This window comes from Pedobacter sp. 05T44, from assembly GCF_056395985.1.
The window spans coordinates 115,343-173,013 of record NZ_JBFTKO010000007.1 but is presented as its reverse complement, the minus strand read 5'-3'; the positions used below and the strand labels follow the sequence as shown (position 1 = coordinate 173,013).

The window sequence follows — 57,671 nt, the reverse complement described above, 5'->3', positions numbered from 1 at the left end:
CATAACCCAATCAAAATTGGCCTACCCTCAAGGATTTGGTATTATCAGCTCATCAACCCAGTATGATGTGGGGTTAACGGCCAGCTGGGAAGCAGATATTTGGGGTAAGCTTAAAAGTAGTAAGCGTAGTGCACTAGCTGGTTTACTGCAAACGGAAGAAGCGCGAAAGGCTGTGCAAACACAACTGATCTCTGAAATTGCAAATAACTATTTTACACTTTTGGCCTTGGATGAACAGCTAATTGTTTTAGAGAAAACGGTTGCTAACAGGAAAACGGATGTAAGCACAATGAAATCTTTAAAAGCAGCTAATATAGTAACCGGCGCCGCTGAAGTGCAGAGCGAAGCCAATCAATATGCGGCAGAAGTTGCTATACCCCGTTTAAAAAGGCAAATAAGAGAAACGGAAAATGCTATGAATGTTTTACTGGTTCGTAAAGCAGGTTCAGTAAATAGGAAAGCACTAGAATCTCAACAATTACCCTTTGATCTGAATATCGGTATTCCTGCCCAATTACTCCAGAACCGACCTGATGTTAAACAAGCAGAGTATGCTTTTATGAAGGCTTTTGAAACAACTAATGTTGCCCGACAGCTTTTTTACCCATCACTCAACATCACAGCTTCAAGTGGCTTTACCAGTTTTAGTTTTAAAGACTGGATTACACCCTCTGGGTTGTTTGCAAATGTTGCGGCAGGAATAACCCAGCCTATCTTTAATAAGGGAGCAAATAAGGCTAGACTAACAACTGCCAGGGCTGCTCAACAGGAATCGGCGTATCTATTTCAGAAATCCTTATTGAAAGCGGGAGAGGAGGTTTCTAATGCGCTTTTCTCTTACCAAACCGCAATTGAACAGCAAAACATAAGAACTAAACAATTGCAATCGCTGCAGAAATCGGTAGATTTTACCAAAAAACTGTTGCGTTATAGTTCTGCGACAAATTATACAGATGTATTAACTTCTGAACAGAACTTGCTATCGGCACAACTCGATAATATTGGTGATAAATTACAGCAATGGCAGGCAGTAATTAGCCTTTATCGCGCTCTTGGGGGTGGTTGGCAATAAAAGTACAGAGGAGACAGTTTGTTCTTATAAGGATTGATACTCTGGAAGATCTTTTATAAAGACAAACTGTTCCTCTTTGTGGTCTATTGTTGCATAACAATGCATTAGTCCGTTGGTTACTACCAGCCATTTGGTTTTATGAACAGAGTTGTACCTGGCCGCCTGGTCAAAAGTAGCCTGACTTATCTTAACAGAAGGTGCTTTACATTCAATAACCATTATTCGCTCTCCATGGGTACTGAATATTACAATATCTGTTCTCTTTTGAAGTTTATTTAAGTTAAGTCCGCCTTCTATTTGAATAAGCGATTTTGGAAATTTCTTTTCCAGTATCAGAAACTGGATGAAATGTTGTCTAACCCATTCTTCGGGTGTTAGTAACAGATGTTTTTTTCTTATTTCGTCAAAGATAAAATAACGCGACTCCTTTAGTGTTATCTTGAAAGGATATTGTGGTAGGTTAAGTGCTGTTGGTGTGAATGACATTTTTGTAAAAATAGGCAAAAAATTTTATCTAAGTTTGACCTATCATATGAGTGCTGCAGATATAATCAAAGACATTAAAGCCAGAAAGTTTAAGCCTGTTTATTTACTACATGGTGAGGAACCTTATTACATCGATCAGATCATTCATTACATGGAAAATAATGTGCTGAATGATATGGAAAGAGGGTTTAATCAAACTGTTTTGTATGGGAAAGATACAGACATGGCTACCATTATGAATGCTTCCAAGCGTTATCCTATGATGTCTGACTATCAGTTGATCATTGTAAAGGAGGCTCAGGATTTGAAGTGGGCCAAAGAGACAGAAGGGAGTAGTAAAGAGGCTGAGTTTGTGCTCAATTACTTTGAGAAACCCATGCCTACCACCATTCTGGTATTAGGTTATAAGTATGCTAATTTCGACAAGCGTAAAAAGATTTATAAAGCCATTGATAAGAGTGGTGTTATATTCCAGTCAGAACTGGTTAGAGATTACAAATTAGCCGGATGGATAGATGATCTTGTAAAAGAGAAAGGTTATAAAATTGCTCCACAGGCATCCGCCCTGATGGCTGAATACCTGGGTACAGACCTTTCCAAGATTGCTAATGAAATAGAAAAGCTGCTTTTAAATATTACTAAAGAAACAACAATTGACACTGATCTTGTTCAAAGAAATATAGGAATAAGTAAAGAGTACAATGTTTTTGAATTGCAAAAAGCACTGGCAGTCAAGAATATTTTGAAATGTAACCAGATCATCAATTACTTTGCCGATAATCCAAAAGCCAATCCAATGGTTATGGTTATGGCCAACCTGAATTCTTATTTCTCAAAGATTTTAAAATATCACTACTTGCAGAATAAGGGCGATGCTGCTAAAGAATTGGGTGTGAATCCATATTTTGTTAAAGATTATGAAGCTGCTGCACGTAGCTATAGTCTAAATAAAACCTTTGATATCATTAGCTTATTAAGGGAATACGACTTAAAGAGTAAAGGTGTAGACAGTACCGGTAACACCACCGATGGCGAGTTGTTAAAAGAGCTGTTGTTTAAAATGACCCATTAATAGTTTGAACCTAATTACCTGACTTTATTTCAGGATGTTTGAATTGTATAATAAATGCTTTGAAATGTGTAGTTAATATTTATGCTCACTAATGTAAATTTGTTTTATTATAAAATATAAATTAGCTATGATACAAGCCAAAGGATATGCAGCACAAAATGCTGAAACAGATTTAGCACCCTGGGACTTTGAACACCGGGAAGTAGGTCCGCACGACGTTCAACTTGAAATATTATATTGTGGTGTCTGTCACTCGGATCTTCATCAAATAAAGAATGATTGGTTTCCAGGAGTATTCCCAATGGTGCCGGGTCATGAGATTGTTGGTAAGGTAATTAAAGTGGGCGACCATGTAAAAAGGTTTAAAAAAGATGATCTTGCTGGTGTAGGATGTATGGTTGACTCTTGCCAGACTTGTGAAAACTGCAAGGAAGGATTAGAGCAATATTGCCTTGAAGGAAGTACCCAAACCTATAACAATAAAGGTAGAGATGGTGTACCTACTTACGGAGGTTATTCCAATACCATTGTAGTTCGCGAAGAATTTGTACTCCACATTTCGGATAAATTACCCCTTGCGGCCACAGCACCACTGCTTTGTGCAGGTATCACCACTTATTCACCTCTGCGTCATTGGAAAGTTGGTAAGGGTCATAAATTAGCCGTTTTAGGTCTTGGTGGTTTAGGACATATGGGAGTGAAATTTGGTGTAGCTTTTGGTGCTGAAGTAACCGTTTTAAGTACATCAGCTTCAAAAGAAGAAGCAGCGAAAGCTTTAGGTGCCCATCATTTTGTAGTTACATCTGATCCTGCTCAGGTTGAAGCTGTAAGAGGTTCATTTGATTTTATTCTTGATACTGTTTCTGCAGAACACGATATGGATATGTACCTGTCATTGCTAAGAACAAATGGGACACAGATTTGCGTTGGTGTTCCATCTCAGCCTTATGCAATTCAGCCCTTTTCACTTTTAGGCGGCCGTAAAAGCATTGCAGGCTCAGGCATAGGTGGCATACCTGAAACTCAGGAAATGCTTGACTTCTGTGCTGAGCACAATATCGTTTCAGATATTGAAATGATTGACATCAAAGATATAACTGCTTCGTATGCAAGAATGCTTAAAGGTGATGTTCGCTACAGATTTGTAATTGATATGGCTACGCTTTAATATTCTAATCTCTTTCTTTTAAAAATCGTATTTAAATATATTTAAATACGATTTTTTTTTGATTTGACCGTAAACTCGGCCATTCAATATATATGGTTTTTAGCATAAATAATCTTAATAATTCCCGGTAATTAATCAGAAGACTTAATGAAATTTACTTTCTAAAAATAAATACAAGGCAAATTTGATAATATTAATAATTAGAATGATTATTAATGAATAAAATGAACAATAAGTGAAAAAATCTTTACTTTTATCATAATATTTATAATATGATAAGACGTTTATCTTTACTGACGCTAGTTTTATTCTTTTATCATATTTCTATAGCATTCTCGCAAATTGTTATAGATCAGGTTGCATCTGGACCTTACACGCCTGAGTCAACTATAGCCGCAACTTTTAGTTTGGGTGCTACCTGTTTACAACCAGGTAATTCGTTTAATCTTTATCTTGTATCGCCCCAGGGAGTTGAAAAATCTATCGGATCCTATACCGGCTTCTACTCAACATTTGTAAATGGAGTAATCCCTCCGGGTACTACCGCTGGAACAGGATATAGGCTTAGGATTAAATCAACATTGCCAGTGTTTACTTCTTCAGATTCAAACCCATTTGATATAAAAGCAGGAGGAAAGGCAACAGTTGCTATAAATTCTAATTCTAAAGCGAGCACAAATCCCCTAACATTTGGAACTTGTAATACCGATGAGAACACACCAACAAAAGAATTTTTCTTTAACAATGAATCGAACACAGGAAACGTAACTGTAACTTTTAAAAATGAGTTGAACCCTGGAGTGCCACAAACAATAGCTTTTGGTGCTGTCGGAACTCCAATATCTTATACTGCATCACTTGCTCATTACACTATGTTTGTGAAAGCCACAATGCCCGATGGGTCGGTGGGTACAAAGGCATACTTTCTGATTAACAATCTTGCTGTAACTGCATTTACCACTACAAGCGGAAATACAGTATGTTTTCCCGTTGGTACATTCGAATATCGTGTTGATGTATCCAATAAAGGTATTGGAGTAAATTTTCCCGGTAACATTTATAAGGTAGACTGGGGAGATGGCACGTCTAACGAGTATACATATTGTGACATCAAGCAAAACAATGATCGTATCAGCCATACTTATACAAAGTCTTCCTGTGGGTTGTCATATCGATCTGGCAACCAAACCTTCTATAATGCTTTTGGTGTAAATGTTGGCCTAATAAGTCCGTTTTGCGGTGCAATCGGCTCACCTCTATCTACACCTGCAAAGGTAGTTACCAGACCAAAGAATCTGTTCTCTTTTCCTCCTATAGCATGTGTTAACGACGATATTATTTTTAACAATCAATCTCTACCCGGTGAACAGGCCAATACCAATTTTCCAGGTTGTGCACCAAATGATGTAAAATACAATTGGTACGTGGATGGCGCTCTTGCTGCTTCAGCTAAACCACTTACCTATAATTTAGTCCATAAATTTGTCACTACTGGAAAACATAAAATACGGCTTTCGTCAATCAGTGATGGAAATTGTCAGGCCGATGATCTGGAGTTAGAGATTTGTGTACAGGAACGACCAAAACCAAGTTTTACCTTACCCAATAATTTGATTTGCTTAACCGCGGGAGTGCTTACTCCGGCAAACACTTCGGTTTTAGATAACACGTCGTGCCCCTCAACTCCGGTTTATACCTGGAATGTAGTTCCGGCGCAAGGAGTATCTTATCAGGGAGGAACTAGTAATTCAAGCGTAACCCCACAATTTAAATTTTCTCAATCGGGTGTATATAATATTACACTCTCTGTTAAAACCGGAACCTGTCAAGAAATTACATTGCCACAAAAGATTGTAGTAAATACTGAGCCACAGGCAACTTTATCTCCGGAACAAAGACTTTGCCAGAAGGGTGATTTCGTATTTGGTCCTAATGCGACGGATACAAAAACGACTGTCAATGGAACGGCTGAAGATCTTTCAGATACCTACACATGGGAAGTTATCGGAACGGGTGCTTACTCTTTTGTAGCTCCAAGTACGGCAAACAGCAGATATCCAACCATAAATTTCGCTGATTTTGGTACTTATACAGTTAGCCTAACCCATAAAAATAATTGTGGAACCATTACCGTTAGTCAGAAAATAACATTTATAGAGGCACCGGTTCCAACTATCGTTGCAAATTCAAACCCCATTTGCAACAAAGCATCGGTTACTTTAACAGGGGCAATTTCAGGAAGCTATACCTCCTTTACCTGGGATAATGGAATTAATAATATTAATTTTTCAAATCCTTCTGATCTTACTACTGTATATACGCCAAGTGTCGCAGAGCGTAATGCAGGAAAGGTAACCATATTTTTGAGGGTTAATACGGGAGTGCCAGGCGCTTGTGCTACAGTTTTAAAACAAATAGACATTATTATACTTCCTGAAAATAAATTAACCAATACAAATAACACTAAAGTAGTTTGTACGGGCAATCCAGTAGATTTTATTCCAAAATCTACTGTTGATGGAAGCACATTTAAATGGACAGCAACAAATAATGATGGCTTAGCTACCGGATATAGTCCAACAGGAACGGGAAATATTACCGATATAATCACAAATACCAGTGCAACAAGTAATACGGTTGTTAGCTATACCATTATACCTCAAAAAGATGGCTGCGACGGAGAGCCATTTATTTTAACAGTAACAGTTACCCCGAAACCCATTTTAACTGCTACAGTAGCAAAGGCAGTCATATGTACTGGTAATCCATCTGGTATTTCATTGAGCTCAAATTTAGGCAATAACAATACCTTGTATGTTTGGACAAGTACTGCAAGTCTGGTTACAGGCAACACGAATCAGGTTACTCCCGTATCTGTTATTGCAATAAACGATATCTTAACCAATAGCGGATTAAATGAGGGAAGTGTTACTTATACGATTACCCCAATTGTTAATGGTTGTCCGGGAAATCCGAAAACTGTTGTAATCAAAGTACATCCCACAATTACAGTGGCTGATGCAGGTGCCGATCAATCCATCTGTAACCAGTCTACTTATACTTTAAAAGGTAATGCACCCAAAGCTAGCGAAATAGGTAAGTGGACTGTATTGCCTGCAGGGCCTCTAATTATTGACCCTACAGTTTACAATAGTGCAGTAACCTCACTTAATCCCGGACAACGGTATGTTTTTACGTGGACAATTACTTCGCCAAGTTTGTGTTCAACTACAGATGATGTGGTTATTGATAACTTAGAAGCACTTCAAAATACCATCACCAACCCATCAGGAACAACTGTATGTTCCGGGCAACAGGTTACCATTAATGGCGATGTACCCATTGGAGGTAAGCCTCCATATACCTATAGATGGGAAATAAGTACTAATCCAAGTACGAGTTGGACAATAATTCCTGATGCAACTAGCCGGGATCTGACCGTTACAATTCCTGTGAGCGCTTCGATTAGGCGTATAGTATCAGGTGGTGCTTGTGAAACTATAAGTAATGAGGTAAACCTGATAGCGCTACCACCAATAGCGGGAAATACAATTGGCGTAGATCAGGTCATTTGTTCCGGCAGTATTCCTGCTCCTTTAACTGGCCCACGACCTACCGGTGGCAATGGTTCAGATTACACCTATAGTTGGGAAAAAAGTATAGACAATGGGGTTAATTGGGTAGTTATAAATGGCGAAACAAAACCAACATATGCACCGTCTGCTCTAACTGTATCAACAAAGTATAGAAGGATAGCAAGTAGTGGCCTTTGTTCTGGTGGTCAGGCTAGTACTAGTAATAGCATAAGCATTACCGTTAAACCGGATGCACTTGCCAGTTTTACATTTGCATCTGATAAAGGATGTACGCCATTTAATATCGACAACCAAAATGTAAAAGCAATTGTTGATGTAAATCGAAATGATATTTACATCTGGTATGTAAATGAAACAGAAATCGGCAGGGGCGCTCAATTTCCTGGTTATCAAATCGCAAACGACAATGAATCCGTTATTATTAAGCTAGTAGTTACCAGTAAACAGGGGTGTAAAGCTGATGAAATGTCTCATGCATTTTCGACCCGGCAAAGCATTGCTGCGTCATTTACACAAGATAAATCCGAAGGATGCGGTCCGCTACAAGTTAGTTTTGTAAATACTTCCACTTCTCTTGTTGATGCTGATTTTAAATGGGACTTTGGCAATGGTATAACTTCTTCTTTAGTGATGCCCCCTCCAATCACTTTTCAGCCACATCCCCAAGGAAAAGATACCACTTACGTAACTACCTTAAGCGTAACTTCGCCATGCGGAACTAATGTGTTTACTTCATCAGTCTTTGTTAAAGCCCAGCCAATCGCTGTATTCTCACCAAATAAAACCGTTGGCTGCTCTCCAATGAAAGTTACCTTTAGCAATACCTCTCCCGGTGGTACAAATACTTACTATTATGATTTTGGAGATGGCGCCTTTCTTACTAGAACAGATAAACTACCTGTAGAACATGTTTATGTAACTGGAACAATAAAAGAGTATACCGTGAGAATGCGTGCGGAAAATGAATGCGGCAGTCAGGAAAGCAGTTACGTTATCCAGGTTTCCCCTAACACTGTTTTGCCTGAGCTAGTGGTAAACAGCTCAGAAAAAAGTGGCTGTGCACCATTTCTTGTGAATTTTCACAACAATTCTAAAGGGGCGAATCTATTTAGATATGATTTTGGAGACGGTGGGAGTAGGGTAACAAGATCAGCACCAGAAATTGTACAATACACATTTAAAAATCCAGGAGTATATAAAGTTGTACTTACTGCTTCAAATGGCTGTTCAGACACGACCACGACCGAGACAATCACGGTACTTGAACAACCAACAACCAACTTCACAGCAGACAAAACGGTTGGTTGTCCTGGCCTTCAGGTAAAATTCACCAACACAACCACTGGTGGATTGTCCTACCTATGGGATTTTGGAGATGGAACAACTTCTACAGAATTCGAACCAACGCATGTGTATAGCGGTTCTCTTTCATCTTATACTGTTACACTAACAGCAACAAATAGTTTAAATTGTCCAAATACACTTATACAAAGTGATTATATAAAAATTACAGCACCACCTATCGCACAGTTTTCAGTAGATCCTGGCATTGAAATTAGCATACCTTCTTATACATTTAGTTTTATAGACCAAAGCACCAATAGTCCAGATCAATGGCTATGGGATTTTGGTGATGGTATAACTTCGATAGACAGAAACCCAAAACATACCTATGCAGACACGGGGCTTTACAAAGTAACTTTAAAAGTGATCAATCAAAGCGGATGCTTTACTAGCTCCTTTAAGAATGTGAGAATTAGTGGAGTGCCCGGATATCTGTTTGTGCCAAATTCGTTTATACCCGGTAGTGAAAGTAGCGAACTTCGACAATTCAGAGCTAAGGGTTCAGGAATTAAATCATGGAGGATGTCAGTTTTTAACAAATGGGGACAACTCATATGGGAAACAACAAAGCTTGACGAAGGACATCCCCAGGAAGGCTGGGATGGAACATACCGCAATGTGGAATTACCCCAGTCTGTCTATTACTGGAAAATTGATGTCGAATTCATTAATGGATCACAATGGAAAGGCATGACATATAATAATAGCGCACCAAAACGAACGGGGCCAATTCATTTAATCAGATAACATGGCAAAGACATTAAAGATTCTGTTGATTTTGCTAATTTTTATAGGCATTGAATTTGCATCTGCACAAGATCATATTTATTCACAGTTTTTTAACCAGCCTATATATTTAAATCCTTCATTAACCGGTCAATTTGAAGGAGATATTAGAATGAACCTTGTTTATAGAAATCAATGGTCCGGCTTAAGTGGTGATCTGTCCTATATCTCCGCTTCGGCCGATTTGAATATTGCCAAATTTCCGGGAGGAGTGGGATTGATTTTTAATCGTTCCAGTGAGGGAACTGCCTATTTAACTAAAAACAATGCGGCTGCTACATATTCTTACAGTGTCGGTGGCGATGATTTTGTACTGTCATTTGGTATACAGGCAGGTTTTACCAATAGAACGATAGACTGGAACAAGTTGGTCTTTTCCGATCAGATTGATCCTCGCCTAGGATATGTTCCTGGCAGTATCTCTGCTGCTGAACCACATGATATCTCCAATAAGTTTTTCTTTGACGCAGCAACAGGTGTAAACCTTGTTTACCGTAACTTTATGCTTGGGACGGCATTACACCACATTAACAGGCCCGACGAATCCTTTAGCGGAACGCAAGCCAAGCTTCCAATGAGAATTACCGTAAACGCAAGTTTCAAAATTCCCCTCACTCCATATTTTGATTATAACCAAGATGAAGGTGCTTCTCTTATACCTTCTGTAGTTTACTACAGACAGGCAAGTAATAGCAACGTTAGTCTGGGAGCTCAATTTAAATACAAAAGCCTAAATACAGGTCTTTGGTATCGAACGGGCCCCCAGAACGGCCCTGATGCAGTTGTTCTTTCTCTTATTTTTGATCTTTTTAAAGGAAGGCGTAATGGAGAAAAGGTGAGGCTAGGTATAAGCCATGATGCTACCATTTCAAAAATTAATTATACAAATACAAGCGGTACTACTGAGGCTAGTATTGGATACGAAAAGTACTTCCCGAATAGTTCTGGTTACAATCGTTTTAATGGGCTAAGGTGCTACGACTTCTTTTAGATAATGATATAAATAAAGGAATAAAAAGTATATTTTTGTCAGCGGTTTTGTCAACGAATGTATCAAAAACCCTTTTTAAACTATGAAGAACACACAGTATTGGTTAGTGAAGTCAGAACCTTTTAAATATAGCTGGGAGAAATTTAACAAAGACGGCAGAACCTTTTGGGATGGTGTACGCAATTATCAGGCACGTAATAACCTGAAAGAGATGAAAGAAGGGGATCTGGTTTTATTCTACCATAGTAATGAAGGTAAAAATGTAGTTGGTATAGCAAAAGTGGTAAAAGAGTTTTATCAGGATCCAACTACCAGTGACCCTAACTGGGTTGTAGTAGATCTGGCTCCGGTCGAGGCACTTAAAAATCCTGTTAGTCTGGAACAGATCAAAGCAGAAGAAAGTCTTAAAGACGTTTCATTGGTTAGACAAGGCAGGTTATCTGTAATGCCACTTAAAGCCGAGGAATTTGATAAAATATTAGAGATGGGTAGCTAATGCATCCCCGAATAAGGTTCTGCTCTTACATATTTCTTTGTTAAGAGCAGACCTATACTCATTATCAAACTCGATCCTAATACCACAACAAATAAGAAAGAAGTTCCTACTTCTGGTATTTTAAGCGCATGAGGTAAATTAAAATACAGCAGGATGCTAATCAGTCCTCTTGGCGCAATAAAAGCCTCCGCTCCACTATTTTCCCTTCTAAAGATTTTAAGATAAACAAACCTGATCACAAAGATAGATGCAAGCATAATCAAACCGTTTACAAGAACAATTTGATCATTAAGCTGATAAATGTTCATTGTAAATCCGAATATTACAAAGAAAAACGTTCTTAAAATAAATGCACTTTCAGCAGATAACTGATGTAGTTGTGTTAAATCATTAGATAGATTCTTGTAAATAAAAATACTTCTAAACCAGGCGTACTTGATGGTGTCTGCATTGTTTAAAAACAGACCGAAAGAGAGTATTAAAACAAGGGCCGACAAGTGGTACGACTGCCCAATAGCATACACCATTATCAATATAGAGATGATCAGGAAAAACTTTATGTGATGTGATATTTTTCCCATTACATAAAGCAAAACGATGCAGGAAATAGCCGATAATATAACTATCAGTATCGTATTTAGTCCTAAGCCAGTAAACGAAGAAGTAGAGATGTGAGGATTAGATATGGCAAAATTAAAGAGTATGATCCCCAGAATATCAGAAAAAGAAGATTCATAAATGATAAACTCTTTTCCTTTTTTAGATAGTGCTGCGGCAGATGGAATAGCTATTGCAGAGCTAACCACACTAAAAGGAATTGCATTGCTAAAGCACGTGTAAAGGTCGCGGCCGGTAATCTCGTATATAATAAAAGTGATCACAGAAACCGAGGCGATCAGTATTACAAGTGCCGATAGAAAAGCACCCTTAATGATTTTATTTTTATCCCGATTGTATTTCAGTTCAAGTGATCCTTCAAAAACGATCATGATCAAACCCACAGTACCAAGAGCAGGTAAGATCTTTAGAAAATCGAAGGTTTCTATCTTAAGGTTATCTACAAGTACGCGCAGGCCTATTCCTAAAAGCAATAGCAGCAGTACAGAAGGTAATTTAGTTTTACTGGCAACAAGGTCAAATAAATAAGAGAAGATGACCAGGCCGCTTAAAATAATCAGTGTAGTGTACGTCGTCATTTTTCCTATTTATTTAATAACAGCATTCCTGCTGTTATTGTTTACTCCTTAAAAAAAAGGGCTTTCAACTCAATAGCGTCATTTGGCAACATCTTTCCACTCAATATCAACCGCAATTGTCTTCTTCTTAAAGCCCCGGCAAATAATTCGATTTCTTCCTCAGTCTCAGGTTTCAATTCCGGAACAGGAATAGTTCTTCCACTTTGGTCAACCGCTACAAAAGTATAGTAAGCCTCATTTGATTTTACCCTGCTTCCCGAAGGAATATTTTCTGCCCAAACATCCAGTCTTACCTCAACAGAAGTATTAAATGAGCGTGTAACCTTAGCCTCAATCGTAATTACATCCCCAAGTTTTATAGGCTGTTTAAATGATACATTATCTACAGAAGCTGTAACCACAATTCTATTGCAATGTTTTTGAGCCGATATTGCAGCAGCAATATCCATCCAATGCAATAATCTGCCCCCCATTAAGTTATTAAGCGTGTTGGTATCGTTGGGCAATACCAACTCATTCATTATGGTGAAGGAATCCTTCGGACTTTTTACTTTTGTACTCATCTCAGGCAAAAGTAAACAAAATTCAACATAATCACTTTTACGAGATAAAAGGAGTCAACTAGCTTTGGGTTTCTTGATGATTTTGTATCTTAGTTGTACGGCATGAAAAATCAAACGCTGATACAATATTTTCACTGGTATTATCAAGAAGACGTTAAGCTATGGATTAGGGTTGCCGAAGAGGTGCCAACATTTGTTGAACTCGGAATTACAGGCCTTTGGCTACCGCCAGCTTATAAAGCAACCTCAGGAGATATTTCTGTAGGTTACGATTCCTACGATCTTTTCGATCTTGGCGAGTTTGATCAAAAAGATTGTGTAGCTACCAAATACGGAACTAAAGAAGAATACTTAAGTGCAATTAATGCACTAAAAGCAAGCGGCATAGCAACTATTGCCGATGTGGTGCTTAATCATAAGGCCGGTGGAGATGAGCTGGAAAAGATAAAAGTGCGGAAAGTAAACGACCTGAATCGTAAAGAGTTTATTTCGCCTGTTATAGAAATTGAAGCATGGACTAAATTTACATTTCCAGGCCGAAAAGGTAAATATTCAAGTTTTATCTGGGATTACCATTGTTTCAGCGGGCTCGATTTTGCCGCTAACCTGCAAGAAGGAGGGATTTTTTCAATTCAGAACGAATTTGGAGAGGGTTGGGAAGATGTTCCTTCCAAAGAACACGGCAATTACGACTACCTGATGTTTAACGATATAGAATCAAGAAATCCCGCCGTGAGGCAAGAACTGAAGGAATGGGGCGAGTGGTACTATAACACCTGTGGAATGGATGGTTTTAGAATGGACGCCGTCAAACACATCTCCCATAAATTTTTAAATGAATGGATTGACCATATGAAGAGTACTTTTAAAAGGGAATTCTTTATAGTAGGTGAGAACTGGGTGGTTGATAATGTAGAAGAACTTAAATCTTACATTGAACTTACCGAAGGCCGCATGAAGCTCTTCGATTCGGTATTGCATCAAAATTTATATGTTGCCAGTCAGCAGCGGGAAGCATACGACCTCAGTAATATTTTTGAAGGAACACTTACGTTGATAAATCCATACTTATCAATCACATTTGTTGATAACCACGATTCGCAGCCTTTGCAGGCATTGGAATCATTTGTTGCCCCGTGGTTCCGTCCTTTGGCATATGCACTTATTCTTTTACGTGAGCAGGGCATGCCTTGCTTATTCTATCCCGATCTTTACGGCAGCGCATATAAAGATAAAGACCACAATGGAAACGAAGTAGAAATAGAGCTTTCTGCGGTGTTCGAATTACCAAAGCTGTGTACGGTTCGTAAAGATCTTTCTTATGGTGTTCAGCGCGATTATCTGGATCATCAAAATTGCATAGGGTGGACAAGGGCAGGCGAAGATGAAAATCCAGGTTCTGGTATTGCGGTGCTTATGAGTAACAGTGGTGCAGGAATTAAAAACATGGAAATGGGTGTTAAACACGCCAATAAAACCTTTACAGATGCACTTGGTAACATAACTGAAGAAGTGGTAGTAAATGAAGAGGGATGGGCAGCATTTCTATGTGCCCAGAAAAGTGTTTCAGTTTGGGTGTTAAAAACTGATTAACGCTTTACGTTGCCAACATTGGAATATCCAATTAATTCTTCCCAACGCATACCCGGTTTTTTATAATAGGCAAATACCTGGTACGTATTTAAAGTTTCAAAGAATGAACCTTCAAAAATTGCCTGGTCAATTTTTCCAGTATCCTTGTTTAACCAAACATATTTATAATCATAAAGCCCTTGTTTAAGCAATATGTTTCCGTAAAAACGTTTACGCGAAGATTCAAAGTTAAGCTTACTGGCCTCGTTTAAAACATAATTGTTAAACCTGCCAACAACATAAGCGTCTCCATTAGGAGTAGGGGGTACCGCATTTAAGGTAAACATCACATTCGCGTAATCACCTTCTGTTGGATCATCGCTGCCTTCTTTGTTTCTGATAAAGAAACTACCATTCTCATCAACCAGGTTGCTGTATTTCGCCTTGCTGGTATTGATGTCCGGAAAAAGCACCACGCTTGTGGTTGTATCCTTTATAATTTCCTGCACATTATCGCCTTTATACCGTAAGCTACGGATATCAAACTTTCTGAACTCATTACCTGCCGGGAAATCGTTGCTGTTTACCTCGTTATAAACCAATGTGCCAGGCTTAATAAAGTTCGGTTTTGTATTTATAATTGCCGTCTGCGGATTTCCATTCTGCATCACTATCGCTTTCAAATCCGTATAGGGATTCTGAATAGGCATTTGATGTAAAATAGTAAAGTTGACCTTCTGGTTGCTAAAACGCAGCGATACCTGTGAACTGGCCACTACATCTACGCCAATATTTACCACATTATCTACCACATAAAACTGCTGAGAAATAACCGGTTTTTGCTGGTTACCTTCTTCATACACCTTTAAAATATAGTTGCCCGAAATTTTAGGCCTGATCTGAGTATTCGGTAAAGTCAGTTGGTAATGTGTGTACTTTTGGATAGTTCCAAATGAGTATTTATACTCGGTTATCCTATCCTCACTTAAGCTTTCCAGATAATCTATGGTCGATAAGCGGGATGATTTCCAATCTGAAGTGCAATGTTCAACCGTATACCAGTAATTTTTGCTTCCGGCATTAAGGTCGTCAAATGAAAACACCAATCGTTCATTTGATTTCAGAGCAATTACAGGCAGAGATTGTTCTTGTTGCGAGTTGTAACATTGTACCGTCTTTATTGTAGGTTGGTACACCTTGTTTTCATATACAAATTGCTGATTTTGTGCAACAGCAATTTGTATACTTAACAACAGCAAAAAAAATAATCCTGCAGGTTTTATCATTTACTTTCTAGTTCCATTATTTCAGAAGCGAGGTCTTCCCAGGTATTTTGGGCAGTATCCAACTTATGCTTGGCAGCTAAATATTTTTTATTTGTTTCAGCAAGTTTACCTGCATCCGAATAAATTGCTTCATCAGCAATCTCGGCTTCTATAGACTTAACATCCGATTCAAAAGTTGCAATCTCAACCTCAATTTTTTTCAGTTGATCATTTAGCTTTTTAAGCTGTTGCAAACTGTTTGGAGTAGCAGGTTGTTTTTCTTCTAAGGCCTTTTTAACTTCTTTTACCTCTTTATCAGGTCTTACAGGAACACTGGAAGGTTTTGCAGGAGGTCTTTTGCTATTCCATTCTTCGTATTCAGCATATGTTCCCGGATATTCTTTAATGTCCTTGTCTTCTATGAACCAAATTTTATTAGCAACATTATCTAAGAAATACCTATCGTGAGATACCGCAATAAAAGTACCTTCATATTGCTGTAATGCCTGAATCAGGATGTTTACAGATTGTATGTCAAGGTGGTTGGTCGGCTCATCCAGGATCAGGAAGTTAGAGTCAGTTGTTAGCGATTTAGCTAAAGCAACCCTTGATTTTTCACCTCCCGACAATACACGGATCTTTTTGAAAACATCATCACCGGTGAAAAGAAAACATCCTAATATACCACGCAATTCCGTGTCGGTATGTTTAGGTGCAAAGGCCTGCAATTCTTCAAGAATGGTGTTCTCAAGGTGTAACGACTCCAATTGATGCTGAGCAAAAAATGTAGTAGTAACATTATGACCTGTTTCGCATTTACCTGTAAAGCCTTCGGCACCTGCTATAATTCTAAGCAAGGTCGATTTACCCTTACCGTTAGCACCAATCAAAGCAATTTTATCGCCTTTTTCAATCACGCCTTCTGCATTTTCAAGAATCTCTACATTAGGGTAGCTTTTTGTGGCGCCTTCAATTCTGATTACATGACGGCCAGATGGTTTAGAGAATTTAAACTGGAAGTTTACAGTAGGATTGTCATCATCCACGTCTTCCACACGCTCCATTCTATCCAAGGCTTTCATCCTCGACTGAGCCATTTTAGCTTTAGAAGCTTTTGCTTTAAAACGTTCAATTAAACGCTCTTCCTGCTTAATTTTAGCTTGTTGATTTTTAAATTCTCCTTTTTGAATTTCACCGCGCAGTGCTTTTTCTTCAAGGTAGAAACTGTAATTACCGGCATAAGAAGTTAGTTTTCCTTTGCGCGATTCAACAGTTTTGTTTACTACCTTATCCAGGAAATACCTATCGTGAGAAACAATTACAATAGCACCTTCAAAGGTACCAAGATAAGTTTCTAACCATTTAATAGACGGTAAATCCATGTGGTTGGTAGGCTCATCAAGTAATAAAATATCAGGTGTTTGCAATAGAATTTTGGCAAGCATAACGCGCATGCGCCAACCTCCCGAAAAGGTATTTAGCGGTCTTAACTGATCCTGGGTACTAAAACCCAAACCAGCTAAAATCTCATTAGCTCTATATTCTATATTGTATCCATCTAAAGCTTCAAATTCCTGTTGCTTATCGCTCAGTTTATTTAAAACCTCTTCAGAATAATCTGTTTCTATTTTTTTAAGTAATACCTCAATCTCATCGTGCAATTGGTTCTGGCGTTCAAAAGCCTCCATTGCAACGTGTAATATACTATGGTGAGAATCGTAAGAAAGTAAATCCTGGTTTAAGTAACCTATTTTTAAGTCTTTAGACATAGAAATAGTACCCGAAGAAGGAGCATACTCACCTACTATTATTTTTAAAAGTGTAGATTTTCCTGTTCCATTGGCACCAATTAGCCCAACGCGGTCGCCCGGTTTAATGTGCCAGTTTGCCTCATCATATAAGGCTCTGGAGCCTATCAGGAATGTTAAGTCGTTTATCGAAATCATGTGGCTGCAAAAATACAAACAAATTCCTATCTTCGTCCCATGTACCGTTTAATTAAGCCTATATTTTTTCAATTTGACCCCGAAAAAGTGCATTATTTCGTCGTTAAGCGACTGAAATGGTTTCATGAACACTTTCCGCTTGGCGAAACTATCCTCAGAGGAAGCTTTGATGTGAACATTAAAGGTCTTGAACGCGAAGTTTTTGGTATCAAATTTAAGAATCCTGTAGGCTTAGCCGCCGGCTTCGATAAAAACGGTGAGTACATAGAGGCACTAAGTGATCTTGGGTTTGGATTTATTGAGGTAGGTACTGTAACTCCATTGCCGCAGCCTGGTAACGATAAGCCAAGGATGTTCCGCCTGGAAGATGATAGCGCAATTATCAACCGAATGGGTTTTAACAACAAAGGTGTAGATACACTTGCTGAAAGGCTAAGGCTGTTAAAAAGTAAAAATAGCGATATTGTTGTAGGTGGTAACATTGGTAAAAATAAAAATACCCCAAATGAGGATGCATTAAGTGATTACATAAAATGCTTTGACCGCTTATTTGACGTAGTCGATTATTTTGTAGTAAACGTAAGCTCTCCAAATACTCCGGGATTAAGGGCTTTACAAGAAAAAGAACCATTGATGGAGCTGTTAAATACTTTACAGCAACGCAATAATAAGAATAACATCAGCAGGCCAATTCTGCTTAAAATAGCACCCGATCTTACCAATGAACAATTGGACGATATTGTTGAAATTGTAATGACTACAGGTATCGCGGGAGTAATTGCTACCAACACAACTATAGATAGAAGTAGCCTGCAAAGTCCGGAGCCGCTTAAGAGCGAAATGGGTGGTTTAAGTGGTAAGCCACTAACACATCGTTCTGTTGAGGTGGTTAGGTATTTATCTACCAAGTCAAACAAAGCATTTCCAATAATTGGCGTAGGTGGGATTCATTCTCCTAAAGATGCACGGGATATGCTTGATGCAGGTGCTTCATTAGTTCAACTGTATACCGGTTTCATTTACGAAGGCCCAGGGCTAATCAAAAGGATTTGTAAAGAGCTGTTAAGATAATCCCTTCTCCGGTTTTTGTGCGATCCTAAAACGACATAGGCATGCCTTGTTAATGATAAAGGTCGTTCAGAGTCTTTTCAAAGTCGTTAAGAGTCGTCTGAAAGTCGTTTAAAAAATGAGCATAAAAAAAGCATCCCTGTTTTTCAGAGATGCTCTAATTTCTTTTTAGAAAAGAAACTTATGCTTTAGCAGTAAGTTTTAATAAGACCGCGTTGTTTTTAGCTAACTGATCTGTTGTAGATTGACGTGAACGGCTACCCAATTCGATGTTAGTAGCAAGTTTTAAGTTTTTCACATCTAATTTTGCGAAAGTTTTATTTCTTCTGTCTTTTCTTTTTAATCTGGTAACTGCCATGTTAATCTTTTTTTATTTATTATAAATCTTGAGGTCGAGAGCGGATTCGAACCGCTGTAGGAGGTTTTGCAGACCTCTGCCTAGCCACTCGGCCACTCGACCCTACTGAAATTCAGGCTGCAAAAATAGTAAATAATACTTATTATGCAATTTATTTCTGCAAATTTCTATTAATATCTGCACAAAGAATTGCTGCCGATATTGCAACGTTCAATGACTCAGCCTCTCCAACCCTTGGTATTGTTACCGGATTGGTAATTAAATTTATGATTTCGGGTGTTATCCCTTGTCCTTCATTACCCAAAATCACGATGCCTTCATTTCCCCATTTTGTTTCATAAATACTCGTTCCATTAAGAACTGCACCAAAAATAGGTACTTTAATATCTTTTAAAAATCCAGAAAGTTCTTCGTAATAAACATTTACCCTGCTCAAAGATCCCATTGTAGCCTGTACTGTTTTTGGGTTATAAATTTCAACGGTGTTGTTAGAACATATAATCTGTTTAAACCCAAACCAATCGGCTGTGCGAATAATAGTACCCAGATTACCCGGATCCTGAACTCCATCAAGCACCAAAGAAAATGATCCTTTTAGACTACTTATATCAAAACTGCGGCTTTTAGGGATGTGTACAAGAGCCAGTACACCTTGCGGAGTTTGTAAAGTACTAATCTTATCCAGTTCGGCGTTGTTTATTTCAAATAACTTTATATTTGCAGGCAAATTGGGCAGTAAAGACTGATATTGAGCCAGATAATAAATGCTATGTATTTGGTATGAAGATTGAATAAACTCTACAATAGATTTTATACCTTCAATAATAAATATCCCATTTTCTTTACGGTACTTTTTTTGATGTAACGATTTTATAAACCCTATCTGAGATTTTGAAAGCATACTATAATAATAAAAGGAATGTCCATTTTCATGCAATATTACTATTTATTCTGGTTTTTGTTACGGGATGCTCCTCAACAAAATATATTGCGGACTACCAATCTATTGTTAAAAATGTAGAAATTGACAGCATAGATAAAGCTTTTGAGGAAGAAGCACTCAATTATATTCAAAAAGATATCAGGCCCACATCTACAATTGGTATCAATGTTATTATTTATAACATGTTCAATACTAAAGATGGCCGTTATAAAACTTCCAATATAAAACCGCTTGGTACGCCTCCTCCAATTCTTGATAGTGCATTGGTAGAGATCTCCCGCGGTCAAATTGAAAGATTTCTGATGAGCAAAGGGTATTTTATGGCGAAAGTAAAATCAGAGATAAAGGTTAAAAAGAAACGTGCTGATGTTTTTTTTAAGGCAAGTCCGGGGCCTGTTTTTCATGTCAATAAAATAAAGTATGAAATCGCTGATGAACTTGTTAATAAATTCTACATGGAAAGTAGGGCCGCTGAAACTTTTCTGAAAGAGGGGATGAGGTATGATGATGATTCTTTAGCCCACGAACGTGATCGAATCTATACTGTGATGAAGGAGAAGGGCTATTTCGATTTCGCGAGGCCATACGTAAAATACGAGGTCGATTCGAACTTAAATTCCAGCAAGGCTAATGTTACTCTGATTATAGATAACCCTCAGGATAAACCCAAGCATGAGCAGTTTTATATTGGTGAGACCAACGTAATTATTGCCCCAAATGCAGATGGTTTTCCTGATACGCTTAACATGAACGATAAGGTTTTTAGGGGTTTAAGGTATACCGACCTCTCTAAAAAGTTTCGGAGGAATCCTATAGTACGGTATAACTTTCTTCATCAGGGCGAGATTTATAATATCTACAATGAGAACCTTACCTATGATCGTATGTATGAGCTTAACGTTTTTAAAAATGTTAAGATAGATTATAACAGGCCAAAAGACAGTGTCAATAAAGTGTTCCCGGTTATCCAGTTAATTCCTCAAAAAATAATGAGCAACCGGGTAGAGGGGGAGGTGCCTTTTAATGCCGGTACTGTTGGTTTTACTTTATCAAATACGTATACAAACAACAACATGTTCCGCGGGGCCGAACGATTTGAATTTCAGGTTAAAGGAGGACTGCAATCCAGAATTGGGCAGGGGAATTCAATATTCAAGGATATTTATCAGCGCGATTTTTCAATTAGTGCTAATCTGACCGTTCCCAGATTAATGTTGCCGTTTATTACTGCCAGACCGGGCAGAAGAGGTGGTATGCCACATACCATATTCTCTACCAGTTACGTATATGCACAGCAAAAAAGTTTTTTTGAACGCCATGTATTTCTTAGTTCGCTAACTTACGAATTTGTAGAATCGAAATCTAAATACCATTCTGTGACCCCTTTAAACTTTGAGTATAGATTTGGAGGACTTCTTTTTGATGCTGAAGATCCAAATAATAAAGGAGAGTTACTTAAGAATTTTTATAATCTTTTATTGTTAGACAGAAGAGATATCACCCTTGGTATCAAATACACATATTCCCTAAATGCCGATAAACTGCTGACAAATGAAAGCTTTATTTATTTTAGGGGAAGCATGGATTTAGCTGGTAACATGTTACAACTGGCAACAAGTCTTACTGGTAATAAAGCTAATCTGAAAGATAGTGTATATGCTACAATATTTGGATTGCCGTTTAACCAATATATGCGGCCGGAGATAGATTTGCGCTGGTATAAAAACCTTGGGGGAGAGAAACAGTTTGTTGCCCGTTTAAACAGCGGAATTGGCTATGCTTATGGTAACTCTAATTCGGTCCCGTTCGAGAAATTGTTCTTCGCAGGAGGTTCAAGCGGCATTAGGGCCTGGCAGGCCAGAACCCTGGGGCCTGGAAATTATGATAGGGGAAAGGCGCTTGATACTGATACCTTAAGAAGAGCATTATATGGCCTTGATCAGCTTGGCGAGCTGCATATTGAGGCGAATTTAGAATACAGATATAAACTCTTGAATAAGTTTTTTGGAGCCAAATTGAAAGGTGCTGTGTTTTTAGATGCCGGTAACGTATGGAATGTGACCAGAACCGGTACGCCATCTACCTATTTTGATTTCAAAAAACTGGGCAGTCAAATTGCCCTGGGCACTGGTATGGGTTTCAGGTACGATGTGCAGTACTTTGTATTTAGGTTTGATGTGGGTTTAAAACTTAAAGACCCACAGTTTGAAGGTTCCGATCAATGGATGTTCAAACGATTCTTTACTGGAAATAAGAAGTTTAAAGACGATTATTACCTTACCCATAGTCCGGAAAGGTATCGCTTTGTGCAATACAATTTTGGTATAGGAATGCCTTTTTAAGCGCTCTGCTTAAAACATTCGCTTTAAGCCATCAAATATAGTCTCGAAGAAAGTAGACAGGTTTAAACCGTTGCTGTGATTAAAGTAGATGAATATTAAAAGGATAATCACTGCAGCTATAATGAACTTCCTAAATGCAAAAGCCAAAAAGATGATCAGTGCAGGGAATAATATTAACCACATACTGTTGATCACATACGGAGTTAAGGTGCCGTCCTTTTTATGAACATATAAAAGTTTGCTGTGGGTGCCAGTATCGTTCTGATGTTTTATATATACAAAGGCCGACCGTTCCAATTGTAATGGCAGCACACCAACACCTCCATTAAATTTAATAGGCTGGGTAAAACCGCTTACACTAAAAGTGTAAGTGCCATTAATCTTTTCTATAGGTATATCTAAAGAATCAGCTGCTATAATGGCAAGCTTGCTGTTTTTGAGCAGGCTCTCTTTAACTATAAAATTATTGATGTCTGCATTTTGAGCAAAGCCGGAAACACACATTACCAACAGCAATATCAACAAATATATTCTTCTCATTCTATAGATCGTTTATTGTAAATCAGATACCCCAAATGTAGTAAAACCCCGTTTCTTTTTATCGGGTCGTCATATAAATTGTAACTAAAACTTATAGGCCCAACCGGGGTATGGTACACCAGCCCTGCAGTTGCCGCATACTGCCATTTGGTAAGCGGTTTCATACGGTCTATTCCCTGGAAGCCTACCTTCTCAAACTTCTGATATGGCAAAAACACATAACCTTCAACTCTTAAGTCAAGATTTCTTTTAATGCTGTATACGTTTTTAATTCCTCCTGCAAAGTAACTGGTGGCCCTAAAGTTTTCTAAAAATACAGATCTGCTGTCTTGCAATGGATAAAATGCAGGCGAAGCAAGTATAGTAGAGTAGTAGTTAGAAAATAAAGGCTGGTTTGAAATTACAGCTTCGAGTAGGTATCCTAAAGAATATTTATGTTTTGCGAGGAAGTAATTTTCATCGCTAACCTTTAAATTGAACCATTGCCGGTATTTTCTGTTTACTTCAGTTTTGCTTGCCACAAGTTCCGCAGATTCTGTTAAACCGTCGGTAATGTTGCCGGGTGTGTAGCTCTCTCTCCCTGCAAAATAATTCAGACTTAACAGGAAATTACGGCCCTTATTGGCGTATTGCTTGCGATTAAAGGTGTACTGTTCAAAAGCAAAGGTAGATCTGGAAGCATTGAACACAGTTTTGTCTAATTTATTCCCAATCTCAAAGGTGTTATTCGGACTATAGCCATCGTAATTGTTAATAAAGGCAGTATTCAGTGTTACCTTGGTATTCCGGTTTAGCGGAAAACCGATCTTTAAATCTATTTTTCTATCTGTCTGCTCAATATATGTAGGATGAGGGTTTTCAATAAAAATAGAACTGGTTTTATAGTAGTCAAAGTGATTATAGGTCATTTCCATAGCAAGGAATAATGGTAAACGAGAAGGATAATCTATCCTTCCATTTACTTGTATAGATTCGTAAAACCGCCCCGAATATAAGTTAGTGCCAAAAGTATACGATTTCTGGTTTAGGTAGTTGTACTGCATTCCAAGAAATACATTACTGATTGGTCGGGTGGATATGTTCCCCCCAAAGTCAATTTTAAAGCTTTTTTGTGGTTTGGCTACAATTTCGAAATTATAACTGTCCGACACCGGGTTGTACGTTATCTTGGGGTAAATGGTTTCAAAGGTTTCATCTGCTACAAGTTTGTAATAGCCTTGCTTAATATCATCAAGGTCAAAGGTGTTTTGATCTCTTTTGAAAAGACGCTCGATGTATTTTTTTTGCTGAGCATTTACTCCGGATACGGTTACGCCGCTAAAAAGCAGGTTGGGTTTTTTATTGTTGAACTGAGTTCTTTTAATCATCAGATCTCCTGTGGTTATGCGTCTGCTTATCTTTTTCTTGATCTGGTCCATATCGGCAATGGTTGCATCATAGCCTTGTTTTATCAGTTCCTCTACCGGGTTGAAATTGGTTGAAGTATACCCCCTTAGGTTTGGCTGGATATAAATACCATTTGGGCCAATAAGGGTAGAGTCTGATTTAGAAAGAAACATAAAAACCATTAGGCGGTTCATTAACCGCTCATCATTGTTTTTAGGGTATTCATTGAAGTTTTTTGAAGATACATTTGAGCCAATAATTACATCAGGATTAAAAGTATCTCTCATTACATCGGCCGGAAAATTATTATACAGACCGCCATCAAAAACGTACTTGTCGTCTAATTTTATAGGTCGGTAAATCAAAGGGACAGTCATGGTTGCTCTAACGGCATCGGCTAAACTGCCTTTTTTTACGGTTATGCTATTTTGCGACAACACATCAGATACCATGCAGCGGTAAGGGACAAACAGATTGTCGAAATTATCTTTTGAAATAGCTGATGCCTGGGCAAAGAGCTCTAGCAGGGCGAAGTTTAAAGGGATATCATTTACCAGATTTGACCTGAAATTGAATCTTAAATTAGAGTCGACAGAGAGCTTTGCTGTAATTATTGAGGGGTTAATGTTTTTCTTCTGAAAGAAGAAGCTGTAATCGCTCTTGAATCTTCCGCTTACCCAATCCTGAAAATTGCTGCTTAAAGCTATTTTCTCTATTTCGGTTGGCGAATACCCCGCTGCATACATTGCACCAACAATGCCACCCATAGAAGTTCCGGTAATGTAATCAATTGGGATATTGTTTTCTTCGAGTGCTTTTAATATGCCTATGTGGGCAAGCCCCTTGGCCCCACCGCCACTCAGTACCAAGCCTACCTTTTGCGCATTTACATTTAATGCGGTTATAAATAGAAAAAGGAAGAGTAATCTTTTTATAAGCATGGCTCATAAAAATAGGAGTTTTATTTCATAAAGGCGATCTGATTAATCAGTTTAACGAAAATATGCTGTAGGTTAAAATGGTAGCAAAGCCGACCCATAATATATACGGAATGAAGAGTAAACCTGCAGTTTTGTCAATTTTATAGAATACCATTGCGTTTATAATGATGACGAGCAGCAGGGCAATGATTTCAAAAAGTGCCAGCCCAATTTCGTGGGCGTAAAAGAAAAGGAACGACCACATTACATTTAAAACAAGCTGTATAAGATATATTGCAACTGTACGATTGAAATGTTGAACTTCTTTTCTTTTTAACCAAACCAGATAGGCGGCAATTCCCATTAAAATAAAAAGGGTAGTCCATACCGGTGGAAATACCCAATTCGGTGGGTTAAAAGAGGGTTTATTTAGGGTTACGTACCATGTTTTAACATATTGAGAAGTAAACCATGCGCCGATAGCACCCATAGCTAAAGGAATAGCAATATTAATAATAAAGGCAAATGGTTTAAATCTCATGTTCTGTTAAATTGTTGTGCAATGTTACAAGTTAATTTTCTTTAACAACAATCATCCAGCCTTTGTTTTTTGTTACCGGGATCTCATCTATTGCAGCAAAAGTTTTTGAGGGTTGAAAGTTCTTAATCTCAGGGGCAGTTATTGTTGCCTTTGCCGGGTCAATTCCCAATGCTTTCCAGTCTATGCTCAGTTTTATTTTTGTATCCTCTTTAGCCCAGCTTGCAAGTGCTATCAGCACACTTTTGTCTTTCTTATAAATGGTTGCCAATACATCAGGGTTGTTGGTTTTAACCGGATTGTTTTCTACCCAATAGCCGATCATTTTAGTGCCCTGCATACCAAAATCATCCCAGGCTTTCCATATTGCACGAGGGTCTGCGCCATCGCTCCATGGCATGCGGTTAGTCATTCCGTAAACCATTCCGCGCCATGCGTTACCACCGTCTTGCAGCATTTCGCCCATTAGCCCGAATGGTATGCCCGAAGATTCTGTTAAAAAGAAATCAGGAGTGCTTTTCTCGTAGTCGAAATACTCACCAAACCATAAACGGTTTAGATAAGGGAAATGCTCCATATATAGGTTTGCACTGTTGTTAAAGCCATCGCTTTTATTGTATTGGTTTGCCGAGTGCAGGTCTATAATGCCAGGATGTCCGTTTTGGGTAAGTACACTTTTTACGCGTTTCATTGTAGTTCTGTCGAAAGCTACATCATCCAGATAGAGCCCGTCTATGCCAACATTATTAACCAGCCAGTTCATGCCTTCAACATAATAGTTGTGCCAGCGGCTCATTCCACTATTCACAACAGCTGCATCTTTTATTTCGGGTACATACCATGCCGCTATGTAATCTTCGCCAAGGTGTTCCTGTAACCAGGAATAGCCACCGCCTTTACCTGGCGAGTAAATTTCGTGACCCAAGCTGCGCAATGGGAATGTCTCGTAAGCACTGTTCGATAACTCGCGGACCGTATTGTAAATTTTAACCTTAAGCCCCTTTGAATGTGCTTCATCAATATAGGTTTTCATTTCCTTGTGGGCAATAAAAGGGTAATTGATGAATGGATTAATAGGCGTAGCATGGTGTATGTTTATTAGTGTTGCACCTGTTGCTTTAATGGTGTCCAGATTGTTGTATTTATGATAAAAGCGGTTGCTCCACTGAAAGTCGGTATTGATTGGGTGGAAAGGAGTGATTAGTAAAGTGAAGTTGTAATATAACGTATCGCCCTTTTTCATCAGGCGTTCTCCGCTGTAATTGTCGGCCAGAATGGCCTGTCCTTTTTTAGCGATTTTAATACCGCCTTTACCTTCGTTGCCCCATGATGTTGGCAATAGCAAAGGTTTCTGTAAATAGAAGTTTGTATTTAAAGGACGTACATAATGATTGTCTCTTAGTGAATATTGTAAACCTGCATTTACATCGCCTATCCAGGCGCCATCCTGGTTTTTGTTGGCTACATCCCATTTCCAGTTTAAGGAATCCGGGCGATAACCACCTTTCTGACCAAGGCCCATCATGTATTTAGCAGCGGTTGGGGTGAAGGGAAGATGCAAGCTGATGTTGCTCAGTTTAATATCATTTACAGCGATGAATTTAACTGTATACGATACAAAACCATCAAATTCAAGTGAGGCATTTACCTCCATGTTTAAACTGTCGGATGTGCTTTTTGAAGTCCACTTTGCAATGCCCGGCTGCTTATCTGTAAAGGTAATTTCGGAAGTTTTAAATTTAATATCTTTATGGTTTGGTCTAGTTACATGAAAATGAACAGGCTCGGTAAGGATGTTTTTTGGAGTGGCCGATAATTCTGTCATCTCCGGTGTAAAGAATGTTTGTATCTGAGCAGGTAAGCCGTCCTGATTTATGGTGAACTTTCTGCCCAGCAGAGAAATGGTTTTGTCGTTTATAACAAGAGGAATGTAAGGAGCAATAACCTCATTTTTCTCTGCCATGGTTGAATTTAACCATTTAAGTCGGGTTTGTTTTTGCGGTTCATTTATACCTCCATCTGCCAGGACAGTGTTGTTTACTGTTAGCACAATCCGGATAATTGTACTGGCCGAGCCTTTGGCGCTAACAGTTGCTGTACCTGTATAAATACCTGCGCTAATGTCTTTAGGGATATCAGCAAGTATCCATAAGGCCTGAACTTTGTTTTTGGCTACGTTTACAGTTTTATGTAACGGGCTGCCATCCCAGTTAACGCCATCGGTATTTAAACATGAAAAAGCTTTTGCAGAAATGGATTTGCCTGCCTTATTTTTTAGATCGCTGAAGGTAACTTTAACATCATTAATATCTTTTTTTACCGGATAAATACCGAGCTGATAGGTGTAGTTTTCTCCTTTAGATGCTGTTCCGGAGAAAGCGTTCTTTAATCCTTTTGTGATCCATAACTGAGGCAGATCGTCCTGCATTTTTATAGGATTAACCCTGTCTTCAGTAAAAACAAGATAGTCTTTTTGTGGATGTTGTTTAATCAGGTTTTTAGTTTCTGCTGCGGTAGCAATTACTTCCATAGGGTAGAAACTGCTCATTGCATTAATTGCCTCTATGCGTACAAGTTTGGCAGGTACAGCGTTTGCGGTTGATTTTGGCCACTGACTCTCAGCTGTCGGAGCCTTTCTATACTGAGCATTTGGGTAATTTGAACGTCCTTCTACCTGGTACGGCATGTAGTAAACATAATAAGTGCCGGCTCCTGAGGTTGGCTCAAAATAGATGGTCCCTTGTTCTCTGCTGATGTTTGCCGCCTTTACATCTGTGATTCTGCTGTTGGTTTTTGCATCAACCACCCAAATATCCTTAAGCTCGGGATGGGTGTCTCTTCTTCGCCATTCGATAGTTGCTTTTGCTACATTTCCAGCTGCGCTTACCGTTAGTACAGCTCTATGGTTCCCCAGAGAGTCGGGATTCCAACTGTCGTTTCCGGTACCGTATTTAATTTGTTGAGCGCTAACTCCTGTAATCAGGAATAAGATGAAAATGAGTACTAAAGATGGTTTCATTGTGTGTTTTAGATTTAATGGTAAAAGTAACCATTCTGTTAATAGACTGGTAATATTTCAGATTTCCTATGCAAAACGTCTTTTTTTTAAAATAAAAGATGGAAGTTTGTTTTCTTGAATAAATTAAGTTTAAATGAGCGATAAAAAAGGATTTACAACCACCATACTTCATTCAGACCGTCTTTTGAAACCAGAATTCGGTGCATTACATCAACCTGTTCATAACGCAGTAACCTGGGGATACGATGATGTCCAGGGCTTGGTAAATGTTTTTCAAAACAAAACAAAGGGTTATGCTTATTCCCGTCAGGGCAATCCAACAACAACTGCACTTGAGCATAAAGTAACACAAATGGAACAGGGTCTTGCTACTGTTTCTTTTGCTACCGGAATGGCTGCCATTTCTTCTACCATACTGGCTTTAATAAAAGCAGGCGACCATATTATTGCAAGTTCATACCTTTTTGGTAATACCAGAAGTATTATGCAGACATATATGGAGATGGGCCTGAGCATCTCTTTTGTTGATGCAACTGATGTTCAGAATATTAAAAATGCCTATCAGGAAAATACCAGAATGGTATTTGTAGAAACCATTGCAAACCCTGCTACCCAAATATCAGATCTAGGTGCTATAGGTGATTTTTGTGAAGACAAAAAATTGATCTATGTAGTAGATAATACAATGACATCACCTTACTTGTTCCGTCCGGTTGCAGTAAAGGCTAGTCTTATCATTAACTCTTTAACAAAATATATTGGCGGTCATGGTAATGCATTAGGTGGAAGTGTAACTGATACGGGCTTATTCGATTGGCTTAGCTTTCCTAACATTGCACCAATAATCCGCGAGCAGATCCGTCCGGAAATGCAGGGAATGACGCAAATAAGAAAAAGAGGTTTACGTGATGGTGGTGGCACGCTTGCTCCTGAAGCAGCGCATAGTATTTCTGTGGGTTCTGAAACTATTGCTTTAAGGCTTGAACGTGCTTGCAGTAACGCGGCTACACTTGCAGAATTTCTGGATAAGCATTCTTTAATCAGTAAAGTTTATTATCCTGGATTGAAAAGTCACCCTCAGCATGAACTTGCTTCAAGCTTGTTCCATCGCTATGGCGGATTACTGAGTTTTGCACTAGTTGATGGCATCGATTGCTTTAAGTTCCTGAATGAGCTTAAACTGGTTATCAAATCAAGCAACCTTGGTGATACCCGTACACTTGCAATTCCCGTTGCTCATACCATATTCTTCGAATTAGGTAAAGAAAGACGGGATGAAATGGGAATCCCTGATTCTATGGTTAGATTGTCTGTAGGTATTGAAGATACAGAAGATCTTATTGGGGATTTCAGTGCTGCTTTTGAGGCCGTTTCCAATTAATAATTGTACAAAAGAAATAGAATGAATAGAATAATAGCGTGCTTGTGTTTAAGCATTTTCATCTGTTTTGCAGCGAGTGCACAACAGAATAAGATTTCAGGAACGGTTAAAGACGCTAAGGGAGTTCCTGTTGATGCAGTAACGGTACAGGTATTAAATACAAATTTAAGTACAGTTACAGATTTGACAGGTGCTTTTGAACTTGTTAATGTTCCCTCGGGCAAAGTAAGTTTAAGGTTCAGCGCGGTGGGTTATGCAGCAATAAATAAACTGGTAACCGATGATAACAGGAGCCTGAATATTACTTTAGAAGATGCCGGGTTGAAGTTGGATGAAGTAATTGTTTCTGCACAGAAAACTGAAGAAAATGTTCAGAATATACCTTCCAGTATATCTGTTTTTTCATCAGCAAAAGTGAATGATTACAGGATACAGAACACCAGAGATTTGTCGGCTATTGTTCCAAATCTTTATAGCAGTAACCCTGGTGATGGAAGGAATGTAACCTCAATAAGAGGTATTACTACAACTTCTTACGATCCGGCGGTAGCTACATATATTGATGGTGTAAATCAATTTGGATTGGATACATACATTTCTTCTCTGTTTGATTTAGAACGGATAGAAGTATTGCGTGGCCCTCAGGGCACTTTGTATGGCAGAAATGCAATGGGTGGGGTAATTAACATTATCACCAAAAAGCCCGCAAATTATACAACTGGTTTTGCAGGTGTTGATTTCGGGAATTATGGTCAGCAGCGTTATAGCGCAGGTATCAGAACTGCTCTAATTAAGGATAAGTTGTTTTTTGGTGCAGCAGGTCTGGTTAACAGGCAAAGTGGATTTTATACCAATGAGTTTAACAATAAAAAATATGATCGTTTACATGGCTACCTGGGAAATTATTATCTGAAATTTCAGGGCAGTTCAAAGTTTGATTTAACTTTAAATGTAAAACATAATGAGAACCGTAATGACGGAACATTTCCATTAGTGGCTTCTGTTGAGGATGCATTAAGTAGCCCTTTTAAAGTAAACCAGAATACGTTAACAAAGATGTTTGATAACTTGTTTAACGCTTCATTGTCTGCAAATTATGCTGGTGATGGTTTTAATTTTACTTCTCAAAGTGCTTATCAGTCTAACTACAGGTATTATGATAAACCCATAGACAGTGATTTTTCACCGATCGATGGAATTTCTCTTATTAATAACTATGGTAAGGACTGGAATAAAATACAGGTTTTAACTCAGGAGTTCAAGTTCAGTTCTCCTTCATCGTCTACTTCAAAGCTTAAATGGGTAGGAGGCGTGTATGGCTTCTATCAGAAAAACCCGGTAAAACAAGGCTTGTCTTTTGGTGAAGATGCGGAAATGGTAGGGTCTATGCCTGGTCTTAATATCATAAGTATTAACAAAGGGAAGGGCTTTGGCTTAGCTGCTTTTGGGCAGGTTAGCTATGCAATAACAGATGAGTTGTCGGCCACTGCCGGTTTACGTTATGATTATGAGCATAAAAAGCAAGGGGTATATGGAGAGATGTTAATGCCTGGCGAGACGCAGCCTATAGTTGAACAAAAAGATACCAGCGCAACTGCTACTTTCAACGCATTATCTCCTAAAGTTAGTCTTGCTTATTTGTTTGTGGCTGACCATAGCCTTTATGCAACTTACAGCAGAGGTTTTCGTGCTGGCGGTCTTACACAAATCGGTTCCGACAGAACTGCAAGACCTTTAGTGGCCTACAAACCAGAATATGGTAATAATCTGGAGTTTGGATCTAAAAATACCTTTTTCGATCAACGCTTAAGCGTTAATGTTGCCGCTTTTTATGTTAGACTTACAGATGCACAAATACCTGTACTGATCTTGCCAGATGCAATAACAATAACCAGAAATGCAGGAAAATTAAGTAGTAAAGGTGTTGAGGTTGAACTTTCGGCCAGACCTGTTAAAGGACTAAGCGTTGATTATAACTTTGGCTATACTGATGCAAAATATAAATCATTGAGTTTGCCGGTAGATAAGGAGGTTGTGAATTTTGATGGCAACAAACAGATCTACACACCGGAAATGACTTCTATGCTTGCATTGCAGTACGGCTATCAAATTGAAAACCTTAATAAGCTGAATTTGATTGCACGAGGTGAGTGGGCGTATACAGGAGATCAATTTTTTGATCTTCAAAACCGGTTTGAGCAAAAAGGCTATCATCTGTTCAATGCAAAAATTGGTGTTTCTAATAAGAGATTTGACGTGTTTTTCTGGGGAAGAAATTTGAGTGATAAAACCTATGTAGATTATGTTTATGATTTCGGTGCTGCCCATTTGGGTAATCCGAAAACATATGGAATTTCACTGGCAGGAAGGTTTTAAAGGTGATTCTTAAGTGACCGTCCAGGCGCTACCGTCATCTCGAACGCATGTGAGAGATCTCTTGAATCATGTTTAAACAAGAGATCTCTCACATGCGTTCGAGATGACGACAGCGTTTCAGACGATCGCCTAAATTATTTCTTTTGCTGAGAAAGGAAAGTAACAAGTGAAGCAAGTTCATCGTACGACAATGAATTGGCTAAACCCGCTGGCATCATAGATGAATCCATTTCTTTGCGCGATAAGATATCGCTTGCTTTAATAGTGAAAACTTCACCGGCAATATTACGCATCACAACCTTAGCAGCTGTTTCTTCAGTAATAAAGCCCATATAAGTTTTATCTCCCTTAGCAGAGATCATCACTGTAGCAAATCCTTGCGAAATTGAAGCACTTGGTTTAAGGATAGACTCAGCAATTTGCTCACGATTCATAATAGAACCGATTTGGCCCATAAATGGTCCTTTCATTTTTTCGCCTTTGCTGATGCTATGGCAGGCAATACATCCCTGACGGGTAAATAATGCTTTACCTTTAACCGCGTCACCTTCTAATTTATTGATGGCCAATAAAACATCCTCAATAGATGATTTACCAACCTGGCCTTTTTGATTCTTAATCTTTTCAAGATCTACTTTAGGCTCTTCGGTAGCAGCAACTTTTTCTTCGGTAGCAAATGCAGTGATATCCATACGATTGCGGGCATCTAAGTCTGCGAAAAATTGCTTGCCGCTGGCACCTTTTTTCTCTGATTCTCCTACAAGGAATTTCTCTATGGCCGGAGAACCTTCCCATAATACTGCTTTATAGTATGGACCGTGAGAATCTGGTCTTGTACCCCACCACCATGACGCATCATAAGCATCTTCTTTCTTATAAAGTCGAGCCAATGTTGTCAGGATTTGTGTTTTAAACTTTTCGTCATTCGATTTCTGATACGCATCAATTAATGCATTAACCGCTTTTTGATCATGCATATAACGTAAAGCCCACAATGCAAGCGTTGAATTTTCACCATTAATTGCTGCTATAGTAGCATCCACAGCTTTAAGGTTTATTAATGCCTGTACAGCTAAGTGAGGTTGAACAATAGCGGGATTAGGAGTAGCATGAGGACCCTCTACATCTTTAGCAGGTTCTACAAATGATGCAGGAACTTTGGTTTGTAATAGGGCAGTGGCAGTTTCTACATGTCCTAAACGACCTAGTCCTATTGCAGCAACAGCTTGAACACGTGGAGAAGGATCTTTAAGTCCCTCTAAAAACGGCTCAGTTGGAACATTTTGTAAGTTGTTTTTGCGATCTGCAAGTGTTTTCAATGCGAACTCTCTCATCGCATCTTCTTTTGTAAATGCTAATAAAGCAGGGATTCCATCAACACCAGCAGCTTGTGCATAAGTGTAAATACCAGCAACACGTGCATATAAAGGAAGTTTTTTGTCGGAAGCAATTTTTAAAGCAGCTGCAGTAGCTTGTTTGTTCGAACGGTTAATCAGCTCCTGCGAAGCAGCTAAACGGGCTACTGCACTGGCTGATTTAAGCAATTCTGCTAATTGTTTAACAGAGGCTTTTTCAACATTTGGGAATGCTTTATATGTCCAGTTGTTTGGTACTGCACGAACTACATAACCTTTACTTGGGCTACCAGAATAACCTGCGCCATCCCATGCAGAAAGGTAAAGTCTGCCCGATCCGTCAACATCTAAATCTGTGATTTGAGGAAGTTTAATAAACTCTTCTTCTTTTTGGGTGAAAGTAGGCCCATCAGGTGTAACTCTATGGATATAGAGCATGCTTCTTCCCCAATCAGCCATCATTGGAACGTTGTTGTATTTTTCAGGCCAGGTTGGTTCGCTCATAAATAAAGCGCCGGTACCTGAACCTCCACCAACATCTACTAATGCCGGTAATATTTCATCAGTAAAGTGTTGAAACAAAACAGGATATCCATATTCTCCAGATTGGATAAAATGCGAAAAGCGAACATTCCATCCACCACCATCATTGGTGTTTTCTCTTGTGAAAACATTCATGTACGGATCAATAGCCACATCATAAACGTTACGCGTTCCATGAATAAATATTTCCATTTCGGTGCCATCAGGGCGCACGCGGACAATACCACCACCAAGCATGGTTAGTTTTTTGCCAGAACGATCTACTGCATTATGAAATCCAAAATCACCAACAGAAATGTAAATCCAACCATCTATACCCATTCTGATTCCATTTGTAGCGTGGTCTGTTCCACGTTCCTGAATGTATTTAGTATTACTAAGGTTTTCAATTAGAGGTTTTGCAGGACCATCAGCCTTTCCGTCACCATCTTTATCTTCAAAAACTACCAGCGCCATTCCTGTAGCTTTACCAGTTTCTTTAGAGAAGGTTGTGTGTAATACAAAGACCTTATCGCCTTGCACGATAATACCACGAGGGTTATCAACCATTGCAAATTCTACATGCTGGTCCATTTTACCATCGTTGTCTTTATCAACAAGTTTAAGGATACGGCCTTTGCCCGGATCTTTTCCTAATGATCCGATCATATCAACACCTACAAAAACTTCGCCTGTTGCAGCAACAGCCAGACAAGCGGGACTTGGTGTAACATCAGGGCCGGCAAACGGCGTAATTGTTAATTCAGGAGGGTCAAAAGAGGTGGTTTTTGGTTCGCCCACGAAGCTTTTTATTCCCAGGAATAGTATCAGGGAATAAATAAGGCTTAAAGAAAATTTAATCATTTGTGTATTCTATTAAGTGTTTACTGTAAGTGTGTTATTGTTTTGCTACTCTTTTTTCTGCCATTAGTTTTTGAACCACTTCCTGTAATTTAGCAGGGCTCTTGGCATACTTTTCTAAATTGATGATTTCAACTTTTCTGAAATCTACCGGATGGCTTTCGCTTTGTAATGAAATAGAACCGCCTTTTAAAAGCTGGCCCTCTGCAGCACCGCCAACAGGGTCTAACTGTGGTCTGGTGTAGCGTAATACCTCTTCGCCATTCACATAGTGAACCACTAAAGAGTCTGCAAGTACAAGAACTTCAACGCGTACCCATTGATCGCCATTGAAAGTTTTTGAGTTAGATTCAATACAATGGGTTTTGATCACTTTGCCGTCTTTTACAAATTGAGTACCAGGGGTACATAGGTTTGCAGTTGAGCGTTCGCCATTGCCAGCGCCGCCCAATAGCTGAACTTCTATAGAGTTAGGGAAATCCTGATCTTTTTTCATCGTAGCAGGATCCTGACCATGGATCATGATGCCGCTGTTGCGGTATGCCCATCCCGGACCGCCTTTTACTTGATCTCCAACAAAACGATACTCTACTCCTATAAGATAATATGAGTAAGGTTTTTTGTAAAACAGGTGACCATATTGCTCATCAAATTCTGAATATTTGTCATATCTAACCTGAATGTTTCCGTCTTTAACACTAAAAGTATTTCCGTAATTGTCATTCAGATCATGCTTTCTTATTTTTACATCCCAGCCATTTAAGTCCTTTCCATCGAACATTTGTTCCCATTTTGGGCTTGGTGAGGATTGCTTAACTGAGCAGCCAAAGAAAATCAGGGGTAAACTCAGGGCAATTGCTACCCTGAACATTGTAGAAATGAAGTTTTGTTTCATTATTGTGGTTTATGTGTAGGTTTTTCATTGTAAACTTAGGAATAATCTTTTTTAGATAAAGCCACTTTGTTGTTTCGACCTGTTTTTTTATTAAATTTTTTCAGTCTCGTAGGTTTTTGGGGCTATTATGTTCATCATGTTACAATTACAATATTGCAGCGCCTATCTTTTTTTTATACTTTGGGCCTTTTAACCGAACCTAACCTATTGTGCGAATTAGCCTCTTTTTACTTGCTTTCTTTTTCTGTTTATCTGTTTCAGCTCAAAAAAAAAATGATGCTTATCAGTTACATATCAATAAAGCTTCGTCGACCATTAAGATAGATGGGGAATTAGATGAGCAAGCCTGGCAAGATGCCGACGTAGCATCAGATTTCTACATGATCCTGCCAATGGATACCAGTTATGCCAAAGTGCGTACTGATGTGCGGATGACCTACGATCAGCAGAATCTTTACCTTTCAGTAGTAAACTATAACGGGGCACCCGGCCCTTATATGGTAGAATCTCTGCGCCGTGATTTTTCCTTTTTAAAAAACGACAACTTTATTATGTTCATGGATCCATTTGATGATCAAACCAATGGTTTCGCATTTGGTGCCAATGCTGCGGGCGCACAATGGGATGGCCTAATGTATGATGGCGGTAAGGTAGATCTGAGCTGGGACAATAAATGGCAATCTGTAGTAAAGAACTATCCCGATAAGTGGGTTTTTGAAGCTGTAATCCCATTTAAAAGTATCAGATATAAGAAAGGTATTACAAAATGGGGGATAAACTTCGGCAGAAATGATCTGAAAACTACGGAAAAAAGTAGTTGGGCACCTGTACCAAGACAGTTTCCATCAGCTTCCTTAGCTTATACCGGTACGCTGGTATGGGATATGCCACCGCCAGACCCAGGTACTACTGTTTCTCTAATCCCGTATGCACTTGGTGGCGTTATTAAAGATTATGAAACGGATAAGCCATCAACATATCGTAAGGATATAGGACTAGATGCTAAGGTGGCTATTACCTCTTCCCTAAACCTTGATCTTACCGTAAATCCTGATTTTTCGCAGGTAGATGTAGATAAACAAGTCACTAATTTAGATAGGTTTGAGTTATTTTACCCTGAAAGAAGGCAGTTCTTTCTGGAAAATGGAGACCAGTTTACCAATTTCGGGTATGCAGGTATTCGACCTTTCTTTTCCCGCAGGATAGGCCTGGGGGTACCCATTAAATTTGGTGCACGCTTAAGCGGTAAATTAAACAAGGATTGGAGGCTGGGCATTATGAATATGCAAACAGAGAAACAGAACTCTACTGCTTTGCCCGCTCAGAATTTCACGGTTGCAGCCCTGCAGCGTCGTGTATTTGCCCGCTCTAATGTTGGCTTTTTATTGATCAATAAAGAATCTTTAAATTATAATCCAAGTGATCTGGCACCGGGCACAGCTACTTATTCCCGTTACAACAGGAACTTTGGGATGGAATATAATCTGGCTTCGGCCAATAACTTCTGGACTGGGAAGGCAATGGTACTTAAATCTTTTAGTCCGGGGAAAAGTGGACACGACTGGACGCATGCCGCTAACCTGCAATACACAAGTGGTAAATGGAACATTAGCTGGCAACATGAATATGTAGGCCGCAATTATACTGCTGAGGTAGGTTACGTGCCCCGCCAGGGATATGTTAAAATGATGCCACAGATTACCCGTCTTTTCTTTCCAAAGAAAGGACCATTACTGAGTCATGGGCCACAAATTACATCTACCAATTTCTTTGATGAAAATATGCACCGTACGGATAACGAGCTGTTGGCATCTTATGGAATGGTGTTTAGAAGCAGGAACACACTTACCGTATGGGGGTCTGGTACTTACATTAAGCTTCTGCAACCCTTTGATCCGGTAAGTACTAAAATAGATACGCTTGTAGCTGGAAGTGAGCACAATTGGACAACCGTTGGGGCCGATTATGTGTCTAAACCTCAGAGCTTGTTTACATATGCATTGAATGCTCGCTATGGAGGCTATTATGCCGATGGTAAACGATTAACATTAGGTGGGGAATTTGGTTATCGTTTTCAACCATATGTAAGTATTGCACTAAGTGCAAACTACAATAAGCTGAACCTGCCCAAACCATGGGGATACAACGATTTCTGGCTTGTAGGCCCAAGGCTGGATGTTACCATGACAAATACATTGTTTCTTACCGGCTTTGTGCAATACAACGAGCAAATGAAAAATATGAATGTAAATACGAGGTTCCAATGGAGATATCGCCCTGCTTCAGATCTGTTTATTGTATATACTGATAACTATTTGCCCGAACCTTTTGCTGTTAAAAACAGGGCTTTGGTAATAAAATTGGTGTATTGGTTAAATATTTAAAAAAATTCATCAAATCTTCATAATTGCTCCCTATGTTTGTATCGAGAGCGTTAATTTAAATAGCCTGCGACATTCATTTGTCGCGGGTTATTTTATGCTTTTTTTCAAAAAAACTACAAATGCTTCGTAGCATTTTCATAAATTTAGACGTATTGATATTTCTGGCTAGTGCCAGGATGTTGCTTAGGAGGTTGCTAAGGCGTTTTTTGGGGTTGTTTCGGATGGGAGCCGAATAAACCGCTTAAAAAGCTCAAGGCAACCACCTGGCAATATTTCACAAAGAAGAGGGGGATGCTGACAAAACAAGTTGTTACTTTATTTGTTAGTGAATAATAAGTCTCATCGAGATGTTTAATATAGATCATCCCCTTAAACTCCCTTTTCTGAGGGAGGTGGCCATTGTCATGATGACTTGTATATTGTTTTGCCTATCCTGTACCGTTAAGCGTACTGCTACACCAACACCACTGGTGCGGCTAAATAAAATAGAGCCTCCAATTTTAAAGAAACATGCTGAAAAAATGGATGTCGCAGCCGAATTCAAAAAAGTTTTTGAAGCCAGCCACCTTACTTTTACTTATCCAGAGCAAATTGACTCTTTTTATAAGAGAAATGAATTTCAACCTGTACTCGTGTCCCGCTTTATGCCGGATAATCAGCTACGAACTTTAGAGGATTATTTAGGGAACGCGAATGTTCATGGGATAGATCCGGAAGTTTTTTCGGTAAGCCGTATAAAAAAGTTATTGGATAATTATAATGATAAAGATTCCCGGAGAAAAGAATGGGAAGTTTATCAGGATGCTATGGAGCTTGAATTGGTCATTGCCGATGCAATGATCAAATATAGTAATGCTTTGCAATTTGGGATTACCGATCCGGCAAGGGTTTATATTAATTATAGCAGTCCAACATTGCGACCCGATAGCATGAGTATTATACAGGTTTTTGAAGTAAGAAATATCAAAACTTACCTTGATAGCATACAACCAAAAGACAAACAATACCTGGCTTTGCAAAAAGCACTAAAATCGGAAAAGGAAAGTGACAGTATTTATCGCACTCTAATGGTAAACCTGGAAAGATTGAGGTGGAAAAACAAGCCTACCGCTGATAAATATGTGCTGGTAAATATTCCAGAGTTTATGTTGAGTGTGATAGATAGCGGAAAAGTGGTGCTTCGCATGAAGGTTTGTGTTGGTGAAAAGGAAGTGAATAAGGAAACTCCTCAACTGAGCAGCATGATCTATAGTGTACAGGTAAATCCGGTTTGGAATATCCCGCAAAGCATTGCAAGTAATGAGATCATCACGTACGCAAAAAGAAACAGGTATTATTTTGCTAACAACGATATCAATGTATACCGGAATGGTAAGCTTGTGGGCGATCCGGAAGCTATCGACTGGCAATCTGAAGAAACAGGTTCTTATTCATTTAAACAACAGCCGGGCGAGCAAAATCCCCTTGGCAGGATCAAATTTCTTTTTAATAATGAGAGTAGCGTTTACCTCCATGATACACCTACACAATCGCCATTTAAGCAAAGTATAAGGGCAGTGAGCCATGGTTGTGTGCGGGTCGAACAACCTTTAAACCTTGCTTATGCACTGTTTGGTAAAGGACCAAAGTTTGATCAGATAAAAAAAGCGATGGCTAATGGTTATCCAAGAGCAAAATATATCGGACTACCTCTTCAGGTTCCTGTTTGTATTACCTATTATACTGCCTGGGCGGATAAAAAGGGTGTTGTTCATTTCTATAAGGACATCTATGGTTTGGATGATGTTTTATATAAACAGGTATCTTTTCCTTTTTCTCAACTCTATTAGGTGGCGTTTAGTCTTATTTTTGCCATAAATTCAATTACCCTTATTTTTTTTGATTTGCTAGGGGCATCTTTGCCACCAATTATAATACGCAAATCATTTTTTTAGGTAAGATTCAGAAAATCTTATTGGTAGAAATAAAAAAGAAACATTAATAATGACTAACAGGTTAGGTAAAATTCTCTTTTCAACCCGTACCACGGGTGTGATGTTGTTGCTTTATGCTTTTTCTATGGCCATGGCCACTTTTGTGGAAAATGACTATGGAACATCTGTTGCCAAGGCGCTAATTTATGACTGCTGGTGGTTTGAATTGATTATGCTAATCCTGGTATTGAACTTTATTGGGAATATTGGCAGATACCAACTTTTGCAACGTAAGAAATGGCCTCTATTGGTATTCCACCTCGCATTTGTGCTTATTTTTATTGGTGGTTATATCACAAGATATATAAGTTTTGAAGGATCAATGCATATCCGCGAAGGCGAAACAAGTAAAGACATTATTTCGGATAAGACCTTTATTAAGGTACAGATAGGTAAGGGTGATGCGGCATTGGCATATGATGATGTGCCTGCTAATTTAACTTCTAGCCGCATTCCTATGTATTTAAAGCCTTTTAAAAAGACATTTACTTCTGAGTACGATTACAATGGAGAGCGTGTTAAGCTAAAGGTTGTTGATTTTTATGCAAGGGCACAGGATTCATTGGTGCGCGGTGATACTGGTAAACCAACCTTACATCTTGTTGTACTTGAAAATGGTAAACGTGTAAATAAATATATTCCTACGGGTGGTGTGCAGCTGATGCAGAACATGCTGGTTTCTTTTAACAAAGAAACACCGGGTGCCATCAATATAAGTGATGCAAGCGGTGCACTTCAGATTTCTTCTCCTTACGAGGGTAATTATATGATTATGGCTACCCAGGAAAGAAAACCTGTTGTTGGAAATAATGTTCCTCAGCCCTTCAATTTAAGAAGCTTATACACTTATGGTGGATTTGCCTTTGTTGTTCCTGAGCCTGCAATACCAGGCCACATCATTTATTTTGAGGGTGATAAAAGGACTCATGAGCATGATCTGGATTTAGTGAAAGTACAAATTACTACACCAACCGCTGTGGATACGGTGTCGTTTTACGGTGGAAAAGGGATGACAAATTTTCAACATCAAAGTGAAGTTGGCGGTTTGAGGATTTCCTTGGCTTATGGATCTAAGATCTATCAAACGCCGTTTTCGCTTAAATTGGTAGATTTTAAGATGGAAAAATATCCGGGTAGTAATAGTCCGGCTTCTTATTCTTCTGATGTCATGATTTTGGATGAGGCTGGAGAAACACCATATAAAATATTTATGAACCATGTATTGGATCATTCTGGTTATCGCTTTTTTCAGGCAAGTTTTGATGAGGACGAAAAGGGGACGATTCTATCTGTAAATCATGATCAGTTGGGTACCAACGTTACTTATATTGGTTATATTTTACTTTTCTTAGGCATGTTTGTTACGCTATTCTGGAAAGGGACTCATTTTTCGAAATTGAATGAGCAATTGAAAACAATCTCTAAATCGAAAACATTGTTGTTGCTGCTTTTCTTTTTGCCTGTCGGTGCGGCTTTTAGTCAGAAGATAGATATGCATGGTACTGATGGCGCAACTACTCATGTTCATGAAAATGGTGAGGTTCACGATAATGAGCACAACGTTGTGCCTGGGAATGGTACTGCCCCAGAACATAAACATGAGCATAATGATACGCAACTGTTTTTGCCTACTAAAACCTTAGACCCGGTACAATTTGCTTCATCTATTAAAATAGATGAGACTCATGCCGATAAGTTTGGCCATTTATTGGTGCAAAATATTGATGGCCGGATTGAACCTGTTAATACGATGGCACTGGAAATCCTTAGGAAATTACATCGCAAGGATCGTTTTTATACATTAAATGCAAACCAGTTTTTCTTATCTATTTCGACAATGCCTTTCAACTGGATCAACGTTCCGTTGATTAAAGTAAATACTAAGGGTGGGCCTGAATTGCTTAAAACTGTGAGCGCTACTCCCGAAGGTTATACTTCGATGGTAAATTTGATAAAGATTAATTCGGACGGGACTGCTGAATTCAGATTAAAAGACGATTATGCAAAGGCATTTGCTAAGAAACCTGCTGAACAAAATAGCTACGATAAAGATGTAATTGATCTGAATGATAAGTTACAGGCTATGGAGCAATTGGTTTATGGGCAGTATTTACGTGTTTCTCCAATTATTGGTGATGCGAATAATACCTGGATTGCTATGACTATAAGTGATTTAGATAGTATTTCCGTTAAACCAAGTGCTATTAGCCGTTATGTTAAAGCTGTTAACGACGCTCAGGTATCAGGTAACTGGTCTTCGGCCGATGCAGCACTGAAAGATATTGGCGAAGCGCAACAGAAATATGGTAAGAATGTAGTGCCTTCACAGTCGAAAGTAGAATGGGAGATCAGTTATAACTCATGGAATATATTCCTGAATCTGATGATTACTTATGCCATTCTAGGGGTAGTGATACTTTCACTTGCCTTCATGAAGCTATTTAAGAATTCTAAATCACTTGATACACTGGTTAAGGTAGTTTTGATACTTATCGGCATTGCAGCAACTTTACAGGCGGTTGGTTTAGGAGCTCGTTGGTATATTTCGGGGCATGAGCCTTGGAGTAATGGTTATGAAGCGGTATTGTTTATTAGCTGGATAGGTGTTTTATCCGGTTTACTAATGTATAGAAACAGTAATGCGTTTATACCTGCTGCGGGTTGTTTAATTGCTGTGATTTTGATGGGCTTTGCACACGGTGGTTCTCAGATGAATCCTCAGATTACTCCGCTGGTTCCTGTATTGAAATCATATTGGTTGATGATTCACGTAGCAATTATTACTTCTAGTTATGGTTTCTTTGGCTTAAGTGCATTGATGGGTACAGTTGTATTGATACTTTATGTAATTGATAACAATAAAATCAGTGCAAAGGTTAAAGCTTCGATAACTGAGCTAACGATTGTGAATGAAATGTCGTTAACGGTAGGTTTATTTTTACTTACTGTTGGTACGTTTTTAGGTGGTGTATGGGCTAATGAGAGTTGGGGCCGTTATTGGAGCTGGGACCCGAAAGAAACCTGGGCGTTTATTTCGGTTATTGTTTATGCGTTTGTACTGCACGTTCGTTTAATTCCGGGCTTAAGAAGTAAGTACTTGTTTAATTTGCTGTCGCTGTTAAGTTTCTCCAGTATAATCATGACTTATTTCGGGGTTAATTACTACCTGACTGGTTTGCATTCGTATGCGCAAGGTGATCCTGTGCCAATTCCGTCGTGGGTGTATATTACGCTGGCGGTAGTTTTTGCTTTGGCTTTTGTTTCTTACAGAAGATATAAGGCAAGGAGTAAGAAGTAATCTCTTATCTTTATTATAGATATGAGTGAAATTTCTGTTTATTCAGTAGCGATATATCCTGTTCTCTCAGTAATGGAAAAGGTGAAGGCTATGAAAGATGAGCTGGCATCCGTAGCTGGTTGGTATGGCAGTAGAAATTCAAAGGCTCACATAACAATATGTGAGTTTAATGTAATTGGTGAAAGAGAATTGTTAGCTATTAAAAGTCAATTGCTTAAGCTTTGTACTTCTGAACCGCCTTTGGATTTAACATTTGATCGTATTGATGTATATGAAAATGGAGTAATATGCATATTGCCAGATAAGGAGTCAGAGATTATACTTAAACAATGTATGAAGAGGATTCAACAAGGTATGAAAGTTAAGTTGACTCATAGAAGTTATAACCCTCATATATCAATAGGTAGGAGATTAAACCACGAACAATTATCCTTGGCAAGAGATCTGTTTATGGATACAAAAGTAAATCTAAACTTTATTTGCGATAGAATAGTTCTTCGTGTTCGTGTGAACGAAGGCCAATTTGTAGTAATTGGAGAGTTTGTTTTTCAAAGCAACTCTCAATCGAGAGATGAGCAACTATCAATGTTTTAGGTAGACTGAGATAGGGCATATATAGATATAAAACAGTCTTGTTTTTTTCTTATTTTTGTAATGAGGATATCAATTTTTAGTGATTTCATCGTAGTCTTAAGATATGGAGCACAGTAGAAAAATAGCCATGGTAGTTAATCAGGTCAAAATGGAAGACGAAGACAGTCTCGATGTTTTATTTTGGCTTAGCAGAACAGTTTCCGAGAGATTATCTGAAGTTAGTCGCTTGAGAAAAAACTATTTTACTTGGGCAGATGGTAAATTTCCCGAAAAAATTGAAAAAGTAGTTCAACAAAGGAAATTATGATCTTCGAACAAGATTTTATTGATTTTATAGAATTGCTCAATCTTCATAAGGTTGATTATATGATAGTGGGTGCCCATGCACTTGCGTACCATGGTCGCCCCAGACATACCGGAGATTTAGATATTTGGATTAAACCAAGCGCCAAAAATGCATCAAGAATGATTAAGGTATTGAATGATTTTGGTTTTGGATCATTAGGTTTAACTGAACAAGATTTTTTAAAGGAAAATTATGTTACTCAATTGGGATATCCACCCTTACGGATTGATATCCTAAATGCAATATCCGGTGTTGAATTTGATGAAGCTTATATAAATAGAGTGGATGGCGAGGTTGATAATCTTAAAGTTAACTTTATTAACGTAACCGAGTTCATAAAAAATAAAGAAGCCTCGGGAAGAAAAAAAGATCTTGGAGATATCGCTTCTATAAAAAAGATAAAATCTTAGCTTTAACTAACTGGTTAATTTAGTAACATTCTCGTATATTAAGAGTCTGATTATTAATTTGTTCAATATGAAATTCTTATTCGTCTTCTTAGTCGTTTTCAATCTGTTTTGTGGTGCTTTATTAGCCCAGCAAAGCCAGGAAAAATATACCAACGAATTAAAGTATCTCCTTTATTTACCGGAAAATTATAATAAAGATGATCAACAAAAATTCCCTGTTGTATTATTTTTACATGGCAGTGGTGAACGTGGAGATGATGTAAGCAAGGTTGCAGTAAATGGTTTACCAAAATTGATCGCCGATGGGAAAAAGTTTCCATTCATTGTAGTGTCGCCCCAGGTGCCAGAAGGAGAACGCTGGGAAAGCACAGATTTAATGCGTTTAATGAAGGATATTAAGAAAAAGTATAGAATTGATGAAGATCGATTGTACTTAACGGGTTTAAGTATGGGTGGTTATGGCAGTTGGGATATGGCAATGAAATATCCTCAGATGTTTGCCGCAGTTGTGCCGATCTGTGGAGGGGGGGATGTTTCCAAAGTCTGGGCAATAAGGCATACACCTGTTTGGGTTTTTCATGGAGGAAAGGATAATGTTGTTCCGCTTAAAGCAAGTCAGGATATGGTTAATGCACTAAAACCTATAAATCCGGATGTTAAATTCACTATTTTTCCGGAAGACGGCCACGACAGCTGGACTTCAGCATACAATACCGATAGTTTATATACCTGGTTGCTGGGCATCAAAAAGTTTAAGTACGCTAAAGTTCCGGTAGATCAGGAACTGCTGGATACTTATCAGGGCTCCTATTATAATGATCTTGCCAACGATACCTTGAAGATAACCGTAACAACGGGCATAGTTACAATGATTCGGAAAAAGGGAGTTACTGAACTAAAACCCTATGCAAATGAAAAGTTCTTTGTAAATGAGAACGATCCGGTTGATGCTGTATTCTCAGGCAAAAAACGAAAAATGCAACTCCTTATAAATGCCGACAGACAGTATGTTTACAAAAGGATTGGTGATTAAAAAGTACAGCTAATCTCAGGGATCATTACCTGTTTTATGTTAAAATCCCTTAAGATGATGTAAGAATTGCTGAATTTTTATGTGCTTTATTTAAGTATCATTGAAAACACTTTTTAACCAAACCTGTATATCACAAAATGAAACCACACAAAAAACAAATTTATGCACTTTTTATTTTCCTGCTGTTTCAGCTTAGTCTGACTGCTCAGGTAAAGAAAGTAGCGCAACCCACACAGGACTTAAAACTATGGGATAATAAGCCTGCCAAAGAATGGATGACAGAAGCTTTCCCTATGGGAAATGGAAGAATTGGCGGGATGGTATTTGGCGGAATCTCACAAGAACACATTCAATTTAATGAAATTAGTTTGTGGACCGGGGACGAAACAAATACAGGTGCTTATCAAGCATTTGGTGATGTGTACATCAATTTTAAAGACAAAGATGCTAAGGCCGCTGTTCCTGCTGATTATCGCAGAGAAACTGATATTAGCAAAGCTGTTCAGAAAATTTCTTTCACAGACAATGGCGTTGCCTATAAACGTGAGTACTTTTGCAGTTTCCCTGATAAGGTAATGGTGTTGCGTTTTACTGCCAATAAAAAGGCAGGATCCTCGGCTACTATACAACTTAGGGATGCTCATGATGCAAAAGTTACCGCTGATGGAACAAGGTTAACCATTGCTGGGAAACTTGAAAATGGAATGGCATACAGCGCTACTTTATTGGTAAAAACAGAAGGTGGATCTGCAGTTATAGAATCGGATGGTAAAGGTGGATCTCAATTAAATATTAATAAGGCAGATGCATTTACTATTTTACTTTCAGCAGCAACTGATTATAGCAATAAGCGTGATCAACAATGGAAAGGTGAGGATCCTGATGCTAAAGTTAAACAGATTTTGGCGGCGGCATCAACTAAAAACTATCAGCTGTTGCTAAACAATCACATTAAAGATTATCAGAATTTATTCGGAAGAGTGTCGTTAAACCTGGGTGCTACCCCGGCAGCAACGCTGTCGCTTCCAACTTATAAAAGGATAATTAATTATAAGAAAGCAACAGATCCTCAATTGGAGGCACTTATTTTTCAGTATGGAAGATATTTGTTAATCAACTCATCGAGAAAAGGGGGCTTGCCTGCCAATTTGCAAGGCTTATGGAACGAAAGTAACAACCCGCCATGGCGGTCTGATTACCACTCGAACATTAATATACAAATGAATTATTGGCTTGCAGAGCCTACCAATCTTTCTGAATCTCATTTTCCATATCTGGATTACATAAACAGTATGCGCGAAGTGAAAAAGGAAAATACCAAAAAGGAGTATCCTGGGGTACGTGGGTGGACTGTGAAAACGGAAAACAACATTTTTGGTGGCGAAAGCTTTTTATGGAACACACCAGGTAGTGCATGGTATGTACAGTCTATCTGGGAACATTACGCATTTACAAGAGACAAAGCTTACCTTAAAAACTTTGGTTACCCGATACTAAAAGAGATCACGGAGTTTTGGGATGATTATTTGAAACGTAGAGATGATGGCACTTTGGTAGCACCAAAGGGCTGGTCGCCAGAACATGGACCTACTGAAGACGGTGTTTCGTACGATCAGCAAATCGTGTATGATCTGTTTACCAATTATATTGAAGCTGCTGATGCATTAGGCGTTGACAAAGCTTATAGAGATAAAGTAATGGATATGCGTGAGCACCTGTTAAAACCCAAAATTGGTAAATGGGGACAGTTACAGGAGTGGGAAACAGATCGTGATGATCCAAAGGATAACCACCGACATGCATCTCATCTTTTTGGTCTACATCCGGGCAGACAGTTCAGTACGACTGAAACACCAGAGCTAACAAAAGCTGCAAAAGTAAGTTTACTTGCACGTGGCGATGCCTCAACTGGTTGGTCTATGGCCTGGAAAATGAACTTTTGGGCAAGGTTACATGATGGTGATCATGCTTATCTGATTCTTAAGAACTTTATTACACTTGTAGGTGGTTCTGGTGTTGATTATAATGAAGGTGGTGGAATTTATGCGAATTTGTTTTGCGCACATCCTCCTTTCCAGATAGACGGTAACTTTGGTTATACTGCTGGTGTTGCGGAGATGTTGCTTCAAAGTCAAACTTCAGAAATTGAATTGCTTCCTGCTTTACCCAAAGAATGGACTAGTGGAAGTGTAAAAGGTCTGCGTGCAAGAGGTAATTTTGAAATTACTGATCTGCAATGGAAAGATGGAAAGATCGTTAAGCTCTCTGTGAAATCGTTATCTGGCGGAGATTGCAATCTTCGTGTTCCAAATGCTTTAAAGGCAGTTTTTGCTGTGAAAAACAGCAAAGACGAAAATGGCTATAAATATGGTTTTAAAACTGTAGCCGGTAAGGTTTATGGTTTTGTAGACCAGTAATTAATTAAGGACAGGATAGTGCATGACACTTATGTCAAATTAATTACGGATAATAGTGAGTTGCTTAGGATTTCCGGGCAACTCATTATTAATCAAATATGAGACCATGTATTAAGACGTTGCTGCAGAAATGTGCAGTATTTGGGCTTTTGTTTGCCGTTAACCTTACGGCCCTTGCCCAGAAATTAAGTGTAAATGACCTTAAGGTTGAGCACCTTAAAAATCCACTGGCTATTGAAACGCCAAAACCCAGGTTTAGCTGGAAAATCATTTCAACAGTAAAAAATACCTTACAATCTTCTTATGAAATTAGAGTAGGCACTAGTAAGGCCTCAGTGAATGCAGGTAAGGATCTTGTCTGGAAAGGATCTACCACAGGAGATCAATCTGTATTGATCGAATATGCAGGATCAGAATTACAATCAAAAAAGAGATATTATTGGCAGGTTAGGGTAAAAGACAATCACGGCAATACATCTGCCTGGTCTGAACCTGGTCTCTTTCAAATGGGAATTGCTCCGACAGACTGGACCGCAAAATGGATCACCGTAGCGGGAAAAGATAGTTCTGCAAGAAGCCCGCTTTTTAGAAAGGAATTCTCCTTACAAAAGAAAGTCAAATCGGCTATAGCCTACATTACTGCAAAAGGATTGTACGAAGCCAACATCAATGGTCAGCGCGTAAGCGATACCTATTTTGCACCGGGATGGACCAGTTATAAAGATCACCTGCAATACCAGGTATACGACATAACTGCTGCTTTGAAAAGTGGAGCTAATGTATTGGGTGTAAGTCTAGGAAATGGATGGTACAAAGGGCGAATCGGTTTTGGAAATCAGCACAACTTTTATGGTGATACACGCGGATTGCTGATGCAGGTAGAGGTGGAATACACTGATGGTACCAAGGAATCGATAAATACAGATGAGAGCTGGAAATATACCTATGGACCAATTATGGCTTCGGACATTTATGATGGTGAGATCTATGATGCCAGGATGGAAATAGCCGGCTGGAACAATACAGGCTTTAAAGAAGATGCTGCATGGACTGCAGTTGGTACAATGGAAAAAGGTACTGAAAAGCTGGTGGCTATGAGTGGTCCGCCGGTAAGGAAACATGAGCAATTTAAAGCACTTAAAGTTTTCAAAACGCCAGCAGGAGAGACAGTAGTGGATTTCGGGCAAAATCTGGTGGGTTGGGTTATGCTTAAAGCTAAAGGTACTGCAGGAACGAAGATCACTTTGAGCCATGCAGAGGTACTTACAAAAGAGGGTAACTTTTATACGGTAAATCTGAGATCTGCAAAGGCACAGGACACTTATATATTAAAGGAAAATACAGAGCAGGTTTTTGAACCTCATTTTACTTTTCAGGGATTCAGATATGTGAAGGTAGAAGGCTATCCAGGAGAATTGAAAACTGAGGACCTAACCGCAGTTGCTGTGTATTCGGATATGGAAACAACAGGCAAGTTTTCGACGTCTAATGCCATGCTGAATCAATTACAGCACAACATCCAATGGGGGCAAAAAGGAAACTTTGTAGATGTACCGACTGATTGCCCGCAGCGCGATGAGCGTTTGGGCTGGACAGGAGACGCACAGGCTTTTGCCAATACAGCAGCTTATAATATGGATGTTGCCGGATTTTTTACCAAATGGTTAAAAGATGTAAAAACAGATCAACAACCTAATGGCCTGATCCCGCATGTGATCCCAAATGTATTAGGACCAAATGATGGTGCATCTGCAGGATGGGCGGATGTATCTACAATTATTCCATGGGATATGTATGTTGCTTACGGTGATCGCAGGATATTGGAAACACAATATGAAAGTATGCAGAAATGGGTGGGTTATATTTCATCCGTTGCAAAGAACAATCTTTGGAATTCAGGTTTCCACTTTGGCGACTGGCTGTTCTATCGTCCGAATGATGATAATGATGGCAGGGCTGCAGTAACCGATAAATATTTGATTGCGCAGACCTTTTATGCGCATTCTACACAGTTGCTGATCAATGCGGCAAAAGTATTAGGTAAACAGGATGATGTAGCTAAATACACCGCACTTCTTGCTGAGATCAAAGCAGCATTTGTGAAGGAGTACATGACGCCAACTGGCCGATTGGTATCTGGAACGCAGACCGCTTATGTTTTAGCTCTTCATTTTGACATGCTGCCCGAAGAACTGAGAGCGCCATGCGCTGAACGCCTGGTTGCTAATGTCCGCGACTATGGAAATCACCTGACAACCGGCTTTTTGGGTACACCTTATTTATGCCATGTACTGACCAGATTTGGACACAACAATGTTGCTTACGATCTTTTAATGCAGGAAAGCTATCCTTCGTGGCTTTATCCTGTAAAAATGGGCGCTACTACGATATGGGAAAGATGGGACGGTATTAAACCTGATGGATCTTTTCAAACTCCTGATATGAACTCTTATAATCACTATGCTTATGGTGCTATAGGTGACTGGATGTATAGAACAATTGCAGGAATAAATTCGGTAGCTGATCAGCCAGGGTATAAGTCTATTGTTATTGCGCCGAAACCAGGTGGAAAAATAACTAACGCATCGGCAGAATTAGAAACTGTATATGGCACGGTAAAATCAGCATGGACATTGGAAAATGGATTGTTAAAGCTTGATGTTACGGTACCAGCAAATACCAAAGCTAAGATCGTATTGCCAGATACAACTAAAGAAATTGGATCTGGTAGTTATCACTTTGAAAGTAAAATTTAATAAAAGAAAAAAGGCCGGTATCATGATTAATGATACCGGCCTTTTTTCTTTTATTACCTTGCTAAAGGTATTTGATATTATTTTATGTCAAACCACAGTCTTGTAGTTAATATATCCGCACCTTGTCTTGCTACTGCGGCTTTATAATTTGTCCCGTTAAGCGATTGTTCACGTCCTGGATATATAAATCTTACAGGTAGTTTTCCGCCTAATGTACCTGCAACGGCAGGAGTAAGTTCCGGATAATCCAATCTTCTCCACTCAGCAAAGGCTTCTAGTCCCTGTCCAAATAAAGCAATCCATTTTTGGTCACCAATAGATTTTTTGTAATTACCAGCGTTATACTTTACGGCAGGAAGGTTTGTATATGTAGTGATTTCACCTTCTGTAACCCCATATTGCCTTAATGATTCTTCAACGGCTTGTTTATACAAAGCTGCCGGATCCTCACTGCTAAAACCACGCGCTGCTATCTCTGCACGATCAAATAATACCTCAGCATAGCTGATGATAACCGCAGGTGCAGAAGGAGCAAGGAAGTAAGTGCCGGGTTTAGAAGTTTTATTTAAACCAAGGCTGTTGGCATCACTGGTTAGCAAACCATTTGGAACGCCCACATAAGTTTCAGGCGTCGCATCTTTAGTAGGGCTGGCAAATATTGGCAAACGCGGATCACCTAAGCTCCTCAATTTATCTACAATTGTTTTGCTTATCCTATGGTCGTTACGTGTGTCAAATGTATTACTTATCGGGTTTTGATTAGGAGAAGCAACATATACCAATTGTGCTATTTCAGCATTGCTACTAATGTAGGCGCCACCTTCTGCTGCAATTTCTGCCAACACGGATTTGGTTTTCTCTGGTTCACGGTCGGCTATTCGGAGTGCTATGCGCAGCCTTAATGCATTTGCGAATTTTTTCCAGCGATCTATCTTACCAGCATAAATGATGTCACCTGCAATTGCCTTACCATTCAGATCGAGATCAGCTTGTGCAGATTTCAAATCATTAAGTAATCCGAAATAAACATCTTTTTGGGTATCATATACTGGAGTTACGAATTTTTTGATCTGGATAGATTGAGAATAGGGTATATCTCCGTAAGCATCTGTTAACAATAGAAATGTCCATGATCTTAATACTTTAGCTACGCCTCTGTAATTGGTGTTTTGTTGTGCATCGGCTAGCTCAATCAGTTTGTTAAGATTGGTAATACCTTTTGTATATCCGGTGTTCCATAAATCCTGAAGATCGGTATTAGAAAAAATATAACGATCGGCATCAGTATACTGTATTTTTGACCAGTGCTGAACAAATAGCAGACTTGAGTTAATATTGTTAGTTCCCCAGTATGCATCAGCAGTGTTCTTTATAGCACCTGTTAGCAAATAATCAGGAAGGGGGTTTTCTGCAGCGTTGGGATTTTTGTTGATATCTGCCAGCTCGTCTTTGCACGAAGTGAAAGCCGTTGCTATAATTGCAGAAAAAAGGATTGGAATATATTTGAATTTCATGATGTCTAGAATTTAAAATTAAGGTTAAAACCAAATGATCTTGTTGTTGGAAGAGTTAGGTCCTCCAGACCCTGAGCGTTTCCTGTGTTGAATGCAGTTTCAGGGTCAATATTTGGTACATCTTTATGGATGATCCAAAGATTACGTCCCACTATTGAGAAAGTAGCGTCCTGTAACCCGATCTTTTTAACCCATTGCGAAGGAATGTTGTAGCTCAATCTAGCTTCTCTTAATTTGATATAAGAAGCGCTGTAAACAAATTGCTCATCTGCATTGGTTGTAGCTTTGTAATACTCTTCTGCAGGAATGATTTTATTGTTCTTAGTGCCATCAGCCAGAACGCCGTCAAAGATCATCCCGTCATTAAATGTTGTTCCTCCTGAGGTATAGGTAAGTCCGCCATTTTCAGCATTTCTTCCTCTCATTGTACTTGCCAGTACACCCGTATAAGTTCCTGTAGCGTTACTACCAGAGAATACCTTACCACCAATTCTGGCGTCTACGAGGAAATTCAAATTGAAATTCTTGTAAGTAAAGTTATTCGTAATTCCGCCTATCCAGTTTGGTGTAAACTTACCAAGAATTTGTTTTTCAGGATTGATAACCGGAGTACCATCAGAGCTTACCAGAATTTGTCCGGCAGCATCACGCTGGTAGGCAGTTCCGAAGAAAGTACCGTAAGGCTGGCCTACAGCTGCCAATACATCAAGCGTTCCACTGGTACCAATTGTATAGCTGCTAATGCGTCCTTCTTTATCCAATTCTGTAACCTTACTGCGATTACGTGAATAGTTTAAATTGATGTCCCAGCTAAAGTCTTTAAGTTTAACAGGGGTTAAACCTAGTTGAACTTCTATTCCTTTGTTATTGATACTTCCGCCATTAATAAGTTTTTGTGTATATCCTGTTCCTGAACTTACATCAACTTTTAAAATCTGATTAATACTGTTTGTATTGTACACACTTAGATCCAGCTTGATGCGGTTATCAAACAACCCAATTTCGGCACCCGCCTCAGTCGATTTGGTGATTTCTGGCAGAAGGTTTGGATTAAGGTCGATCGTATTAACTGATTGTTGTGGATTTCCATCAAATGGAGCAGTGAAGCTATAGGTATTGATCAGTTGATAAGGGTCTGTTGCCTTTCCTACTTTAGACCAGCCTCCTCTTAGTTTAGCGAAACTAAGCACCTCGCTTTTAATATCAAAAGCTTCTGTAAGAATTAAACTTCCATTAACAGAAGGGTAGAAATAAGATAAGTTCGGTTTTGGTAAACTGGAATCCCAGTCGTTACGTGCTGTTAAATTCAGATATGCATAATCTCTAAAGCCCAACTGAGCGGATCCAAATAAACTATAGGTTCTAAGTTTGGTGTAAACGTTTGAAGATACCAATGGATCTCTGGAGTTGCTCAAGGTATATAAGCCGTTTACTGCCAACTTGGTCGCTTTCTGATCGTTTTGTTCGAAAGTTGAAGTTCTAATGTTTCCGCCACCCAAAATATCTATTGAGAAATCTGAATTCAGTTTCTTATTGAACTCTAAACGACCTTCGGTATTATTTTCATTAACCGTATATGCATCTTCCTCATATGAACCGAATGGGGTACCATTTGTTCCATAAGCGATTTTGATCTTTCTACGGTCTGTATAGTAATCATTTCCTGTCCTGAAGTTGGCTGAAAGTGCGCTTGTAATTTTATAATTTAATTCTGCATTACCAATAATGCGATCACGTTTCTGACCAACTGTATTTTCATAGGCTATGAAATAAGGGTTACTATAGTAACTATTGTTCCAGTTAAAGTCGTTTCCGTTTTCGTCTTTATAGTTTTTAAGCTGACTAACATCTACCTGTCTTCCAAACCATGTAAATTGAAGCATCGGGCCAGTTGCACGTTTTCCGCCTGAGGCAGGAAGGTTATCGGCATTGCTTTTTATATAATTTGCAGAAGCGTTTAAAGTTAATTTAGGAGTGATTCTGTACGTGGTATTCAATAATAATGAATTCTTGTCCTGAGAAGAATTTGGCAGTATACCACCTTGCGTAAGGTTGTTGTAAGAGAAACGGACATCTTGTTTTTCTCCAGAGCCTGCAATGGCAATACCATTATTAAGCGCAAAACCTGTTTCAAAGAAATCCTTAACATTATCTGGATGAGCAATAAATGGAACAGCAACACCTTTAGAGTTAAACTGAGGAATTAAACGGCCATCCAATGCTGGTCCCCAGCTTTCATCTACACCGTCGTTTACACCTCCACCTTTTCCATCTACAAAGCTAAACTTGCCGCTTGTACCTTGTCCGAATGAGTTTTGATAATCCGGTAAGGTCAATAGGTTTGAAAATGTAGCGTTGGAGTTAACACTGATACCTAAACCCTTTTGGCCTCTGCCAGTTTTGGTTTTAATAAGGATAACACCTGCTGCTGCACGTGATCCATATAGTGCTGCTGCATTTGGACCTTTAAGTACACTGATTGATTCAATGTCTTCTGAATTAATATCCGAAATGGTATTGGCAAAATCCCTTGATCCAGCTATACCTAGATTCTGCGAATTATCAACGGGTACTCCGTCCACTACAAAGAGGGGTTGGTTGTTACCTGATATAGAGGTTTCACCACGAATAATAATTCTTGATGAACCCATATCGCCCTGGCTATTTGTAGTTTGCACACCGGCAATTTTTCCGGCCAGAGAGTTGATTATATTGGTTTCTTTTGCGGTAGCAATATCTTTAGATTTTAATTCCTGAACAGCATATCCCAACGATTTCTTTTCTTTAGAAATCCCAAGGGCTGTAACAACAACTTCACTTAAAGCATTTGCCGAAACATCAAGCGCAATATTTAATGTAGTTGTAGCTGCGGTAATGGTTACTTCTTTTGTAGTATATCCAAGATAAGATATACTAAGTACATCATTAACATCTGCAGCTAGAGAAAACTTACCGCTGCCATCTGTAGTTGTTCCGCTTTTTTTACCTTTTATGGTAATTGATGCTCCTGGAATAGTCTCCCCGTCGGGGTTTCCGGTAACAGTACCTGTTATTTTAACAGATTGTGCCTGTACGGTTTGCAGGAAAAAAAAGGATATAAGAATCCCTGCAAAAATTTTGTATATTTTTAACATGTGAATTAAATAAATGGGTGTATAATAAATTCTTTGGGTTGCATTAAATAGAGCAACAGTGCATTCGTTTTTGAGTGATCATAAGACCAGATGAAGGGTAATGAGATGGAGATGAGCAGCGCATTTCTTTTTGGTGTACTTTCTGTGTCATGTTTTTATACATTTATAGTTTAGGTCATCCCTTACATACTTTGTCGCGAACAGAATTAGATTTGGTTATGATGATTGATAAGGAGCATTGCGCTGTTTAATCTTATCTTTTCCGCTTTGCAGCGAATTGGAATTAGCACCTTTTACAATAAATTGTAGAGGTTGCTAAGACATCATAGGGCCAATCCCTCAGTCTTTCTTGATAAGCAGGAAGTTTTAAGAACCATTTGCTGCGACAAATATAAGAATAATCTAGTATTCCTATAGAAATTAATAAAATAAATATTCTGTATTTTGAGCAGGACAGTACAGGTTGCTGAAAATGACTAAGAAAATTAACATTGTAAACACACTAAACTTTACCTGAATTATATTCTAATGAAATTTCTTTATTCTTTCTTGCTGATGCTCTTCACCATTTCTATGGCAGAAAAAGCATACTCTAATGAAGTTAAACCCTCAGGTTTGCAATGCGAACATTTAATAAACCCAATTGGGGTAGATTTGTTAAATCCGCGCTTGTCGTGGATGATGACAGATACCCGTCAGGGTGCTAAACAAACTGCTTATAGAATTATTGTAGGTAAAGATTCATCAGAAGTAGCAAAAAAAAGGGGCCTTTCGTGGGAGTCGGGCAAAGTAGCCTCGTCTGCAAATCTTGTTAATTATAAAGGCAAAACCTTAGAGCCGTTCACTAAATACTACTGGTCTGTTGAGCTTTGGGATAAAGATGGTAAACCAGCTTCATCTGGCGGGGTAGCAACTTTCGAAACAGGAATGATGAAAGTCGACAACTGGAAAGGTACCTGGATCAGTGATGGTAACGATATCGATAAACGCGAGGCTCCATATTTCAGAAAAGTATTTGAACCTTCTAAAAAAATAAAATCTGCAAGGGCATATATTGCTGCTGCTGGTTTGTACGAATTATATTTAAATGGGAAAAAAGTAGGGAACCATAGACTTGACCCTATGTACACCCGTTTCGACAGACGTAACTTATATGTTTCTTACGATGTTACTGCCCAACTTCAAAAAGGTAAAAATGCTGTTGGTGTTTTACTTGGTAATGGATGGTATAACCATCAATCTATTGCGGTATGGAATTTTGACAAGGCACCCTGGAGAGCAAGACCTACTTTTTGTCTGGATTTAAGAATCACCTATGAAGATGGAACTGTTGATGTGGTTACTTCCGGGGGCGACTGGAAAACAAGTTCAAGTCCGATAGTACTCAACAATATTTACACTGCCGAGCATTATGATGCACGCAAGGAGCAACCGGGTTGGAATACTGCAGATTTTGATGATAAAAAGTGGAATGGCATCTCGCTTAGAGCTGCCCCGTCCAATAATGTTGTAAGTCAGGTTATGCAGCCAATTCGTAATGTCGAAGAAATTCCTTCTAAAACAATGCAAAAGGTTAACGACACTGTATATGTTTTTGATCTGGGCCGCAATATCTCTGGAGTTACAAAAATTAAAGTAAGCGGAGAGGAAGGCACTGTTATTCGTATTAAGCATGGCGAACGCTTGCATGCTAACGGAAGGCTAGACCTATCTAATATTGATGTTTACTATCGCCCTAAAGATAATACCGATCCT

General features: G+C 38.8%; 36 protein-coding genes, 1 tRNA gene and 1 riboswitch (2 of these 38 running past the window's edge). Of the genes, 21 read left to right on the top strand and 16 right to left on the bottom strand.

Translation table 11 applies throughout. The annotated features are described in order from the left end of the window. A protein-coding gene (locus AC1DDK_RS13400) for an efflux transporter outer membrane subunit (protein ID WP_288881123.1) crosses the window boundary here: on the top strand, window positions 1–1,072 show its 3' portion. 308 nt of this gene lie to the left of the window's left edge; the window shows 1,072 of its 1,380 coding nt (coding positions 309–1,380); its start codon lies beyond the left edge, outside the window; the stop codon is at window positions 1,070–1,072. Window positions 1,073–1,096: 24 nt separating this feature from the next. On the opposite strand, the gene AC1DDK_RS13395 is transcribed toward AC1DDK_RS13400, so the two are convergent. Beyond that, complete coding sequence (locus AC1DDK_RS13395) at window positions 1,097–1,558, bottom strand: type I restriction enzyme HsdR N-terminal domain-containing protein (RefSeq protein ID WP_288881120.1); 462 nt, start codon at window positions 1,556–1,558, stop codon at window positions 1,097–1,099. Window positions 1,559–1,604: 46 nt separating this feature from the next. Here AC1DDK_RS13395 and holA point away from each other — a divergent pair, with 46 nt between their 5' ends. The 5 genes from holA to AC1DDK_RS13370 all read left to right on the top strand — a co-directional run bounded on the left by holA (window position 1,605) and on the right by AC1DDK_RS13370 (window position 11,011). Continuing rightward, the gene (gene holA / locus AC1DDK_RS13390; protein WP_172659497.1) at window positions 1,605–2,630 is read left to right on the top strand and encodes a DNA polymerase III subunit delta; all 1,026 of its coding nucleotides are present in this window, start codon (window positions 1,605–1,607) and stop codon (window positions 2,628–2,630) included. Between the two features lie 127 nt (window positions 2,631–2,757). Further along, window positions 2,758–3,798: an NAD(P)-dependent alcohol dehydrogenase gene (locus AC1DDK_RS13385; protein WP_172659498.1), complete on the top strand. Its 1,041-nt coding sequence runs from the start codon at window positions 2,758–2,760 to the stop codon at window positions 3,796–3,798. A gap of 272 nt (window positions 3,799–4,070) precedes the next feature. Beyond that, on the top strand, window positions 4,071–9,485 hold the full coding sequence (locus AC1DDK_RS13380; protein WP_477621985.1) for a PKD domain-containing protein: 5,415 nt from the start codon (window positions 4,071–4,073) through the stop codon (window positions 9,483–9,485). 1 nt (window position 9,486) lies between these two features. Further along, window positions 9,487–10,515, top strand: a complete 1,029-nt coding sequence (locus AC1DDK_RS13375) for a PorP/SprF family type IX secretion system membrane protein (protein ID WP_337716389.1) — start codon at window positions 9,487–9,489, stop codon at window positions 10,513–10,515. An 82-nt stretch (window positions 10,516–10,597) separates the two neighbouring features. Next, window positions 10,598–11,011, top strand: coding sequence for an EVE domain-containing protein (locus tag AC1DDK_RS13370; RefSeq protein ID WP_172659501.1), 414 nt, complete (start codon window positions 10,598–10,600; stop codon window positions 11,009–11,011). Here AC1DDK_RS13370 and AC1DDK_RS13365 read toward each other — a convergent pair. Continuing rightward, window positions 11,008–12,207 carry a cation:proton antiporter gene (locus tag AC1DDK_RS13365; protein WP_477611865.1) on the bottom strand — a complete coding sequence of 400 codons (1,200 nt, stop codon included), beginning with the start codon at window positions 12,205–12,207 and terminating at the stop codon, window positions 11,008–11,010. The two genes, AC1DDK_RS13370 and AC1DDK_RS13365, sit on opposite strands and share 4 nt — an antisense overlap. Window positions 12,208–12,248: 41 nt before the next feature. Continuing rightward, complete coding sequence (locus tag AC1DDK_RS13360) at window positions 12,249–12,770, bottom strand: acyl-CoA thioesterase (RefSeq protein ID WP_172659502.1); 522 nt, start codon at window positions 12,768–12,770, stop codon at window positions 12,249–12,251. Window positions 12,771–12,872: 102 nt separating this feature from the next. Between AC1DDK_RS13360 and AC1DDK_RS13355 the strand changes: the two genes are divergently transcribed. Continuing rightward, a complete protein-coding gene (locus AC1DDK_RS13355) occupies window positions 12,873–14,363 on the top strand; it encodes an alpha-amylase (protein WP_172659503.1) in 1,491 nt (496 codons plus the stop codon). On the opposite strand, the gene AC1DDK_RS13350 is transcribed toward AC1DDK_RS13355, so the two are convergent. Both AC1DDK_RS13350 and AC1DDK_RS13345 read right to left on the bottom strand, forming a co-directional pair. Further along, window positions 14,360–15,628 (bottom strand): type IX secretion system plug protein, encoded by a 1,269-nt coding sequence (locus AC1DDK_RS13350; RefSeq protein ID WP_337716391.1) that lies wholly within the window; start codon window positions 15,626–15,628, stop codon window positions 14,360–14,362. The two genes, AC1DDK_RS13355 and AC1DDK_RS13350, sit on opposite strands and share 4 nt — an antisense overlap. After that, window positions 15,625–17,553, bottom strand: coding sequence for an ABC-F family ATP-binding cassette domain-containing protein (locus AC1DDK_RS13345; RefSeq protein WP_172659505.1), 1,929 nt, complete (start codon window positions 17,551–17,553; stop codon window positions 15,625–15,627). The genes AC1DDK_RS13350 and AC1DDK_RS13345 overlap by 4 nt, the downstream gene beginning before the upstream one ends. A 39-nt stretch (window positions 17,554–17,592) precedes the next feature. Between AC1DDK_RS13345 and AC1DDK_RS13340 the strand changes: the two genes are divergently transcribed. Further along, the gene (locus tag AC1DDK_RS13340) at window positions 17,593–18,624 is read left to right on the top strand and encodes a quinone-dependent dihydroorotate dehydrogenase (protein ID WP_337716393.1); all 1,032 of its coding nucleotides are present in this window, start codon (window positions 17,593–17,595) and stop codon (window positions 18,622–18,624) included. A gap of 178 nt (window positions 18,625–18,802) precedes the next feature. Here AC1DDK_RS13340 and AC1DDK_RS13335 read toward each other — a convergent pair whose 3' ends face one another. The 3 genes from AC1DDK_RS13335 to AC1DDK_RS13325 all read right to left on the bottom strand — a co-directional run bounded on the left by AC1DDK_RS13335 (window position 18,803) and on the right by AC1DDK_RS13325 (window position 19,880). Next, a complete protein-coding gene (locus tag AC1DDK_RS13335; protein ID WP_048907043.1) occupies window positions 18,803–18,979 on the bottom strand; it encodes a hypothetical protein in 177 nt (58 codons plus the stop codon). A 31-nt stretch (window positions 18,980–19,010) separates the two neighbouring features. Beyond that, a tRNA-Cys gene (locus tag AC1DDK_RS13330) sits at window positions 19,011–19,081 on the bottom strand. 49 nt (window positions 19,082–19,130) lie between these two features. Continuing rightward, on the bottom strand, window positions 19,131–19,880 hold the full coding sequence (locus AC1DDK_RS13325; RefSeq protein WP_172659507.1) for a TrmH family RNA methyltransferase: 750 nt from the start codon (window positions 19,878–19,880) through the stop codon (window positions 19,131–19,133). On the opposite strand from AC1DDK_RS13325, the gene tamL reads away from it, so the two are divergent. Continuing rightward, a complete protein-coding gene (gene tamL, locus AC1DDK_RS13320; protein WP_172659508.1) occupies window positions 19,871–22,264 on the top strand; it encodes a translocation and assembly module lipoprotein TamL in 2,394 nt (797 codons plus the stop codon). The genes AC1DDK_RS13325 and tamL overlap by 10 nt on opposite strands. Before the next feature lie 9 nt (window positions 22,265–22,273). Here the strand turns inward: tamL and AC1DDK_RS13315 are convergent, their stop codons facing one another. Genes AC1DDK_RS13315 through AC1DDK_RS13300 form a run of 4 tightly spaced genes read right to left on the bottom strand, consistent with a single transcriptional unit; the run spans window position 22,274 to window position 28,667 of the window. Beyond that, window positions 22,274–22,804 (bottom strand): hypothetical protein, encoded by a 531-nt coding sequence (locus AC1DDK_RS13315; protein WP_172659509.1) that lies wholly within the window; start codon window positions 22,802–22,804, stop codon window positions 22,274–22,276. Beyond that, the gene (locus AC1DDK_RS13310; protein WP_172659510.1) at window positions 22,801–25,131 is read right to left on the bottom strand and encodes a patatin-like phospholipase family protein; all 2,331 of its coding nucleotides are present in this window, start codon (window positions 25,129–25,131) and stop codon (window positions 22,801–22,803) included. The genes AC1DDK_RS13315 and AC1DDK_RS13310 overlap by 4 nt, the downstream gene beginning before the upstream one ends. Before the next feature lie 46 nt (window positions 25,132–25,177). Continuing rightward, window positions 25,178–25,651 carry a TspO/MBR family protein gene (locus AC1DDK_RS13305; protein ID WP_172659511.1) on the bottom strand — a complete coding sequence of 158 codons (474 nt, stop codon included), beginning with the start codon at window positions 25,649–25,651 and terminating at the stop codon, window positions 25,178–25,180. A gap of 31 nt (window positions 25,652–25,682) precedes the next feature. Further along, on the bottom strand, window positions 25,683–28,667 hold the full coding sequence (locus AC1DDK_RS13300; protein ID WP_172659512.1) for a glycoside hydrolase domain-containing protein: 2,985 nt from the start codon (window positions 28,665–28,667) through the stop codon (window positions 25,683–25,685). A 133-nt stretch (window positions 28,668–28,800) separates the two neighbouring features. Here AC1DDK_RS13300 and AC1DDK_RS13295 point away from each other — a divergent pair, with 133 nt between their 5' ends. Continuing rightward, window positions 28,801–30,048 (top strand): cystathionine gamma-synthase family protein, encoded by a 1,248-nt coding sequence (locus AC1DDK_RS13295; RefSeq protein WP_337716395.1) that lies wholly within the window; start codon window positions 28,801–28,803, stop codon window positions 30,046–30,048. Between the two features lie 21 nt (window positions 30,049–30,069). Then, entirely contained in the window at window positions 30,070–32,424 is a 2,355-nt protein-coding gene (locus AC1DDK_RS13290) for a TonB-dependent receptor (protein ID WP_337716397.1), read from the top strand. Window positions 32,425–32,558: 134 nt separating this feature from the next. On the opposite strand, the gene AC1DDK_RS13285 is transcribed toward AC1DDK_RS13290, so the two are convergent. Next, the gene (locus AC1DDK_RS13285) at window positions 32,559–35,165 is read right to left on the bottom strand and encodes a DUF7133 domain-containing protein (RefSeq protein ID WP_337716399.1); all 2,607 of its coding nucleotides are present in this window, start codon (window positions 35,163–35,165) and stop codon (window positions 32,559–32,561) included. Between the two features lie 34 nt (window positions 35,166–35,199). Then, the gene (locus tag AC1DDK_RS13280) at window positions 35,200–36,057 is read right to left on the bottom strand and encodes a 3-keto-disaccharide hydrolase (protein WP_172659516.1); all 858 of its coding nucleotides are present in this window, start codon (window positions 36,055–36,057) and stop codon (window positions 35,200–35,202) included. A 209-nt stretch (window positions 36,058–36,266) separates the two neighbouring features. On the opposite strand from AC1DDK_RS13280, the gene AC1DDK_RS13275 reads away from it, so the two are divergent. The 9 genes from AC1DDK_RS13275 to AC1DDK_RS13235 all read left to right on the top strand — a co-directional run bounded on the left by AC1DDK_RS13275 (window position 36,267) and on the right by AC1DDK_RS13235 (window position 51,268). Beyond that, window positions 36,267–38,441: a DUF5916 domain-containing protein gene (locus tag AC1DDK_RS13275; protein ID WP_172659517.1), complete on the top strand. Its 2,175-nt coding sequence runs from the start codon at window positions 36,267–36,269 to the stop codon at window positions 38,439–38,441. A 347-nt stretch (window positions 38,442–38,788) separates the two neighbouring features. Then, window positions 38,789–40,270 carry a L,D-transpeptidase family protein gene (locus tag AC1DDK_RS13270; RefSeq protein WP_288881091.1) on the top strand — a complete coding sequence of 494 codons (1,482 nt, stop codon included), beginning with the start codon at window positions 38,789–38,791 and terminating at the stop codon, window positions 40,268–40,270. A gap of 154 nt (window positions 40,271–40,424) precedes the next feature. Further along, window positions 40,425–43,712 carry a cytochrome c biogenesis protein gene (locus AC1DDK_RS13265; RefSeq protein ID WP_337716401.1) on the top strand — a complete coding sequence of 1,096 codons (3,288 nt, stop codon included), beginning with the start codon at window positions 40,425–40,427 and terminating at the stop codon, window positions 43,710–43,712. A gap of 21 nt (window positions 43,713–43,733) precedes the next feature. Then, on the top strand, window positions 43,734–44,306 hold the full coding sequence (locus AC1DDK_RS13260; protein ID WP_172659519.1) for a 2'-5' RNA ligase family protein: 573 nt from the start codon (window positions 43,734–43,736) through the stop codon (window positions 44,304–44,306). Window positions 44,307–44,454: 148 nt separating this feature from the next. Then, window positions 44,455–44,613: a hypothetical protein gene (locus AC1DDK_RS13255; protein WP_246269395.1), complete on the top strand. Its 159-nt coding sequence runs from the start codon at window positions 44,455–44,457 to the stop codon at window positions 44,611–44,613. Then, window positions 44,610–45,062, top strand: coding sequence for a hypothetical protein (locus AC1DDK_RS13250; RefSeq protein ID WP_246269397.1), 453 nt, complete (start codon window positions 44,610–44,612; stop codon window positions 45,060–45,062). The genes AC1DDK_RS13255 and AC1DDK_RS13250 overlap by 4 nt, the downstream gene beginning before the upstream one ends. Before the next feature lie 67 nt (window positions 45,063–45,129). Continuing rightward, window positions 45,130–46,095 carry a carboxylesterase family protein gene (locus AC1DDK_RS13245; RefSeq protein ID WP_337716403.1) on the top strand — a complete coding sequence of 322 codons (966 nt, stop codon included), beginning with the start codon at window positions 45,130–45,132 and terminating at the stop codon, window positions 46,093–46,095. Window positions 46,096–46,232: 137 nt separating this feature from the next. Next, window positions 46,233–48,512, top strand: coding sequence for a glycoside hydrolase family 95 protein (locus tag AC1DDK_RS13240; protein ID WP_337716405.1), 2,280 nt, complete (start codon window positions 46,233–46,235; stop codon window positions 48,510–48,512). A gap of 98 nt (window positions 48,513–48,610) precedes the next feature. Continuing rightward, on the top strand, window positions 48,611–51,268 hold the full coding sequence (locus AC1DDK_RS13235) for a glycoside hydrolase family 78 protein (RefSeq protein ID WP_172659522.1): 2,658 nt from the start codon (window positions 48,611–48,613) through the stop codon (window positions 51,266–51,268). 77 nt (window positions 51,269–51,345) lie between these two features. Here the strand turns inward: AC1DDK_RS13235 and AC1DDK_RS13230 are convergent, their stop codons facing one another. Together AC1DDK_RS13230 and AC1DDK_RS13225 are read right to left on the bottom strand one after the other, a co-directional pair. Further along, window positions 51,346–52,782: a SusD/RagB family nutrient-binding outer membrane lipoprotein gene (locus tag AC1DDK_RS13230; RefSeq protein ID WP_172659523.1), complete on the bottom strand. Its 1,437-nt coding sequence runs from the start codon at window positions 52,780–52,782 to the stop codon at window positions 51,346–51,348. A gap of 5 nt (window positions 52,783–52,787) precedes the next feature. Next, the gene (locus tag AC1DDK_RS13225; RefSeq protein ID WP_172659524.1) at window positions 52,788–55,916 is read right to left on the bottom strand and encodes a SusC/RagA family TonB-linked outer membrane protein; all 3,129 of its coding nucleotides are present in this window, start codon (window positions 55,914–55,916) and stop codon (window positions 52,788–52,790) included. Between the two features lie 250 nt (window positions 55,917–56,166). Beyond that, a riboswitch (SAM riboswitch) is annotated at window positions 56,167–56,275 on the bottom strand. Between the two features lie 169 nt (window positions 56,276–56,444). Here AC1DDK_RS13225 and AC1DDK_RS13220 point away from each other — a divergent pair. Then, window positions 56,445–57,671, top strand: partial view of an alpha-L-rhamnosidase gene (locus AC1DDK_RS13220; RefSeq protein ID WP_337716408.1) — the 5' end (the start) only. The gene runs 1,440 nt beyond the window's last position; only the first 1,227 of its 2,667 coding nucleotides appear in the window; the start codon lies at window positions 56,445–56,447; the stop codon falls past the right edge of the window.

Excerpts from the sequence above, each read along its gene's own strand:
- AC1DDK_RS13395 (WP_288881120.1), bottom strand. The coding sequence starts at position 1,558 with ATGTCATTCACACCAACAGCACTTAACCTACCACAATATCCTTTCAAG.
- holA (WP_172659497.1), top strand. The coding sequence starts at position 1,605 with ATGAGTGCTGCAGATATAATCAAAGACATTAAAGCCAGAAAGTTTAAG.
- AC1DDK_RS13385 (WP_172659498.1), top strand. The coding sequence starts at position 2,758 with ATGATACAAGCCAAAGGATATGCAGCACAAAATGCTGAAACAGATTTA.
- AC1DDK_RS13380 (WP_477621985.1), top strand. The coding sequence starts at position 4,071 with ATGATAAGACGTTTATCTTTACTGACGCTAGTTTTATTCTTTTATCAT.
- AC1DDK_RS13375 (WP_337716389.1), top strand. The coding sequence starts at position 9,487 with ATGGCAAAGACATTAAAGATTCTGTTGATTTTGCTAATTTTTATAGGC.
- AC1DDK_RS13370 (WP_172659501.1), top strand. The coding sequence starts at position 10,598 with ATGAAGAACACACAGTATTGGTTAGTGAAGTCAGAACCTTTTAAATAT.
- AC1DDK_RS13365 (WP_477611865.1), bottom strand. The coding sequence starts at position 12,207 with ATGACGACGTACACTACACTGATTATTTTAAGCGGCCTGGTCATCTTC.
- AC1DDK_RS13360 (WP_172659502.1), bottom strand. The coding sequence starts at position 12,770 with ATGAGTACAAAAGTAAAAAGTCCGAAGGATTCCTTCACCATAATGAAT.
- AC1DDK_RS13355 (WP_172659503.1), top strand. The coding sequence starts at position 12,873 with ATGAAAAATCAAACGCTGATACAATATTTTCACTGGTATTATCAAGAA.
- AC1DDK_RS13350 (WP_337716391.1), bottom strand. The coding sequence starts at position 15,628 with ATGATAAAACCTGCAGGATTATTTTTTTTGCTGTTGTTAAGTATACAA.
- AC1DDK_RS13345 (WP_172659505.1), bottom strand. The coding sequence starts at position 17,553 with ATGATTTCGATAAACGACTTAACATTCCTGATAGGCTCCAGAGCCTTA.
- AC1DDK_RS13340 (WP_337716393.1), top strand. The coding sequence starts at position 17,593 with ATGTACCGTTTAATTAAGCCTATATTTTTTCAATTTGACCCCGAAAAA.
- AC1DDK_RS13335 (WP_048907043.1), bottom strand. The coding sequence starts at position 18,979 with ATGGCAGTTACCAGATTAAAAAGAAAAGACAGAAGAAATAAAACTTTC.
- AC1DDK_RS13325 (WP_172659507.1), bottom strand. The coding sequence starts at position 19,880 with ATGCTTTCAAAATCTCAGATAGGGTTTATAAAATCGTTACATCAAAAA.
- AC1DDK_RS13315 (WP_172659509.1), bottom strand. The coding sequence starts at position 22,804 with ATGAGAAGAATATATTTGTTGATATTGCTGTTGGTAATGTGTGTTTCC.
- AC1DDK_RS13310 (WP_172659510.1), bottom strand. The coding sequence starts at position 25,131 with ATGCTTATAAAAAGATTACTCTTCCTTTTTCTATTTATAACCGCATTA.
- AC1DDK_RS13305 (WP_172659511.1), bottom strand. The coding sequence starts at position 25,651 with ATGAGATTTAAACCATTTGCCTTTATTATTAATATTGCTATTCCTTTA.
- AC1DDK_RS13300 (WP_172659512.1), bottom strand. The coding sequence starts at position 28,667 with ATGAAACCATCTTTAGTACTCATTTTCATCTTATTCCTGATTACAGGA.
- AC1DDK_RS13295 (WP_337716395.1), top strand. The coding sequence starts at position 28,801 with ATGAGCGATAAAAAAGGATTTACAACCACCATACTTCATTCAGACCGT.
- AC1DDK_RS13290 (WP_337716397.1), top strand. The coding sequence starts at position 30,070 with ATGAATAGAATAATAGCGTGCTTGTGTTTAAGCATTTTCATCTGTTTT.
- AC1DDK_RS13285 (WP_337716399.1), bottom strand. The coding sequence starts at position 35,165 with ATGATTAAATTTTCTTTAAGCCTTATTTATTCCCTGATACTATTCCTG.
- AC1DDK_RS13280 (WP_172659516.1), bottom strand. The coding sequence starts at position 36,057 with ATGAAACAAAACTTCATTTCTACAATGTTCAGGGTAGCAATTGCCCTG.
- AC1DDK_RS13270 (WP_288881091.1), top strand. The coding sequence starts at position 38,789 with ATGTTTAATATAGATCATCCCCTTAAACTCCCTTTTCTGAGGGAGGTG.
- AC1DDK_RS13265 (WP_337716401.1), top strand. The coding sequence starts at position 40,425 with ATGACTAACAGGTTAGGTAAAATTCTCTTTTCAACCCGTACCACGGGT.
- AC1DDK_RS13260 (WP_172659519.1), top strand. The coding sequence starts at position 43,734 with ATGAGTGAAATTTCTGTTTATTCAGTAGCGATATATCCTGTTCTCTCA.
- AC1DDK_RS13255 (WP_246269395.1), top strand. The coding sequence starts at position 44,455 with ATGGAAGACGAAGACAGTCTCGATGTTTTATTTTGGCTTAGCAGAACA.
- AC1DDK_RS13250 (WP_246269397.1), top strand. The coding sequence starts at position 44,610 with ATGATCTTCGAACAAGATTTTATTGATTTTATAGAATTGCTCAATCTT.
- AC1DDK_RS13245 (WP_337716403.1), top strand. The coding sequence starts at position 45,130 with ATGAAATTCTTATTCGTCTTCTTAGTCGTTTTCAATCTGTTTTGTGGT.
- AC1DDK_RS13240 (WP_337716405.1), top strand. The coding sequence starts at position 46,233 with ATGAAACCACACAAAAAACAAATTTATGCACTTTTTATTTTCCTGCTG.
- AC1DDK_RS13235 (WP_172659522.1), top strand. The coding sequence starts at position 48,611 with ATGAGACCATGTATTAAGACGTTGCTGCAGAAATGTGCAGTATTTGGG.
- AC1DDK_RS13230 (WP_172659523.1), bottom strand. The coding sequence starts at position 52,782 with ATGAAATTCAAATATATTCCAATCCTTTTTTCTGCAATTATAGCAACG.
- AC1DDK_RS13225 (WP_172659524.1), bottom strand. The coding sequence starts at position 55,916 with ATGTTAAAAATATACAAAATTTTTGCAGGGATTCTTATATCCTTTTTT.